Below are 57671 nucleotides of genomic sequence, written 5' to 3'. Positions count from 1 at the left end.
CTCGACAGCGCAAGGCAGGCGAGCGCGAGGAGCGCCGCGATCCGCGCGCCCGATCGCCGTTCGGCGCGGTCGGTTCTCTGGCCCTGCCGCATCCTGTTCTCTCCACATGCCGAGTCCGGCGGCAAACTGCGGGCGGGACCTTACCTCGGGCTGGCCTCGCGGCCGGGCTCACCGAAGGGTGAGCTGGCGCGAATGTAACAGATGTAATGCAGCGTGATGATGCGAGAGGCGAACCGAACCGAACGTCGCTCGTTGTGGCAGCAACGGACCGCAAACAGGAGACTTGCGATGAAGACGATTTCTCTGGCTCTCGGCGCTGCCGCCCTTCTGGCCCTGTCGGCCTGCTCCGACAACAACAGCACCTCGTCCACCACGCCGGCCACCACCACGCCTCCGGCCGCGACGGACACGACCACGACGACGCCCGCGACGGGCACGACCGGCACCACGGGCATGACCGCGACGCCGCCGGCCACCGGCACCACGGGAACGACCGGCACCACGGGCACCACGACGACGCAGTAAGCCGCACCGAGCGCACGGAACGTCGAGACGGGCTCGCGCCAGCCAGCGCGAGCCCGTTTCTTTTGCCGGCCCCGCTGGGGGAAGACCACGCTTTCGCTGTTGCGAAGGCGCGGGCTGCGATAAGGTGCCGAGTCGAAAGGCGCCCTTCGCGGCGTGGCGGAACACGAAGAGCCCATGTCGATCTATTCGAGCCTCGCGCAATTGGTGCGGGATCTCGCCGCCAGTGGGGCGGCCACCGTTGAAGCCCTGGTCGAGCGCATCCGCGCCGGGTTCGCGGCCGACCGCGAGACGCGCAAGCGGGTCGCCTTTTCCGTCGCGATGATCGCGCTTTCGGCCAAGATGGCCAAAGCCGACGGCGTCGTCAGCCAGAACGAGATCAACGCCTTCCGCCGCATCTTCGCGATTCCGCCCGAGGAAGTGCGCAACGTCTTCCGGCTCTACGATCTCGCCCGGCAGGACACGGCCGGCTTCGAGGCCTATGCGCTGCGGATGCGCTCGCTCTGCGGCAGCGGCCATGGCGACTGCGCGCTTCTGATCGACGTTCTCGACGGGCTGTTCCACATCGCGGGCGCGGACGGGTTCGTCCACGAGCGCGAGCTTCAGTTCCTCCACCGTGTCGCCGAGCTTTTCGAGATCAGCGAGCGCGAGTTCTCGCGTCTGAAGGCCCGCCATATCGTCGGCGGGGAGGCGGGGGCCTATGCCGTGCTCGGCGTCGAGCCGACCGACAGTCCCGAGGTGATCCGCCGCCGCTATCTGGAACTGGTCAAGGAGAACCATCCGGATAGGCTCGTGGCGCGCGGGGTTCCGCAGGAGTTCATGGCGATCGCGACCGAGCGCATGAAGGCGATCAACGCGGCCTGGGCGACGGTCGGCAAGCTGGCGCCGGCGCAGTGAAAGCCGACACGCCGCTCGTCTCGCGCCTCGTTCCTTCGCCAAGCCACAACGAGCGACGCGGCGTAGCGGGCCCCGACATCCTGCTTCTCCACTACACGGGCATGCGCAGCGGCGCGGCGGCGCTGGAACGGCTGACCGATGCCGCCAGCGAAGTGTCGGCCCATTATCTCGTGGAGGAGGATGGCGAAATTTTTCAACTTGTGCCCGAGGCGCGGCGCGCCTGGCACGCGGGGCGGGGAAGCTGGCAGGGACACAGCGACATCAACTCGCGCGCCATCGGCATCGAGATCGTCAATCCCGGCCATGAGCACGGCTATCGCCCGTTTCCCGATCCGCAGATCGCTTCGGTGATCGAATTGTGCAGGGATTGTGGCGAAAGATGGCAAATCGCGCCGCATTTGGTGCTGGCGCATTCCGATATCGCGCCCGATCGCAAGGAAGACCCCGGCGAGTTGTTCCCTTGGGATCAACTTTTTTCGGCCGGCATCGGTCTCTGGTGCGCGATCGATCATAAGCCGGGCGAAGTTTTGCTCTGGATGGGCGATCGGGGGTCCCTCGTCGAGGCCTATCAGCGGCAGCTCGCAACCTTCGGATATGGCCTGCGAAAGGACGGGATCTTCGGGGAGGAGACCCGTCTCGTGACGCTCGCCTTCCAGCGCCATTTCCGACCCGCGCGCCTTACCGGAGCGGTCGATGCGCAGACGCAGGACAGGCTCCTGCGCCTCCTTCAATCGATCTGATTTGGGGCGCTGAAACGCGCTGGCGAGCGTTCCGTTCAAGCGCGTTTTGTTTCAACCGTTAACATTCCGTTACCGCCGCGTCCCATTCCCGGTCGAATTTGGCCGGCAGAAGGAGCCCGCACCGCCGCTGAGGATTTGCGGCCGAGAGGGGACGATGCAGCCGGCGTGTTGAGCCGGCCGCACCGAAGACCACAGGACTGAAATGAGACGACTGCCTGCCATGGCCACCGCCGTGACACTCGCGCTTGCGCCGATTTCCGCCGCCAACGCCGATACCGCCTCTTCCACTTCCACCGCTCCGATCGAAAAGACCAGCCTCGACACCACCCTGACCGATCCCGCTGCCAAGCTCGTCGCGCCGGCCGATGCCGACGGGGCGGAGGGCGACGAGGCCGAGCGTCTTTCGGATCGGCCCTTTGCCGACATTATCGAGCGCGAAGCCAAGGCCAACGGCGTACCCGTGGAGCTTGCCCACGCCATCGTCTCGGTGGAAAGCAATTACCGCATCGAGGTCACCGGCCGGGCCGGCGAGATCGGCCTGATGCAGATCAAGCCTGCCACCGCCCGCGACATGGGCTTCGTCGGCGACAAGACCGACCTCTACAATCCCGAGGTCAACATCAAATACGGCATGAAATATCTGGCGGGCGCCGAGCGTCGCGGTGGCGGAACGCTGTGCGGCACGATCCTGAAATACAATGCCGGCCATTATTCCAAGCGCATGAACCCCACCTCGGCGCGCTACTGCGAGAAGGTGAAGCTGGTTCTGGCCTCGCTCTAAGAGTCCGTCCGGAACGTCACCGGCGGAGGATCGCCGAGGAATTTTCGTCGCGATCGAGGCGCCGAACGCAGTCGATGCGGGTGGCATCGGCGAGGATCGGCAACGAGGAGGGCGGCGAAAAGACCCGGCGAGCCGACCCGGCGGACTTTTCGGACGGGCTCTAAGCCGATCCTCGCTTGACAGCTAGGGCCGCGCGGGCGACATCACGCCCGCCAGCCGGCCGGGCGGCCGCTCCCGTCATATGTCGAAAGACGGCGGGGGAGGAAAGTCCGGGCTCCACGGAGAAACGGTGCCGGGTAACGCCCGGCGGGGGTGACCCCAGGGAAAGTGCCACAGAAAACAAACCGCCCTCGGCTTCGGCTCGGGGGTAAGGGTGAAACGGTGGGGTAAGAGCCCACCGCGCTTCCAGCAATGGCGGCGGCAGGGCAAACCCCACCGGGAGCAAAACCGAATAGGAACGACGCGGCGGGAAACCGCCAGCCCTTCTCCGGGTCGGTCGTTCGGGTGGGTTGCTTGAGGCGCCGCGCGAGCGGCGTCCCAGAGGAATGGTCGCCGGGCGGCGCAAGCCGTCGCACAGAACCCGGCTTATAGGCCGGCTGGCCTTCGACCATCGCCGCACCCGTCGCCTCCGCTTTAGGATCGGGATGGGACGGCGTCCCACACATCATGGGACGATCCCCCACGGGGGGAGGGCGCGCTTGCCGCGACCCTTCGCGCATCCGGCCTATCGAGGGCGCATGGCGCAACGGACGGCTACATTTCCCTTTGCCGAAAACTTCAAGCCCGTCTCGCCGCATTTTGCGCGAACGCTTTGACGCGCCATGAAAAAAATGCAGACCAGCCCGTCAAAATGCTGGCCCTCCGTTACCCCTTGTAAACACTGGCTTCACCCGGCGCCGGCGGCGCCCTCCGACTGCGGCGACCGCTCGGTTTTGACGTTCCAGCATTGCTTCCGCAAGGCGCGTTAAGTCTCTGGAAAGATTGGTTAACGAAAGCGCCTGCGGCAGGCCTGCAACAGGTGCGGCGCGACCGTGCGGGCGGGGCGTTCCCATTGACCCCCATGGGGGCCCATGATATCCCAAACCCATCCTGAAGGCCCGCTTCCCGGGCCGAATTCAAACATTGGCGAGCATCGGTTCCAGCGTGTTTCGGCTGGGCTGCGCGGACGGTTTTGGCCGTCTCGCGGGTGAGTTTGTGTGCTGATTTCGGCCATGAAGGCGGGCGGAGGTGTCGTGAGGGGACGAGGGAAAGAAGGGGCGGTCGACGGCGACGATGGACCGGTTCCTTTCCAACTCGGTCAACAATATCGACGCCAAGGGGCGGGTGTCCGTGCCGGCGCCGTTTCGGCAGGTGCTGGCCGCGCGCGGGTTTCGCGAGCTCTACGCCTTGCAGGCGATCGGGCAGCCGGCGATCGACGTCGGCGGCATGGACCTTCTGGAGCGCTACGAAACGCGCATGGCGCAGGAGGACCCCTTCAGCGAGGACTATTCGGACATGTCGCTCTTTGCCTATGGCGATGGCGCCTTTCTGAAATTCGATGCCGAGGGGCGCATCATGGTGTCGGACTTCATTCGCACCCACACGGGCATCACCGATCGCGTGGCCTTCGTGGGTCGCAACCATTTCTTCCAACTCTGGGAGCCGTCCCGGTTCGAGGCCTATCGAGCGGAAGCGCGCGCACGTCTGACGGCGCGTCGCACCGGCCGAGGCATGTCCGAGGGTGCGCCGGAATGATGACGGATCACGGCACGGTCGAGGAACCTGCCGATGGCGGACCGGTTCGTCACATTCCGGTGCTCCTCCGGCCTGTTTTGGAAGCCTTGGACCCCCGACCCGGCGAGGTGATCGTCGATGGGACCTTCGGGGCGGGCGGCTATTCGGCCGCCCTTCTCGCGTCCGGCGCCAGCGTTCTCGGCATCGATCGCGACCCGACGGCCATCGCCGCCGCCGCGCCCATGCTGGCGGCCCATCCTGGCTTGCGTCTCGTTCACGGCCGCTTCGGCGATCTCCAGTCGATCGTCGAGACCGAGGCCGACGGCGCGGTGGATGGCGTCGTTCTCGATATCGGCGTCTCCTCCATGCAGATCGACGAGGCCGAGCGCGGCTTCTCCTTCCAGAAGGACGGGCCGCTCGACATGCGCATGAGCCGCTCGGGCCCGAGCGCGGCCGATGTGGTGAACCGCCTGAAGGTCGGCGATCTCGCGCGCGTCCTGAATTTCCTCGGCGAAGAGCGGCAGGCCGGGCGCATCGCGCGCGCCATCGAGGCGCGCCGCGCCGAGCGCCCCTTCGAGCGCACGCTCGATCTCGCGCAGGTCGTCGGCCGGGTTCTCGGGCGCTCGCCCAAGGATCGGATCGATCCGGCGACGCGCACCTTCCAGGCCCTGCGCATCTATGTGAACGACGAACTCGGAGAGCTCGCCCGCGCGCTGGTCGCGGCCGAGCGCGTGCTGAAGCCCGGCGGCCGGCTGGCGGTCGTCACCTTCCATTCCCTGGAAGACCGGATCGTGAAACGCTTCCTGCGCGATCGATCCGAAGCGGCGTCCACGTCGCGGCATTTACCGGATGTTCAGCATAAGGACCGCACATTCGAATCTCGTAATCGGCCGGTGGCGGGTGAGGAGGACGAGATCGCCTCCAATCCTCGGGCCCGCTCGGCCAAGCTGCGATCCGCCGTCCGCACCGAGGCGCCCGCGCGCGCCGAAGGGGAGGCGACGGACTTCATCGATCTGCCGTCGCTCGCCGACCTGCCGTCCGGAGCTTGAATCGTCCCATGTCGAAGACGCTCGACGTCCTTCTCGTCGTTCTCATGCTGGGCGCGGCCGCCTGGACCTTCGGCCAGAAGTATCAGGCCGAGGCGGTGGAGCATCAGATCTCGCTGCTCGACCGCAAGATCGCGCTCGAAAAGGAGACGCTCCAGCTTCTGGACGCCGACTGGAGCCTTCTCAACCAGCCCAACCGCCTGGAGCAGCTCGCCAAGGCGTTTCAGGACACGTTGAAGCTCGACCCGACCGATCCCGAGCAGATCGTCGAGCCCAACCAGCTTCCTTCGCCGCCGGTGCCCGAAGCGCCGGCCGACCAGAAGCCCCATGATCGCTTCGCCGCCATGGACCGGAGCAAGTCCCGATGATCGATTTCCGTCGCAAGCTGGCCTTTCTCGGCGGCAAGCACGCCGCGCAGCCGGGCGTGGGCACCGGGCTGCGTCCGCGCCGGGCGGAAGCGCCGCGCAACAAGGCGCGCTTCCTGATCGCGACCGGCCTGTTCTGCTCCATCTACGGCGTCATCGGCATGCGCCTTCTGATGTGGGGCGCGGTCGCCGACACCGGCGACATCTATCGCGCCATGGCCAATAACGGGCCGGTGACGCGCCCCGACCTCGTGGATCGCAACGGCGAGGTTCTGGCGACCGACATCAAGACCGCCTCGCTCTTCGCCGAGCCGCGCCGCATCGTGGATGCGGACGAGGCGACCGAGGCGCTGCTGACCGTCCTGCCCGATCTCAACCCCAAGGTTCTGCACGACCGCCTGTCGTCCAAGGCGGGCTTCGCCTGGCTAAAGCGCGAGCTGACGCCGCGCCAGCAGCAGGAAATCCTGGCGCTCGGCATTCCCGGCATCGGCTTTCGCACCGAGAAGCGCCGCTTCTATCCGGGCGGCTCGACCGCGTCGCATATCGTGGGTCTCACGAATATCGACAATCAGGGCATCGCCGGCATGGAGAAATATGTCGACGACAGCGGCTTCCGCGCCCTGCAGGCCAACGGGCTCGCCGCGGGCGACGACCTGAAGCCGGTGAAGCTCTCGATCGACCTTCGCGTCCAGCACATCGTGCGCGACGAACTCGTCTCCGCGATGCAGAAATATCGTGCCGTCGCCGCCGGCGGCCTCGTTCTCGACGTCAACACGGGCGAGGTCATCGCGATGGCCTCGCTGCCCGACTACGACCCCAACAGTCCGGGCGACGCGCTCAAGAAGGAAAACCTCAACCGCTTCTCGGCCGGCACGTTCGAGATGGGGTCGACCTTCAAGATCTTCACCACCGCCATGGCGCTCGACTTCGGCAAGGTGTCGATCAACTCCATGGTCGACACGCGCCCCTTCTTCGTGGCCGGTCACACGATCAAGGAGTTCCACAACAAGGGCGCGGCGCTGTCGGTCACCGACATCTTCAAATACTCGTCCAATGTCGGCTCGGCCCGCGAAGCCGACATGGTGGGCCTGGAAAACCACCAGGAATTCCTGACGCGCCTCGGGCTGCTGACGCGCCTCAAGACCGAGCTGCCGGAAGTGGCCGTGCCGACCCAGCCGCGCACCTGGAAGAAGATCAACTCCATGACCATCGCCTTCGGTCACGGCGTCTCCACGACCCCCCTCAACACGGCGGTGGCGGCGGCTTCGATCATCAATGGCGGCTATTACGTTCCCCCGACCTTCCTGCCGCGCACGCAGGAGGAAGCCGATCAGGTCAAGCATCGCGTCGTGCGCGAGCAGACCGCGCTCGACATGCGCACGATCTTCCGCATCAACGGCGAGGAGGGCTCGGGCCGCGCGGCGAACGTGGCGGGCTACCATGTGGGCGGCAAGACGGGCACGGCCGAGAAGGTCATGAACGGCCGCTATTCCAAGGACCACCGCTTCAACGCCTATGTCGGCGCCTTCCCGATCGAGAAGCCGCGCTACATCGTGATGTCGATCGTCGACGATCCGCAGGTCGAGCAGGGCAAGCCGAACGCACAGGCCGGCTGGAACGCCGCGCCGATCGTGGGCAACATCGTGCGCCGCGCCGCGACCTTCCTGAACGTGAAGCCCGACTTCGGCGATGGCGGAAAGCAGCTCCTGGTGTCCTACTGACGCCAAAACGCTTCAATCGCCCGGCTGTGTGTTCTAAGAACCCGGCGGGACGAAAACCTTGGAAAGCCGGCGGCTCGCCGCCGGCTTTTTTCTGCGACCTGGAAGATGGTGAATGAAGCTTTGCGACCTCGCCGGTGAATTCGGAACCGGCTTCGACGGAGCCAATGTCGAGATCACGGGGCTGACCTCGGACTCCCGAACGGTGGAACCCGGCTTCCTGTTCGCCGCCCATGCGGGCACGAAGGGCCATGGCGAAAGCTTCGTGGCGGACGCCGAGCGGCGCGGCGCGGCGGCGCTCCTCCTGTCCGAGACGGCAGAGGTGGAGAGCGCCTTGCCGATCCTGCGCGTGTCCGACACGCGGCGCGCGCTCTCGCTCATGGCGGCGCGCTTCTACGGCCGGCAGCCGGACTGCGTCGTCGCCGTCACAGGCACGAGCGGCAAGACCTCGATCGCGGCCTTCACGCGCCAGATCTGGGCCGCCGCCGGCCATGCGAGCGCCTCGATCGGCACGACCGGCGTCGTGTCGCCCAAGCGCGACGACTACGGCACGCTGACGACGCCCGAGCCCGTGGCCCTCGCCCGGCTCATGGCCGAACTCGCCGACGAGGGCGTCACCCACGCCGCGATGGAAGCCTCGAGCCATGGCCTCGAACAGCGCCGCCTCGACGGTGTGCGTCTCTCGGCGGCAGCCTTCATCAATCTCGGCCGCGACCACATGGACTATCACCCGACGGTCGAGGACTATTTCCAGGCCAAGATGCGCTTGTTCGAGGCGCTGCTGCCCAAGGGCGCGCCCGCCGTCATCTATGCCGACGACGCGTGGACCGCGCGGGCGGTGGACGCCGCCAGGGCGGCCGGCGCCGATGTGCGCCTCGTCGGGCGCGCGGGCGACTTCCTGGTGCTGAAGCGCCTGGAGCACGAGCGCCATCGTCAGGTCGCCGAGATCGAGGCGGGCGGTCACATCCACCGCATCGTCCTGCCGCTCGCGGGCGAGTTCCAGATGGCCAATGCGCTCGTCGCGGCGGGTCTTGCCATCTCCACCGGCGTCGCGCCGGCGACGGCGATCAAGGCGCTCGAAGGCCTGCGCGGCGCGCCGGGGCGGCTCGACCTCGCCGGCACGACGCAGGGCGGCGCGCCGGTCTTCGTGGATTACGCCCACAAGCCCGAGGCGCTCGAAAACGTGCTTCAGTCCGTGCGCCCCTTCACCAGCGGCCGCGTGATCCTCGTCTTCGGCTGCGGCGGAGATCGCGACACCGGCAAGCGCCCGATCATGGGCGCGATCGCCGCGCGCCTTGCCGATATCGCCATCGTCACCGACGACAATCCGCGCTCCGAAGAGCCGGCCGCGATCCGCGCCGCCATTCTCGCCGCCGCGCCCGGCGCGCGCGAGATCGGCGATCGCCGCGAGGCGATCCGCGCCGCCGTCGCCCTCGCCGGGCCGGGCGACACGGTGATCGTCGCCGGCAAGGGCCACGAGAACGGACAGACCGTGGGAGGCAGCACCTTGCCCTTCAGCGACCACGAGGAAGTGCGCGCCGCCGTCGGCGGAAAGGAGACCGCATGACCCTCGCGCTCTGGACCGGGTCGGAGATGGCGGAAGCCACCGGCGGGCGCCCCGTCGGCGCGCTGCCCTCCGTGATTTCCGGCATCTCGATCGACACGCGCACGCTCCAGCCGGGCGAGGCCTTCTTCGCCATCAAGGGCGAGAGCTTCGACGGACACGCCTTCCTGCGGCAGGCGATCGCCGCCGGCGCCGGGCTTCTGGTGGTGGCCGAAAAGAAGCTGCCGGCGCTCGGCAGCGTCACCGTGCCGCTTCTCGTCGTGGACGATGTCCTGAAGGCGCTGGAGCGTCTGGCGGTCGCGGCCCGCGCGCGGTCGCAGGCGCGCATCGTCGCCGTGACGGGCAGCGTCGGCAAGACCACCACCAAGGACGCGCTCACCCATGTTCTGGAGCGCCAGGGCGAGGTCCATGCCTCGCTCGCCTCCTTCAACAATCATTGGGGCGTGCCGCTGACGCTGGCGCGCCTGCCGCGCGAGGCGGCCTTTGCCGTGTTCGAGATCGGCATGAACCATCCGAACGAGATCCGGCCGCTGGTGAAGATGGTGCGCCCGCATGTCGCCATCATCACGCTGATCGCGCCCGCCCATCTCGGCTTCTTCCGCGACATCGACGAGATCGCCGAGGCCAAGGCGGAAATCTTCGAAGGCTTGGTGCCGGGCGGAACCGCCGTTCTCAACGCCGACGATCCGCAGCTCGAGCATCTCTCGCGGCGCGCCCGCGCGGCCGGCGTCACGCGCATCACGACCTTCGGCGAGGCGGCGGACGCGGATTACCGCCTGACCGCGCTTCGCTCCACCGGCTCCGGCCAGCGCCTCGCCGCGCGGATCGACGGAACCGACGTCACGGTCGAGATCGGCTCGGGCGGTCGTCACATCGCCCAGAACGTCCTGGCTGTGCTCGGCGCCGCCGACCTCACCGGCGCCGATGTCGAAACGGCAGCGGCGGATCTCGCCTCCTGGCGCGCCGGCAAGGGGCGCGGTGCGCGCGTCACTTTGCCGCTGCCGGACGGCGGCGGCGAGTGGACGCTGATCGACGAGAGCTACAACGCCAACCCGGCCTCAATGCGCGCCGCTCTTTCGCTTCTGGCGCAGTCGGCCGCCGGCACGGACGCCCGGCGGATCGCGGTTCTCGGCGACATGCTGGAGCTCGGCGCCCATTCGCGCAACCTCCATGTCGAGCTTGCCTCGGCGGTTCTCGACGCCCATCCCGATCTCGTGCTCCTGGCGGGAACCGAGATGACGGCGCTCGACGCGGCGCTGGAGCGTCTCGTGCGCCATGAATGGCATTCCTCGACCGACGAGCTTCGCGCAAGCCTCCTGCGCCACCTTCGACCGGGTGACGTCGTGATGATCAAGGCGTCGAAGAGCATCGGTTTCTCGAAGGTCGTGGACGATCTGATCGGCCAGTTCGCGCCGCAAGCCGCCCCTCGATCGGGCGAACCTGCCTCCAACCCACCTCGGCAGGGAGCCTGACCGCATGTTCACCTATCTCGCCGCGCTGACCGACGACGCTCAGGTCTTCAACGTCTTCCGCTACATCACCTTCCGAACCGGCGGCGCGATGATCACCTCGTTCATCGTGGTGTTCCTGTTCGGCCCGGCCATCATCGCCAATCTGCGCATCCGGCAGGGGCGGGGGCAGCCGATCCGCGCCGACGGGCCGCAGACCCATTTCAAGAAGGCCGGCACGCCCACGATGGGCGGCCTCATGATCCTCGCCGGCTTCCTGGTCGCGACGCTTCTCTGGGCCGATCTCAGCAATCTCTATGTCTGGACGGTGCTGCTCGTCACGATGGGCTTCGGCGCCATCGGCTTCTACGACGATTACCTGAAGGTCACGAAGCAGAGCCACAAGGGCTTTTCCGGCAAGGCGCGGCTCGGCATCGAGTTCGCCATCGCGCTCGTCGCCGGCGTCCTCATCATCATGGCGCAGTCCGGCAGCTTCGCGACGTCCTTGTCGGTGCCCTTCATCAAGTCGCTCCTGATCGATCTCGGCTGGTTCTACGCCGCCTTCGCCGCCGTCGTGGTGGTGGGCGCGGCCAATGCCGTGAATCTCACGGACGGGCTCGACGGGCTCGCCATCATGCCGATCATGATCGCCTCCGCCGCCTTCGCGCTGATCGCCTATCTCGCGGGCAACACCAATTTCGCCAACTACCTGCAGATCCACTATGTCGTCGGCACCGGCGAGCTCGCCGTGGTCTGCGGCGCGGTGATCGGCGCGGGGCTTGGCTTCCTCTGGTTCAACGCGCCGCCCGCCGCGATCTTCATGGGCGACACCGGCTCTCTGGCGCTCGGCGGACTGGTGGGCACGGTGGCCGTCGCCACCAAGCACGAGCTGGTGCTGGTGGTGATCGGCGGCCTCTTCGTCATGGAAGCGCTGTCGGTCATCATTCAGGTCGCCTCCTTCAAGCTCACCGGCAAGCGCGTCTTCCTGATGGCGCCGATCCACCACCATTTCGAGAAGCTCGGCTGGACCGAGAGCCAGGTCGTGGTCCGCTTCTGGATCATCGCGCTGATGCTCGCCTTCGTGGGCCTGTCCACGCTCAAGCTGCGTTGAGGAGGGGACGATGATCCCGGCGACGAGTTTTTCGGGCAAGCGGGTCGCCCTGTTCGGCCTCGGCGGGTCCGGGCTCGCCACGGCGCGCGCGCTGAAGGCGGGCGGCGCCGACCTCACCGTGTTCGACGACAACCCGAAAAGCGTCGAGGCCGCCGCGAGCGAAGGCCTGCCGGCCGGCGATCTCCATGCGCTCGACTGGCGCGGCGTCGACGCGCTCGTTCTCTCGCCCGGCGTGCCGCTGACGCATCCCAAACCCCATTGGGCGGCGGAGCTGGCGCGCGAAGCCGGCGTGCCGATCATCGGGGACATCGAGATCTTCGTGCGCGAGCGCGCCGCGACGAGCCCGCGCGCGCCCTTCGTCGCGATCACCGGCACCAACGGCAAGTCCACCACCACGGCGCTGATCGCCCATTGCCTGGCGCATGCGGGCCGCGACACGCAGCTCGGCGGCAATATCGGCGTCGCCGTCCTGACGCTGGAGCCGCCCGCGCCCGAGCGCCATTACGTGGTGGAGTGCTCCTCCTACCAGATCGATCTCGCGCCCTCGATCGCGCCGACCGTCGGCATTCTCCTCAACCTGTCGCCCGATCATCTCGACCGGCATGGGACGATGGAGAACTATGCCGCGATCAAGGCCCGGCTTCTGAAGGACGCGGGAACCGCCGTGATCGGCGTCGACGACGAGTATGGCGCCGGCATCGCCGACTGGCACGAGAGCGAGGGCAATATCGTCCTGCGCATCTCCAAGGAAAAGGAACTCGAGGACGGCGTCTTCTACCGCGACGGCACGCTCGTCGTGGCGCGCGATGGCGCGACCGTCAAGGACTATCGCCTGACCGGCATCGGCTCGCTGCGCGGCCGGCACAACGGCCAGAACGCGGCCGCCGCCGTCGCGGCGCTCGGTGTCCTCGGCCTGTCGCACGGCGAGATCCAGGCCGGGCTCGAAAGCTTTCCGGGCCTCGTTCATCGCATGGAACAGGTGGCGCAGGCCGGCCCGGTTCTCTTCGTCAACGATTCCAAGGCCACCAACGCGGACGCGGCGGCCCCGGCGCTCGCGAGCTTCGAGCGCATCCACTGGATCGCGGGCGGCCTTCCGAAAGAGGGCGGCATCGCGCCGCTGGAGCCGCTCTTCTCGCGCATCGCCAAGGCCTATCTGATCGGCGAGGCGGCGCCCGCCTTCGCGGCGACTCTTGGTGAACGAATTCCTTACGAAATTTCGGGTACGCTGGACGTCGCGGTCGAAAACGCGGCGCGCGACGCCGCGCGGTCCGGCGAGGCGGAGGTCGTTCTCCTTTCGCCGGCCTGTGCCAGCTTCGACCAGTTCCGCAATTTCGAAGTTCGAGGCGAGCGCTTCCGGCAATTGGTGGAAGCCTTGCCGGGCGTCGATGTCTTCCGCAAAGGGTAGGTCATGGTCAGTCGCGCCAAGAAGGGTGTCATCACGGACTGGTGGCGGTCGATCGACCGCTGGTTCCTGGCCGCCTTCCTGATCCTGATGATCGGGGGCATGGTCCTGTCCTTCGCGGCGAGCCCGCCGGTGGCCGAGCGCATCGGCCTCGAGCCCTTCCACTTCGTGAAGCGCCACGCCCTGTTCCTGTTTCCCTCGATCGGCGTTATGCTGGCGACCTCACTTCTGAGCCCACGCGGCATCCGCTGCATGTCGGTCGCCATGCTCTGCGGCGCGCTCGGCCTCATGGTGATCGCGCTGTTCTTCGGAACGGAAGTGAAGGGCGCGCGGCGCTGGGTCGAGATCGGCCCGCTCAGCGTCCAGCCTTCCGAGTTCATGAAGCCCGCCTTCGTCGTGGTCTGCGCCTGGCTCTTCGCCGAGCATTCGCGCCGCAAGGACATTCCGGGCAATCTCTTCTCGATCCTGATCCTCATGGTCGTCTGCGCGCTTCTCGTGGCGCAGCCCGATCTCGGCCAGACCATCCTGTCCACCTCGGTCTGGGGCGGCCTGTTCTTCATGGCCGGCCTGCCCTGGATGTGGATCGTCATGCTCGGCAGCATCGGCGTCGTCGGCTTCTGCTCGGCCTATTTCGTCTTCCCGCACGTCGCCTCGCGTATCGACCGCTTCATGACGGGCGAAGGCGACACGTTCCAGACCGACACGGCGCGCGAGGCCATCATGCGCGGCGGCTGGTTCGGCCAGGGGCCGGGCGAGGGGACCGTGAAGCGCATCCTGCCCGACAGCCACACCGACTTCGCCTATTCGGTGATCGCCGAGGAATTCGGCATCATCTCCTGCATGGCGCTGACCGCGATCTTCGCCTTCATCGTGATCCGCGGCCTGTCGATCGCCTTCCGCCAGCGCGACACGTTCTGCCGTCTCGCGATCTCGGGCCTCGTCATGCTGTTCGGCCTCCAGTCGATCATCAACATGGCCGTGAACCTTCATCTCATGCCCGCCAAGGGCATGACGCTGCCCTTCATCTCCTATGGCGGCTCCTCCATGATGGCGGTCGCCATCACGGCCGGCTTCGTCTTGGCGCTGACCCGCAAGCGCGCCGAGAACGTCTCGCAGACCGACCGGCTGGTGGATCGCACGCTCATCTTCCAGAATTCGCTGGGCCTGCGGTAATGGCGGTGCAAGGACCCATTCTCCTCTGCGCCGGCGGCACGGGCGGTCATCTCTTCCCGGCCGAGGCCCTGGCGCACGAGCTGCGGGCGCGCGGCCTCGCCGTTCATCTGGCGACGGACGAGCGGGCGGGGCGCTATGCCGGGAGCTTTCCGGCCGATGCGACGCATGTCGTGCCGTCCGCCACCTTCGGCTCGAAGAACCCTCTGGCGCTCCTGCGCTCGGGGCTGAAGCTCCTCAACGGCTACCGCGAGGCGCGGGCGCTGATGCGCCGGCTGCGCCCCGCCGCCGTCGTCGGATTCGGCGGCTATCCGACCGTGCCGCCCATGCTCGCCGCCGCCAAGGCCGGCCTGCCGACGATGATCCACGAGCAGAACGCGGTGATGGGGCGGGCCAACCGCTTCCTCGCCGGGCGCGTGCGCGCCATCGCCGCCGGTATTCCGCAGAGCGAGGCCGATGCCGCGATCGCCGCCAAACTGGTGGTGACGGGCAATCCGGTACGCCCCGCCGTCCTGAAGGCGGCGGAAACCCCTTACGAGGCGAGCCGGGGCGACGCGCCTTTCCATCTCGTCGTGTTCGGTGGAAGCCAGGGTGCTCAGTTCTTCTCCAAGGCCGTGCCGGCCGCGATCGAGGCTCTGCCCGCGCCGCTCCAGGCGCGCCTGCGTGTGACGCAGCAGGCCCGGCGCGAGGACGAGGCCGAGGTGCGCGCCTTCTTCGAGCGCATGGGCATTCCCGCCGAGGTCTCGCCCTTCTTCGGCGACATGGCCGAGCGCATCGGCCACGCCCATCTCGTGGTCAGCCGCTCGGGCGCGTCCACCGTCTCGGAAATCTGCGTGATCGGCCGCCCCTCGATCCTCGTGCCCTATCCTTACGCGCTCGACCACGATCAGGCGGCCAATGCCGCGCGCCTGACGGAAGGCGGCGGCGCGGTGCTGGCGCAGCAGTCCGAGCTGAGCACCGAGCGCTTGGCCGCCCATATCCGCGAGGTCGCGGAAGACCCGACCTTCGCCGAAGCCATGGCGACGGTCGCCCGTTCGGTCGGCATTCCCGACGCCGCGCGCCAGCTCGCCGACCGCGTCGTGGCGCTGACCGGGGCCGCTTCGGCCCGATGATTCAACTCGTTTCCAAGAAGGAGCGCGTCATGAAGATGCCGCCCAATATCGGCCCTGTGCATTTCATCGGGATCGGGGGCATCGGCATGAGCGGCATCGCCGAGGTGCTGGTCAATCTCGGCTACACGGTGCAGGGCTCGGATGCGTCCGAGAACGCCAACGTCCAGCGCCTGCGCGACAAGGGCGTCACCGTCCATATCGGCCATGCCGCCGAGAATCTGGGGCTCGCCGAGGTCGTGGTCGTGTCCACCGCGATCAAGCGCACCAACCCCGAACTCTCGGCCGCCCGCGCGCGGCTTCTGCCGATCGTGCGCCGCGCCGAGATGCTGGCCGAGCTGATGCGCTTCCAGCAGGCCATCGCCATCGGTGGCACGCATGGCAAGACCACGACCACCTCGATGGTCGCGACGCTGCTCGACGCCGGCGGCATGGACCCGACCGTGGTGAACGGCGGCATCATCAACGCCTATGGCACCAATGCCCGCATGGGCGCGGGCGACTGGATGGTGGTGGAAGCCGACGAAAGCGACGGCACCTTCCTGAAGCTGCCGGCCGACGTGGCGGTCGTCACCAATATCGACCCCGAGCATCTCGACCATTACGGCACCTTCGACAAGGTGCGCGCGGCGTTCCGCGCCTTTGTCGAGAACGTGCCCTTCTACGGTTTCGCGGTCATGTGCCTCGACCACCCGGAGGTGCAGACGCTGGTGGCCGAGATCGAGGACCGCCGCATCATCACCTATGGCGAGAACCTTCAGGCCGACGTGCGCTTCCAGAACATCCGCATGGAAGGCGCGCGTTCGATCTTCGACGTGACGATCCGCGACCGCGTCACCGGGCGCTCGCACGAGCTGACCGACCTCGTCCTGCCCATGCCCGGCCGGCACAATGTCTCCAATGCCACCGCCGCGCTGGCCGTGGCCCATCGCATCGGCATCACCGACGAGGCGATCCGCAAGGGGCTTGGGGCTTTCGGCGGCGTGAAGCGGCGCTTCACCCATACGGGCCAGTCCAACGGCATCGACGTCTATGACGACTACGGCCACCATCCCGTGGAAATCCGCGCCGTCCTTTCGGCCGCGCGCTCGGCGGCTTCGGGCCGTGTCATCGCCGTCGTCCAGCCGCATCGCTATTCGCGCCTCCAGAGTCTGTTCGCCGATTTCGCGGCCTGCTTCAACGACGCCGACACGGTGATCCTCGCGCCCGTCTATGCGGCGGGCGAGGAGCCGATCGAGTTCGTCAATTCCGAGATGCTGGCCGAGCGCCTGCGCCTCGGCGGCCATCGCGACGCACAGCTCATCGACGGGCCGCAGGACCTCGCTCCGCTCGTCCACCGCGTGGCGCAGCCGGGCGACATGGTCGTCTGCCTTGGGGCAGGCTCGATCACGCAATGGGCCTATGCCCTGCCGAAGGAGCTGGACGCCCTGGGCGCGCGGGCGTGAGCCCGCTGCGCGATCACCTGAGCGATCCCGCGCTCGGCCTTCGCGGCAAGCTCGCCGCGCAGGCGGACCTGTCGAAGATCACATGGTTCCGCACCGGCGGGCCGGCCGATCTCTTCTATCAGCCTGCGGACGAGGCCGATCTCGAAGCCTTCCTCAAGGCGCTGCCGACGGATGTGGCTTTGACGCTGGTCGGCATCGGCTCCAATCTTCTGGTGCGGGACGGCGGCGTCGGCGGCGTCACGCTGCGTCTTCCCGCCAAGGGCTTCGGCGAAGTCGAGGCGCTCGGTGCGGGCCGCATTCGCGCGGGCGCTGCGGCGAGCGACAAGCGTCTCGCGGCCGTGGCGCTGGAGGCCGGCATCGGCGGGTTTCACTTCTTCCACGGCATTCCCGGCTCGGTCGGCGGGGCGATCCGCATGAATGGCGGGGCCAATGGCGTCGAGACCGCCGACCGGCTGGTCGAGGCGGCGGCCTATGACCGCTCGGGCCATCGCCACGTCCTGTCCCGCGCCGACATGGGCTACAGCTATCGCCATGCCGACGCGCCGGAAGACCTGATCTTCGTCTCCGCCCTGTTCGAAGGGCCGGAAACGGAGCGCGAGGCGATCCGGGCGGCGATGGACGAGGTGCAGCATCACCGCGAGACGGTGCAGCCGGTGCGCGAGAAGACGGGGGGCTCGACCTTCAAGAACCCGCCCGGAACCTCGGCCTGGAAGGAGATCGATCGCGCCGGCTGCCGAGGCTTGCGGATCGGCGGCGCCGAGATGTCGGCGCTCCACTGCAATTTCATGATCAATGCCGAGGACGCCACCGGGCACGATCTGGAGCTTCTGGGCGAGACGGTGCGCCGGCGCGTCTTCGAGACCTCCGGCCTTCTTCTCGAATGGGAGATCCGCCGGCTCGGCCGGTTCGGCGCCGGTGGCGAGGTGGAACCGTTCCACCCGTGAGGGCTGCCGGCAAATCGTTAACGAAGGGCGCCGCGAGGGCGCCCTTTTTCGTTGCGAGAGAGGGGAGCGGATGGCCCGGGGCCCCTTCCGGCATGGCCGAAACGCCACAGCGCCAAAGGGTTAACGGCCGGTTCCGAAACGGCCTTACGATTTTGTTTCACTGGAGCGGTTTGATTAACCTTCGTTTAACCAAACCGGCCCCAAGAATGATCCCTGAAATATCGTTGATGGGATCGTGGGTCGATGACCTTGCATGTGGCGGTGCTGTTGGGAGGCTTCTCGTCGGAACGGCCTGTGAGCCTGAATTCCGGCAAGGCGTGCGCCGACGCGCTGGAGGCCGAAGGCTTCCGCGTCAGCCGCATCGATGTCGGCCATGACATCGCGCAGGTTCTGAGCGAGCTGAAGCCGGACGTGGCCTTCAACGCGCTGCACGGGCCGTTCGGCGAGGACGGCGCCATTCAGGGCCTCCTCGAATTCCTGCAGATTCCCTACACCCATTCGGGCGTCCTCGCCTCCGCGCTCGCCATGAACAAGGTGAAGGCCAAGGCCATCGCGCGCGCCGCCGGCGTGCCGGTTCTCGACACGCTCGTGGTGAACCGTCGCAAGGCGGCCGAAGCCCATGTGATCCCCGCGCCCTACGTGGTGAAGCCGATCGCGGAAGGGTCGTCCTTCGGCGTCCTCATCGTGCGCGAGGATCAGGCCCATCCGCCGCAGGAGCTTCATGGCGCGGACTGGGGCTTCGGCGAAGAGGTGATGATCGAGCGCTTCGTGGCCGGACGCGAGCTGACCTGCGCCGTCATGGGCGACGTGGCGCTGCCGGTCTGCGAGATCACGACGGAAGGCCATGCCTTCTACGACTACGAGTCCAAATATCTGCCGGGCGGCTCGAAGCACGTCATCCCGGCCGAGATTTCGCCGGCGGTGACGAAGCGCGTGCAGGAAGCCGCGCTCGCCGCGCACCGCGCCATCGGCTGCCGGGGCGTGTCGCGCTCGGACTTTCGCTACGACGACCGCTTCGGCGAGGGGGGCGAGCTGGTCTGGCTGGAGGTCAACACCCAGCCCGGCATGACCGCCACCTCGCTCGTGCCCGACATCGCGCGCGCGGCCGGCCATTCCTTCGGCGAACTCCTGAGCTGGATGGTGAGGGACGCCTCATGCAAGCGCTGAACCGCCGCCTTTCTCTGACCGATTTCGAGCGGATGCATCCGCTGGCGCTGCGCGCCCAGCGCCTGGGCCGCAAGATCATCGTCTGGATCAAGAATCTGCGGGAGATGTCGCTGCCGCGCTTCCGCACCATGACGATCGGGCTTCTCGGCTCCACCGCGCTCTACGGCATGGTGCTCGGCCATCACACGGTCGCCGTGGTCAACACGGTGTCCGAGCCGCTCGGCCTGTCGATCGAGCGCGTGGACGTGTCCGGCTATTCGGAAACCAGCGAGATCGACGTTCTGCAGGAACTCTGGGCGACGGGCGCCACGACCCTGCCGGCGCTCGATGTCGATGCCGCGCGAAAGGCGATCGAGGCCATGCCCTGGATCGAGAGCGCCAAGATCGAGAAGGAATACCCCAACCGCGTGAAGATCGCGCTGGTGGAGAAGAAGCCCTTCGCCCTCTGGCAGCGCGACAAGGATCTCTGGATCGTCGATCGCGACGGCAAGGAGATCGTGCCCTACGCCACGACGCGCTTCACCGATCTGCCCTTCGTGGTGGGCCCGGGCGCGGCGCGCGAGGCGACCGACATTCTCGACAAGATGGCGCTGGTGCCCGAGCTCGACCAGCGCATCAAGGCCTATGTGCGCGTCGGCGACCGGCGCTGGGACCTGCGCCTCGACAATGGCGTGGTGATCCGCCTGCCCGAACTCGACCCGATCGAGGCCGCCGCCGCCGTGATGCGGCTCGACCGCGACGAGGGTCTGCTTTCCCGCGACATCGAAGCCGTCGACATGCGGCTCGAGGATCGCATCGTCATCAAACTGACGCCGGCGGCGCAGGAGCGACGCCTCAAGGCGCTGAAGGAACGGGACAAGATCGTGAAGCAGGCCCGCAAGGAGAAGCCGGTATGACGCTGTTCTCCAAACCCGTGGACCAACTTCCGCGCATGAAGAAGCCCTCGGACCGCCGTCCGCGCACCATTTCGGTGCTCGACATCGGCTCGTCCAAGGTCACTTGCCTCATCGCCAAGCTGAAGCCGCGCCCCGAAAGCGAAGTTCTGCCCGGCCGAACCCATGTGGTCGAGGTCATCGGCATCGGCCACCAGCGCTCGCGCGGCGTGAAGTCGGGCGTCGTGGTGGACCTCGAAGCCGCCGAGAAGTCGATCCGCTACTGCGTGGACGCGGCCGAGCGCATGGCCGGCCTCACCATCGAATCGCTGATCGTCTCGGTCTGCGCCGGGCGCCTGAAGAGCCTTCGCGGCTCGGCGCGCGCGCAGGTCGAGGGCACCGAGGTCTCCGATCTCGATCTCAAGCGCGTCCTCAACCAGGCGGCCCGCACGCCGCTGCGCGAGGGGCGCGTCGCGCTGCACCGCGTGCCGTTCGACCTGATGCTGGACAACGAGACGGGTCTCGAAAATCCCGTCGGCATGACCGGCACGGAACTCGGCGCCGAGCTGCACATCCTGTCGGCCGAGGAAACGCCGCTGCGCAATCTGGAAGCGGCGATCAACCGGGCGCATCTCGTGGTCGAGGCCTTCGTGGCCACGCCCTATGCGAGCGGCCTCTCGACGCTGGTCGACGACGAAGCCGTGATGGGCTCGGCCTGCATCGACATGGGCGCCGGCTCCACCACGATCTCGATCTTCCAGAACGGCCATTTCGCCTATGCCGACGCCGTGGCGCTCGGCGGCCATCACATCACGATGGATCTGGCGCGCGGCCTGTCGATTCGGCCAGAACAGGCCGAACGCCTCAAGGTCATGCATGGCAACGCGCTGCCGAGCATGATGGCCGATGGCGACACGGTGTCGGTCGAGCCGCTCGGCGACGAGGGCAACGAGGCGACGATCCAGGTGTCTCGCTCGCTGATCGCGCGCATCATCCGCCCCCGCGTCGAAGAAACGCTGGAGCTGATCCGCGACCGGCTTCACGCCTCCAATCTCGGACATGTGATCGGCAAGCGCGTGGTGCTGACGGGCGGCGCGAGCCAGCTCGCGGGCCTTGGCGACGCGGCCCGTTCCATCCTCAACCGCAATGTCCGCCTCGGCCGCCCGGTCGGCGTGGCGGGCCTTGCGGCAGCCAACAAAAGCCCCGCCTTCGCGACCTCGGTGGGCCTTCTGATCTATCCCCAGGTCTCGATGCTCGAACACGTTCCCGAGCATTCGGTCCTCGACTTCGCCTTCGACCGGCGCACGCGGGTCGGGCGCTTCGGCTCGTGGCTCCGGCAGAGCTTCTGACCAGCTTCGACCGAGTTTCTGACAAGGTTCGCGTGGGAAACTAAACGACGACCATTTCAACCCCGACGCCTCCCAGCGCGTCGGGCGGGTTTAAACCTTCAGGCCGGCGCGGCGGTCCGGCCCCTCCGAAAGGCAACGAGATGAGCATCACCCTGCAGAAGCCCGACATCACCGAGCTCAAGCCCCGGATCACGGTCTTCGGCGTCGGCGGTGGCGGCTGCAACGCCGTCAACAACATGATCAATGCCGGCCTCGAAGGCGTCGAGTTCGTGATCGCCAACACGGACGCGCAGGCTCTGCGCTCCTCGCGCGCCGAACGCGTCATCCAGATGGGCGTCGCCGTCACCGAGGGTCTCGGCGCCGGCTCGCAGCCCGAGGTCGGCCGCGCGGCCGCCGAAGAGTCGCTCGACGAGATCTGCGATCACCTCCTCGGCTCGCACATGTGCTTCGTCACCGCCGGCATGGGCGGCGGCACGGGCACGGGCGCGGCTCCCGTCGTCGCCCGCGCCGCGCGCGAAAAGGGCATCCTGACGGTCGGCGTCGTCACCAAGCCCTTCCACTTCGAGGGCCAGCGCCGCCTGCGCATCGCCGAGCAGGGCATCGAAGAGCTGCAGAAGAATGTCGATACGCTCATCGTCATTCCGAACCAGAACCTCTTCCGCATCGCCAACGACAAGACGACCTTCGCCGACGCCTTCGGCATGGCCGATCAGGTCCTCTATTCGGGCGTCGCCTGCATCACCGACCTGATGGTCAAGGAAGGCCTCATCAACCTCGACTTCGCGGACGTTCGCTCCGTGATGCGCGAGATGGGCAAGGCCATGATGGGCACGGGCGAAGCGTCCGGCGAGGGCCGCGCCATGGCCGCCGCCGAGGCCGCGATCGCCAACCCGCTGCTCGACGAGACCTCGATGAAGGGCGCCAAGGGCCTCCTCATCTCCATCACCGGCGGGCGTGACCTCACGCTCTTCGAGGTGGACGAAGCGGCGACCCGCATCCGCGAGGAAGTCGACCAGGACGCCAACATCATCCTCGGCGCGACCTTCGACGAGAACCTGGAAGGCGTGATCCGCGTGTCGGTCGTCGCCACCGGCATCGACAAGGCCGCCATGGAAGTCTACGAGCGCGCCGCCGAAACGCGGGCCGCCGCCGCCCGCGCCAGCGCGCCGGCCGCCCAGCCCGCGCCGCAGCCGGCCCCCGTGGCCGCCGCTCCCGTGCTCCAGCCGGCCGCGACCGTCGCCGCGCCGCAGCCGGTCCAGCAGCCGCGCCCCGCCCCGGCCCCCGCCGCCACGACGCACGACATGGAGGACGACTTCACCGCCGCTCTCCAGGCCGAGATCGCCCAGGTTCAGCCGCGCCAGCCCGCGCCCCGTGCCCCGATCACCCAGGCCGCCCAGACCCGGATGCCGCGCGTGGAAGACTTCCCGCCCGTGGTGCAGGCCGAGATCGAGCGCCGCAGCGCCTCGATGGAGCCGGTGGCCGAGGATCGCGGCCCGATGGGTCTCCTGCGCCGCCTGACCACCGGCCTGTCGCGCCGCGAAGAGGACGAGGTCGTGCTCAGCGATCAGGTCCGCCAGCCGCGCCAGCAGGCCGAGCGTCGCCCGGCCGAGGCCAGCCCCTATGCGCCGCGCCGCGCGGCCGCCGATTCCGCGGCCCGTCCGCAGACGGCCACGCGCCCGGTCGGCGAAGAGGACCAGCTCGAAATCCCGGCCTTCCTGCGCCGCCAGTCGAACTGATCTTCACAAACCCGTCGCAAAAGCCTTAACGAGCCCGCCCCGCAAGGGGCGGGCTCTTTCGTTCGTGCGCCATGGAATCCGGGGGGTAGGAGGGACTTAACCAAGCGTCCGGTAACAACGGGTAACCAAGCGTGATTTGGCCACAATCGACCCCGGACCTAGTTTGCTCTCCAAGGATCGATCGCCGTTTGCCGCAATGCAGCATCCCGCGCGCCATCGAGTGACGAGTAGCCGAGCCCGCCCGCCCGACGCCTCCGGCGAGGGCGGCATCGGGCACCGGCAGTGAGTAGGATAGAGTAACGTGATCACGAAGCAGCACACGATTGGCGCGCGGATCGGCTTCGAGGGCGTGGGCGTCCATAGCGGTGCCATGGTCGAGCTGTCGCTGCACCCCGCCGAGCCCGATACGGGCGTCGTGTTCCATGTCTTCGAGCCCTCGGGCCTCATCCAGGAAATCCGCGCCGTTTCGGCCAATGTCTCGTCCACGGACCTGTCGACCATCGTCGGCGATCTGAAGGGCGCGCATGTCGCCACGATCGAGCATCTCATGGCCGCGCTCTACGCCATGGAAGTCGACAATGTCGTGGTCCAGATCGAGGGCCGCGAGGTTCCGATCATGGATGGCGGGGCAGGGGCCTTCGTGCGCGCCATCGAGCAGGCCGGTCTCGTCGCGCAGCGCGCGCCGCGCCGCTTCATCCGCGTCCTGAAGACCGTGCGCGTCGAGCGCAATGGCGGCTTTGCCGAGTACCGTCCCTATGACGGCACGCGCTTCGAGGTCGATATCGAGTTCGCGACCGCCGCGATCGGCCGCCAGAGCTTCGCCGCCGATCTGACGCCGACCCTGTTCCGCGACGAGCTGGCCAATGCCCGCACCTTCGGCTTCATGAAGGATGTCGAGCGCCTCTGGGCCTCGGGCCACGCGCTCGGCTCCTCGCTCGAGAACTCCGTCGTGATCGGCGATGACGACAAGGTCATCAATCCGGGCGGCCTGCGCTACACGGACGAGTTCGTGCGTCACAAGACGCTGGACGCGGTGGGCGATCAGGCCTTGGTCGGCGCGCGCATCCTCGGCTGCTACCGCTCGTTCCGGGGCGGCCACCGTTTGAACGCCATGGCGCTGGAAGCGCTGATGGCCGATCGCTCGGCCTACGAGATCGTGGATGGCGGCACGCGCGCCTCGCCGCTGCGCCAGTCGCCGCTGGTCGCCGCCGCGGCGCCGACCTTCGGCCCGCAGATTCTGTGACGGGTTTTTTCGTTTCGTGATCTTTCAGGAGGGCGGCGGGACGCGGTGATGCGCGGCCCGCCGCCCTTCTCGTTTCGGTGGGCAAGCCGCCGAGCCGGGGAAACGCCACAAAAAAGGCGTGTTAACTCGCCTTGAACCGTTGTATGCGCTCGCGCCCTCGCGGTAGTAGGAGCGAGGCGGAACGCCGTGAGACCGGCGTTTGGAAAAGCCAGGGGGACTTGAGTTCGATGGGTATCAAGATGCCGCTGTTCGGCCGCGGTCGCGCGGCCCCGATGGCGCTGGCTCTGGCTGCGTCCACCGTGCTGCTCTCGGGCTGCATGACGTCCAAGGACAATGACATCGACGCGCTGGCTCTCGCCTCGCAGACCGAACCGGCCGACGTGCTCTATAATCAGGGGCTGGCCAATCTCGAGGCGGGGCGCCTGGGCGAAGCCGCCAAGAAGTTCGACGCGGTCGACAAGCAGCATCCCTATTCGGAATACGCCCGCAAGGCGCTGGTGATGCGCGCCTTCGCCGCCTATCGCAAGGGCGACTACGACGACGCCGTGTCCTCGTCCCGGCGCTATCTGTCGACCTATCCGGGGTCGAGCGAGGCGGCCTATGCGCAGTACATCATCGGCCTGTCCTACTTCCGCCGCATCCCCGACGTGACGCGCGACCAGACCGACACGGCCCGCGCCGTCGCCGCCATGCAGGAAGTGGTCGATCGCTATCCCAATTCCGAATATGTCGAGGACGCCAAGTCCAAGATCCGCATCGGCCGCGACCAGCTCGCCGGCAAGGAGATGCAGGTCGGTCGCTATTATCTGGAGCGGCGCGAGTACATCGCGGCCATCAACCGCTTCAAGAACGTCGTCGACACCTATCCCCAGACCCGCCATGTCGAAGAAGCGCTGGCGCGCCTGACGGAAGCCTATTACGCGATGGGCCTGACCAACGAAGCCCAGGCCTCCGCCTCGGTGCTCGGTCAGAACTTCCCGGAATCGCAGTGGTACAAGGACTCCTACAGCCTTCTCCAGTCCAACGGCCTCCAGCCGCGCGCCGGCACCGGCTCGTCCTGGTTCGGCAACGCGACGCGCCTCATCACCGGCGCGGATCGCGATCCGGCGCCGGACGCACAGGCCGCCAAGACCGAGGTCGGCGCCCCGCGCGTCTGAGCGCGGTCAGCCCGAAACGAGATCGAGGCCGGCGTTTCGCCGGCCTTTTTCATGCGCGAAGCCAGGCGCCCCTTCCGCCCCTCCCTCATCGACCATATCTTCGCGCTTGCCTTGCGTCCCAACACGGACTAGCCCTTCGCGCGCATGCTTGTTCACCTTTCGATCCGCGACATCGTTCTCATCGACCGGCTCGATCTCGGGCTCGCCCAGGGGCTTTCCGTGCTGACCGGCGAGACCGGCGCCGGCAAGTCGATCCTGCTCGACGCGCTCTCGCTGGCGCTCGGCGGGCGGGGCGATGGCGACCTCGTGCGCCATGGCTCCAAACAGGGCGAGGTGTCGGCCGTCTTCGATCTGCCGGCCGCCCATCCCGCGCGCCGCCTGCTCCTCGACAACGGGTTCGACGACGACGGCGACGTGATCTTGCGCCGCGTGCAGAGCGCCGACGGGCGCACCCGCGTCTTCATCAACGACCGCCCCTCCAGCGTCGGCCTGATGCGCGAGATCGGCGCGACGCTGGTGGAAATCCACGGCCAGCATGACGACCGCGCGCTGGTCGATCCCGAGGCCCATCGCCGGCTTCTCGACGAATATGGCGGGCTCGCCACCGAGGCTGGAGCCGTCGCCGAAGCCTTCGGCGCGTGGCGCAAGGCCGAGACCGAATTGTCGCGCCACCGCGCCCGTGTGGAAGCGGCGGCGCGCGAGGCCGACTATCTGCGCGCCAGCGTCGAGGAGCTGACGACGCTCGCCCCGCTCGCCGGCGAGGAAGAGGAACTCGCCGAAAAGCGCCAGACCATGATGCGCTCGGAAAAGATCGCGACCGACGTCAACGACGCGCATGAGGAACTGGCCGGGCCGCAATCGCCCATTCCCGGCCTCGCGAGCCTTTTGCGTCGTCTCGACCGCAAGAAGGACGAGCTGCCCGGTCTTCTGGACGAGGCGCTGGCACGGGTGGAGACCGCCGTCGATGCCCTGTCCGACGCGCAGATGAGCTTGCAGGGCGCGCTGCGCACCCTGGAGTTCGACCCGCGTGCGCTGGAGCAATGCGAGGAGCGCTTGTTCGCACTGCGCGCGGCGGGGCGCAAATACAATGTGCCGGTGGACGATCTCGCCGATCTCACCGCCAAGATGGTGGCCGACCTCGCCGATCTCGATGCGGGCGAAGAGCGGCTGGTGAAGCTCGGCGCGGAAGTGGCCGAGCGGCGCGAGGTGTTCGATCGTCTCGCCGTCGACCTCTCGGCCAAGCGCCGCGAAACGGCAGGGCTCTTGGAAGCGGCCGTCATGGCGGAGCTGCCGGACATGAAGCTCGAGCGCGCCGCCTTCATTGTGGAACTGACGAGCGACCCGGAGGCCCGCGCCGCGAGCGGCATCGACACGGCCGAGTTCTGGGTGCGCACCAATCCGGGCACCCGTGCCGGGCCGATGATGAAGGTCGCCTCGGGCGGCGAGCTGTCGCGCTTTCTCCTGGCGCTGAAAGTCGCGCTCGCCGACAAGGGCTCGGCCCCGACCCTCGTGTTCGACGAAATCGACACGGGCGTCGGCGGCGCGGTGGCCGATGCGATCGGCCGCCGTCTGGCGCGCCTCGCCGGCACGGTGCAGGTTCTCTCGGTCACCCACGCCCCGCAGGTGGCGGCCCGCGCGACGACGCATCTCCTGATTTCCAAGGCGGAAGCGACGCCGGGCGACGAGCGCCTGTCGACCCGCGTCATGACGATCGACGTGCCGGCGCGACGCGAGGAGATCGCGCGGATGCTCGCGGGCGACATCGTGACCGACGAGGCGCGCGCGGCGGCGGCGCGACTGATCGGCGTCGCGGGCTGACTTATCTGTCGGGCCGCCCCAGAATCGGTGTATCGCTTGCCCGATTCCGTTTGCTTGAGCTGATGCCGCCATGCCCGACTTTGCCGATCTCGACACGATGACCAAAGACGAGGCGGCGGCCGAGCTGGAACGGCTCGCCGCCGAGATGGCCGAGCACGACCGGCGCTATTACGAAGACGACGCGCCCGAGATCACCGATGCCGAGTTCGACGCCCTGCGCCGACGCAACGCGGCGATCGAGGCGCGCTTCCCCGATCTCGTGCGGGCGGATTCGCCCTCGCGAAAGGTCGGCTCGGCGCCATCGGCCAAATTCGCCAAGATCCGGCACGCCGTGCCGATGCTCTCGCTCGACAACGCCTTCTCGGACGAGGACGTCGCGGACTTCGCCCGCCGCGTGCGCCGCTTTCTCGGCCTGTCCGAGGCCGCGCCCCTCGCCATCACGGCCGAGCCCAAGATCGACGGCCTGTCGCTCTCGCTGCGCTACGAGAAGGGCCGGCTCGTGTCGGCCGCGACGCGCGGCGACGGGCAGGTGGGCGAGGACGTGACGGCTAATGCCCGCACGCTGGACGACATTCCCGCCAAGCTGACGGGCTATGCGCCTGATATCTTCGAGGTGCGCGGTGAGGTCTACATGACCCATGCCGATTTCGCCGCGCTCAACGCCCGGCTGCTGGCCGAGGCGGGCGAGGGGGAGGACGCGAAAGCGGCGCGCCAGTTCGCCAATCCGCGCAACGCCGCCGCCGGCTCGCTGCGCCAGAAGGACGCCAAGGTCACGAAGTCCCGGCCGCTGCGCTTCTTCGCCTATGCCTGGGGAGAGACGAGCGAGCTGCCCGGCGCGACGCAGAGCGAGATCGTCGCCGCGCTTCAGGGGATGGGCTTCCAGACCAACACCGTGCCGCAATTCGGCAAGAGCGAACCGCTGATGCAGCGCTTCGAGACGGTGGAGGGCCTGATCGAGCACTACCGCCGCATCGAGGCGGAGCGGGCGACGCTCGGCTACGATATCGACGGCGTCGTCTACAAGGTGGACGATCTTGACCAGCAGCGCGAACTCGGCTTCGTCTCTCGCGCGCCGCGCTGGGCCATCGCGCACAAGTTCTCCGCCGAGCAGGCGACGACGACGGTCGAGGCAATCGTCATCAATGTCGGGCGCACGGGCAAGCTCGCCCCGCTCGCCAAGCTGACGCCGGTGACGGTCGGCGGCGTCGTCGTGTCCAACGTCACGCTCCACAACGAGGACTATGTGGCGGGCCGCGACGCAGACGGCCAGCCCATCCGCGGCGGGCGGGACGTGCGGATCGGCGACACGGTCGTCATCCAGCGCGCGGGCGACGTGATCCCGCAGGTCGTGGATGTCGTGATCGAGAAGCGCCCGGCCGGTGCCGAGCCGTTCCGCTATCCCGACCATTGCCCGATCTGCGGCTCCAAGGCCGAGCGCGAGATCAACCCGCGCACGGGACGGCTGGATTCGGTGCGCCGCTGCACGGCGGCGATGACGTGCCCGGCGCAGGCCAAGGAAGGCCTCAAGCATTTCGTCTCGCGCAACGCCTTCGACATCGAAGGACTCGGCGAGACCTTCATGGAGGAGCTGTTCGACGCAGGGCTCGTGCGCCAGCCGGCTGATATTTTCCGCATGGAGTTCGAGCCCTTGCGCGAGGCGATCGAGGCGCGGCGGCGCGCGCTGTCCGAGGCGCGGCGGCAGGCGGAAGGCAAGGCCGAGCCGGCCAAGACGCCCAAGAAGGGCGAGACCACCAAGGCGATCGACAATCTTCTGGCCGCGATCGACGCGCGGCGCACCGTGTCGCTCGACCGGTTCATCTTCGCGCTCGGAATCCCCGAGATCGGCGAAAGCTCGGCCAAGGCGTTGGCACGCCATTTCGACGACGTGCGCGCCTTTATCGACGGAGTGGACGCCGCGCGCGCCGCGCAGCCGGGCGAGGACTGGGCGGAACTCAGCGCGCTGCGCACGATCGGCGGAACGACCTTCGAGCGCCTGATGGCGGTGGACGAGGCCAAACTCGCCGATCCCGACTGGAAGCCGCTGCGCGACGGCGAACTGGGGCTGAAGGCCAACCAGCGCGTCGCCCTGCGCGAGCGCTATGGCGAGGAGGCGGAAGGCTTTCCCGAGGCCCTGCGCCGCGCCAAGGCCGGCGCTCCGGGCGAGGCCTTCCTGGCGCTCACCCGCGACGGCGATATCGGCACGGTCGCGACGCTCTCGGTGATCCATTTCTTCGAGGAGCGGCACAACCGCGAGGCGGTGGAGGCGCTCTTGGAGGCGGGCGTTTCCACCACCAACGAGCGCGCCGCGCCGCCGCCGTCCTCTTCGCCCGTCATGGGCCTCACCGTGGTCTTCACCGGCACGCTGGAGAAGATGACGCGCTCCGAGGCCAAGGAGCGCGCCGAAGCGCTGGGGGCCAAGGTCGCGGGCTCGGTGTCCAAGAAGACCGATCTCGTGGTGGCCGGGCCGGGCGCGGGCTCCAAGCTGGCGGACGCGCAGAAACATGGGGTGCGCGTTCTGACCGAGGACGAGTGGCTGGCGATGATCGCCTGATCCCGGCTTGATCGCGGGGCCGGCGAAGGCGTAGGGTCCGGCCGTTAACGCATTGAAAGAACGGCATGACCATCCTCGCCATCGACTTCGAGACCGCCACGAGCGAGGCGGCGAGCGCTTGCGCGGTCGGCCTCGCCTTCGTGGAAGGCTGCGAGGTCACGCAGCGGCATTACACGCTGATCCGCCCGGCCGATCTACGCTTCGACCCCGGCAATATCCGCGTCCATGGCATCCGCCCGCATGACGTTCTCGACGCACCGAGCTTCCCGGAGGTCTTCGCCGGCTTTGCGGATCGGCTGGAGGGCGCGCTCGTGGTCGCGCACAATGCGAGCTTCGATCTGAAGGTGCTCGGCGCCTGCCTGTCGCTCTACGGCCTCGCCCAGCCGCGCTTTTCGGCGCTCTGCACCGTGGCCGTGTCCCGCCGCCTCTGGCCGGATTCGCCCAACCACAAGCTGTCCACCATGGCCGCGCGCTTCGGCGTCGGCTTTCGCCATCACCATGCCGGCGACGACGCTTTCGCCTGCGCGACGATCGCGCTGGAGGGGGTTCAGGCGGCGGGCGCGCGGGACGTGCGGGATCTCGCCGACCGGCTCGGGCTGCGCCGCGAGGTCGCCGCGCGGCGCGAGCGGGCCTTGGGCGGCATCGCCGACCGCGCGCTCGCCTCGCAGCTCCGGCCCCCAAGCGCGGGGCGCGGGCCGTTCCGCTACACGGTGCGCGGTTCGCGCGGCACGCCCTATGACGTGCTTCTGGCGCAGTTCGGGCAGGCCGGGGCGTGGCGGCTGGCCTGTTCCTGCCCCGGCGCGCGCTTCCGGGCCGAATGCCGTCATGTGCGCGCGCTGCACGAGGGCGACTTCACCGATCTCGCCCCCACCGAGGCACCCGCCCTGGCGCATCTGGAGCGCTTCGTTCTGGACCGCGCCAAGCTCTGAAAGTCCGGCGTGGGAAAAACGCCCGGGCGGCTGTTCCCTCCGGGCGGGAGGTTCTAGAAGGGCGCATCCGCTGTTTCCATCGGGTTTGCTCGTGTCCCGCTCTTCCGAATTTCGCGCGGGCGTCGCCCATTCGGCGCCGCTGCTTCTGGCTCTCGTGCCCTTCGGGGCGGTCTATGGCGCGCTGGCGACGCGCACCGGCTTCACGCTCTCCGAGACGCTCGGCTTCTCGCTCAGCGTCTATGCCGGGTCCAGCCAGTTCCTGGCGCTGCAGATGATCGGCACGGGCGCCCCGGTCTGGGCGATCCTGATCGGCGTCTTCGCCATCAACTTCCGCCATGTCCTGTATTCCGCGTCGGTCGGGCGGCATCTCTCGCGCTTCGACGGCGTCGAAAAGGCGCTGGCCTTCTTTCTTCTGGTGGACCCGTCCTTCGCGGCGGCGGAAGCGCGGGCCGGCGACGGCGTCGTCCGCAAGACCTATTATTTCGCCTTCGCGCTCATGCTCTATGTCGGCTGGGCGCTGGCATCGTTGCTCGGCGCCCTGTTCGGCCGCCTGATCGAGAATCCCGAGCGCTATGCGCTGGACTTCGCGCTGCCGATCTATTTCCTCGCGCAGACCATGGCCTTCCGCCACCGTCGGCAGTTCTGGCCGGTGGCCGGCACCAGCGCGATCGTCGCGCTCCTGGCCTATGCGACGCTCGGCACGCCCTGGCATGTCACGCTGGGCGGTCTCGCCGGCATTCTCGTCGCGTCCCTGCGCACGCCCGAAACGCCGGCAAAGGCGGAGGGCGAAGCGGCATGAGCGAGACCTGGTTCCTGATCCTCGGCTCGGCGGTTCTGACCTATCTGACGCGCATCGGCGGCTATCTCGTTCTCGCCCGCTTCGAGCGCGTGCATCCGCGCGTCGAGGCGGCGCTCGACGCCGTGCCGGCCGCCGTCCTCACCGCCATCGTCATGCCGGTCTTCGTCGAGGGCGACAGGGCGGAGAAGGTCGTGATCCTCCTTTGCGCCGTGCTCGCGCTGCGCCTGTCGCTCCTGACGACGGTGATCCTCGGCACGGTGCTGGTGGCGCTCGCCCGCGCGGCGGGTCTGAGTTGAAGCGGCAGGCGAGGCGCCTATCGTCTTTGCGGCGTGAACGCGCGTCGATCGCGCGGTGAAGAAGGCCTTGCCGATGGTTCGTCGCTTGATCGTGAGCCTTCTCATGGCGCTTTGTCTCGCCGCTTGGCCGGCCCAGGCGGAGCCCTGGCCGGAGGGCGCCGAGACCCTTGCGAAGGCCCATCCGAGCGAACTCGTCGCGAAGGCGCCGGCCCTGATGGCGGCGGGCCGGCCGGAGGAGGCGACCTTCTGGTTCTATGCCGGGCAGCTCCGCTGGCACGCGCGCCTGGCGGCGAACCCCGCGCAGGACCCGAGCGGGGAGCCGGCGCTCTTCGCCTCGCTCTTCGAGACGATCGGGCCGGAGGTGAACGGCTGGGCCTTCGGCGATATCCCCGCGCTCCAGAAGACGATCGACGCGGTGCTCGCCTGGGACGCGCGCTATCCCGGCCCGTCCCTGCCGGCGGCAAGCGTCGCGTCCACCCGCGCGGGGCTCGTCAAGCTGCGCGACCAGATCGGGCGCGAGGCGGACAAGATCCGCGCCGGGCGTGAGGCGGCGGGGCTCCCCAACCGATAGGGTCGGGCGCGGGTCTCTCGTCAGCCCGCGAAGATCGCGGCGAGATCGGCTTGCGTGAGCCGGCGGATCGCGCCGGGTTCGAGATCGGCCGGCAGCGTCAGCCCGCCGACGGATTCGCGGTGCAGCGCTTCCACGTGATTGCCGGCCGCCGCGAACATGCGGCGCACCTGATGATAGCGCCCTTCGTGAACCTGCAGGATGGCTTCCTGCGGGCCGACGACCTCCAGCTCGGCCGGCGCGAGCGGCTTGTCCTCGCCCTCCAGCAGGAGCGTGCCGGAGGCGAAGAGCGCGCCTTCCGCGCCGGTGAGCGGGCGCGCGAGATGGGCGCGGTAGCGCTTGGGAACGTGGCGGCTCGGCGAGATGATGCGATGGAGCAGCGCGCCGTCGTCGGTCATCAGGAGAAGGCCCGAGGTTTCCTTGTCGAGACGGCCGACCGTCGAGATGGCCGGGTCGCGCCGCCGCCAGCGCGTCGGCAGGAGATCGTAGACGAGCGGACCGGCTTCCTTGTGCGAGCAGGTGACGCCGAGCGGCTTGTTGACCATGAGCGCGAAGCCCGGCAGCGGGTCGAGCGCCTCGCCGTCCACCACCAGCCGCGTTTCGAGATCGGGCGTCAGCGCGATGCGCTCGTCGGCGCGCGGAACCGGCGCTCCGTCGAGCCGGATGCGGCCGTTCTTGGCCAGAAGCTGGATCTCGCGGCGCGAGGCATAGCCCATATTGGCCAGCAGCTTGTCGAGGCGGGAAGTGGGTGTCTTGGTCATTTGCGCGCTTCGAAAATCTTGTAGCCGGCCGCCTCGGCCGTCACGTCCACGCTGCGGAAGGCCGAGCGCAGCACCGCCTCGTAGGGCATGTGCCGGTTGGCGACGAGAAGGAGCGTGCCGGAGCGGCGCAGCATCCGCGCCGCCGCCGTGATGAAGCTCTGGCCGAGGCCGCGATCCTCGATCCCCTCCGCATGGAAGGGCGGGTTCGACACGACGAAGTCGAGAGCGGCAAGCGCCGCCTCTCGCGCGTCGGCCCATAGGAAGCGGGCGCGCGGATCATCGACGTTCTGCCGCGAGGCTTCCACGGCGCGCCGGTCGAGTTCCACGAGGGTCAGTTCCTCGACCTTCGAGGAGGCGAGAACGGCGCGCGAGAGAATGCCGAGCCCCGCGCCGAGATCGGCGCCGCGTCCCGCGAAGGCCGGCAGATGCGCCAGAAGAAGCGCCGAGCCGGGGTCCACGCGGTTCCAGGAGAAGACGCCCGGCTGCGATCGAAGGCCGATCTCCTCGACCATTGCCGGCGCGCCCTCGCGGATCGCCTCGGCAAGGCCTGTCGGCGCGGCCGGGCGCGTCGCCACGCAGATGCGCTGGCGCGCCTTGGAGCGCTCCGCCACGTCGCAGCCGAAGGCTTCGAGCTCGGCGCGCAGGCGCTGGCCGCCCTTGTCCTTGGCGCCGAGCGCCGTCAGCGCGCCGCCGGGCTCGAGCGCGCGCAGCGCCTGGGCGAGCACGAAGCGCCGCTCGATCGAGCCGGGCGGCGCGGCGATCACGATCTCAGCCAACGTGGCGTCGGGCAGCGCTTCCAGCGCGTCCGCGCCGGGATGAAGGGGCGAGACCTGCCGCGCGCCGTCCGGCACGTCCACGAGGTCGAGCGGCGGCATTCCGTAAACGGCGCTGCGGGGCGAGGGGGCGGGGGGATCGATCTCTATCACGCGCGGAGCCATAGCAGCTTTGCGGCGCGTGCCAAAAGCCCCCGGTTGGACCGAGGCCCAGCGGCGCATGGGCTCACCGCGAGCGGTGTGCGGAGGTTAAATCGACGACAGGTCGGGAGCCAGGGGCCGCGTGTCGCGTTCCAGAGCCGGCGCACGATCCGGGGAGGGGCGGGCGCGCCGGCGAAACCTGAGGGGGCCTCATGACCTTCGAGATGTTCCTGATCTTTGCGAGCCGCTTGTCGCTCGTGCTTCTGTTCCTGCCCTTCAGCGCGCTCGACAAGGTGCTGAACTTCGGCGCCGCCGTCGGTCAGGCGGGTCAGGCGACGAGCAACGCCACGCTCGCCCGAGCCCTGATCCTCACCGGCCTCTTCGTGGAGGTCGTGATGTCGCTCGGCGTTCTCACCGGCGTCGCCGACCGGCTCGCCGCCTTCATCCTCGCCGGCTACTGCGCGGCGACGGCGGTTCTCTTCAAGCAGTTCTGGCGCGCGCCCGACTTTCGCCTGCGCGGCCCCTCCAAGGGGCGCGAGACCATGTGGGACTTCCTGAAGAACTTCGCCGTGGCCGGTGGCTTCCTCCTGATCACCTTCGGCACGCAGGCCGGCGAGGCCGGGCATTTCTTCGCCGATCCCCTGTCGTCCACCCATCCCTATGAACAAGGAGCCGCGTTTTGAGCGACCAGAGCCCCCGCGTTCCCTATTGGCATCTCCACACCGACGCCGACGGCGTCAGCCGCCAGACGCGCTGCGAGATGACCGAGTTCGAGCTGAAATCCATGCAGCCGCCCGCGAGCCCGCAATGGCAGGGCCAGAAGCATCACGACGGGATGACCGTGATGGTCACGGTACAGCCGGTCGGCTGGGAAGGGGCGTGGCACGAGAACCCCGCGCCGCAATGGATCATCCCCCTGTCGGGCCGCTGGTATGTGGAAAGCATGGACGGCACGCGGGTCGAGATGGGACCGGGCGAGATTTCCTTCGGCGAGGACCAGGGCACGCGCGAAAAGGACGGGCGCAAAGGGCACAAGTCCGGCACGGTGGGCGACGAGCCGGCGGTTCTGATGGTGGTGCAGTTCGACACGGCGCGGGACGAGACGACGCCCTGCCGCTTCCGCTGAGGGCGCCGGCATGAGCGAGGACACCGGCTTCGACATCATCGACAAGCGCTTTGCGCAATATGTTCTCGGCAACGCGCCGATCGAGAAACTGGCGGACGGCATCCGCTGGATCGAAGGGCTCGTCTGGATGGGCGACTGGAACACGCTCCTGTTCCAGGACCTGCCGCGCGACCGGACGCTGATGTGGAGCGAAACGGGCGGCCTGTCGGTCTGGCGCTTTCCCTCCGGCCAGGCCAACGGGCAGGCGCGCGACCGGCAGGGCCGCGTCGTCTTCTGCTCCAACCGCGAACGCGCCCTGTGCCGCGTCGAGCATGACGGGAGCGTGCGCGTGCTCGCCGACCGTTTCGAGGGCCGGCGGCTGAACTCGCCCAACGACGTCGTGGTGAAGAGCGACGGCACGATCTGGTTCACCGATCCCGTCTACGGCATTTCCAACGATTTCGAGGGCACGCGGCAGGCGTCCGAAACCGCGCCGGGCGTCTATCGGCTGGACCCGGATTCGAGCGAGCTGACGCTTCTGTCCGACGCGTTCGACGGACCGAACGGCATCGCCTTCTCGCCGGACGAGCGGCGACTCTATGTCGCCGAAACCGGCGACCAGACGAAGGGCGATCCGGTCCAGGTGCTCCGGGTCTTCGATGTCGGGGCGGACGGGCGCTCGCTCACGTCCGTCAGGGACTTCGCCAAGGTCTCGCCCGGCTACACGGACGGGATGGCGATCGACGAGGACGGCAATGTCTGGGCGAGCGCGGGCGACGGCGTGCATTGCCTGTCGCCGGAGGGCGAACTCCTCGGCCGCATCCACCTTCCCGGCACGGTGTCGAACCTCTGCTTCGGCGGCTCGCCGCATCTCAACCGGCTCTTCATCGGCGTCAGCCATTCGCTCTATGCCGTATTCCTGAACCGGCGCGGGGCGCGCTGGCCATGAGCGGGACTCGCATCGCCGCGATCCGGCTCCCGTGCGTCGATCTCGACGCGACGGAAGCGTTCTATGTCGAAGCCTTCGGTTGCGTGCGAGAGACGCGCGAGACTGCGCGGCGCGTGATCCGCCTCGGCAATCAGCGGATCGAACTCGTGCTCGCGTCAGGCGCGCCGGCGGCGCCCGCGCCCTCCAACGCCACCGGCTTCCAGCATTGCGCGATCATCGTCGCCGACATGGACGCCGCCATGGCGCGGCTTCGGCAATCACACGTCTGGTCGCCCATCTCGCGGAATGGGCCGGAACAGCTGCCGCAAGCCTCCGGCGGGGCGACGGCCTTCAAGTTTCGCGACCCGGACGGCCACCCGCTGGAGCTTCTCCAGTTCGCGCCGGGCCAAGTGCCGGAGATCTGGCAGGCGCAGGGTGGAGCGGTGTTTCGAGGGGTCGACCATTCGGCGATCACCGTTTCGCAGACCGACGAAGCCATCGCCTTCTATCGCGGCCTCGGCTTCGACCCCTCGGAGCGCCATCTCAACCGGGGCGTGGAACAGGCGCGGCTCGACGGGCTCGCGCTCGAAGAGGCGCTGGTCGAGGTGACGACGCTGCGCCCGGCCGGCGGCGCGCCGCCGCATCTGGAGCTTCTGTGCTACCGCGACCCGCCCGGCCTTTCCGCGCCCGCGCCGGACGGTTCGGTGCTGGCGACGGTGCTCCGCCTCGAAGGCGTGCCGGCGCGAGACGGCGACGCTCCGCGCGCGTTGCGCGACCCGGACGGTCATCGGCTCGACATTGCCGAAGCGTGAAACGCCGCCCGGTCCGCCCCGATCGTAAGGCTCAAGGCCTGTTCAAACCACGCGCCAGCTTCTAGGCTCCCGCCGGGGATCGCAGGAGGGGCGGCAATGCGCATCGCACGGCTTTGGCAGGGGCTTGTTCTCGGGTGGGTCGCGGTCGCAGCGCTCCCCGGCCTCGGTCTTGCGCAGGAGAGCGAGCGCCAGATCGTGCCGGCGCGCAACGCCGATTATTACGGGCACGACTACGACATCCTGAAGGATGCCGATCAGAATCTCTGCGAAACGGCCTGCCTTGCCGACAACCAGTGCCGCGCCTTCACCTTCAACACCGCCAAGGGCTGGTGCTTCCTGAAAAGCGATGTGGGTGAGCTGCGCGCCGCCTCTGGCGTCGTGTCGGGCCGCATCACGCTCGCCTCCACGGCCGCCGCCCGTGACCCGCGCGAGCGGGAAGCGGACCTCGCCTTCCTGTCTCGCGAGAGCCTCGACGCCGCGCGCCAGTTTCGCCTGGGGCTCGCCGAGGAGGAGCGCGACGCCGCCATCCCCTCGGGCGAGGCGCTCTGGCCCCATGCCGACGCCGCGCTGGAGCGGCGCGACTTCGGCGCGGCCATGGCGAGCTATCGCGAGGCCCTGCGGCGCGATCCGCAATCGGCCCGAGCCTGGCTCGGCCTCGCCCTGTCGAGCCTCGAATTCGACTCCGGCGAGTCCGACGCGATGCAGGCCGCGCGGGACGCGCGCCAGCCCGCCGCGATCAACGCCTATCTGACGGCCGCCGAGGACCGCCAGAAGGCCGCCGCGCTGGATTTCGTCGCGCAAGGATTCGCGGCCGACGAGAACTGGAAAGAGGCCATCCGCACGTGGCGCGCGGCGCTCGCCATCACCGAGCGACCCGACGCGCGCAAGCGCCTCGACGCCGCCGTCGCCGAACACGGGTTCCGCATCGTCGACAACACGGTGGACAACAACGCCGCGCAGCCGCGCATCTGCCTGAACTTCTCCGAGCCCCTGAGCCCCTCGCTCACGGCGGGCGAGGGGGCGGGCGACTTCGTCAAGGTCGAGGGCGGCGACACGCTGCCCGTCTCGGCGACGGGCTCGCAGATCTGCGTCGATGGCGTCACGCATGGCGCGCGCTACCGGATCGTGGCGCGCAAGGGCATTGCGGCGGCAAGCGGCGAGGTCCTCGCCCGGAGCGCCGAAATCTCGGTCTATGTGCGCGACCGCGATCCCTCCGTGCGCCTGTCGGGCAATGCCTATGTCCTGCCGGCGGGGGGCGAGGCCTCCATGCCGATCACCAGCGTCAACACCGACACGATCGAGGCGCGGCTGCTGCGCATCGGCGACCGGGCCCTGGCGCGAACGATCGGCGCAAGCCGCTTTCTCGGCCAGCTCGCCACCTACGAGATCGACGAGGTGAAGGGCAATGACGGCGAGGAGGTCTGGACCGGCTTCGTGGACGTCAAGCGCGTCGCCAACGAGGAGGTGACGACGGCCATTCCCGTCGCCGCGATCCTCAAGGAGCGCCAGCCGGGCGTTTACATCCTCTCCGCCAAGCCCAAGAACGCGCGCGGCACCGACGACACGCCGGCGACGCAATGGTTCGTGCTCACCGATATCGGCCTCACGAGCTTTTCGGGGCAGGACGGGTTCCACGTCATCGCCCGCTCGCTCGGCTCGGCCGAGCCGATGCCGGGCCTGAAGCTCGATCTCGTCGCCGCCAACAACGAGATTCTCGGCAGCGTCGAGACCGACGCGGCGGGCCATGCGCGCCTCGCGCCGGGCCTTCTGAAGGGCACCGGCGGCGACCGGCCGGCGCTTCTCATGGCGAACGGGGCGGAAGGCGACTTCTCCTTCCTCGACCTCACCGCCGCGCCCTTCGATCTGACCGACCGGGGCGTCGAGGGGCGCGAGCCGGCCGGCGCGCTGGACGTGTTCCTGACCACGGAACGCGGCATCTATCGCGCCGGCGACACCGCCCATGTCACCGCGCTCCTCCGCGATGCGCTCGGCCGCGCCGCCGAGAACCTCACCGTCACCGCGATCCTGACGCGCCCGGACGGGATGGAGGATCGCCGCATGGTTCTCCAGGCCAAGGACGCCGGGGGCCTCGCCTTCGACGTGCCGCTCGGGGGCGGCGCCATGCGCGGCCTCTGGAAGCTCGCCCTTCACACCGACCCGAAGGCGGCGGCGCTCGCCACGACGAGCCTGCGCGTCGAGGATTTCGAGCCCGAAAAGATCGATTTCGACCTGACGCTGGCGGATGCGCCGATCGACCCGGCCGCGCCTCCCGCGCTCGACGTTTCGGTGCGCTACCTCTTCGGCGCGCCCGCAGTGGGGCTCGGCGTCTCCGGCGAAACGGTGCTGACCGCGACGGACACGCTCGAAGCCTATCCGACCTATCGCTTCGGCCTGAAGGACGACCAGCCGACGCTGGTGCGCCAGCCCTTCGAGGCCGATCCGACCGGCGAGGACGGCGCGGTCTCCGTCGCGCTCGCGCCCTTGGAGATGCCAGCGACCACCAAGCCGATCAAGGCGTCGATCCAGCTTCGCGTGACGGATGCGGGCGGCCGGCCGGTGGAGCGCAGCGTGTCGCGGCCCGTTCGCGGCGAGAAGGCTCGCCTTGGCGTGCGCCCGCTCTTCGATGGCGCGCTCAGTGAGAATTCGCAAGGCGGGTTCGAGCTGATCGCCGTCGGCGCGGACGGCGCGCGCATGGCGCGGGCGGGCGTCGAATGGGTGCTGAACAAGGTCTCCACCGACTTCCAATGGTATTCCGCCAATGGGCGGTGGAACTACGAGCCGATCGAGCGGCGCGAGCGCGTCGCGAGCGGCCGGGCCGATCTCGGCGCCGCCGATACGGCGCGGCTTTCGGTGCCCGTCGCCTGGGGCAGCTACGAGCTGATCCTCACCGACCCGAGCGGCGAGGCGCTGCCCGCGAGCGTCGGGTTCGAGGCGGGCTGGTATGTCGCCGCGCGCTCCATGGAAACGCCCGACATCCTGAAAGTCTCGCTCGACAAGCCGCGCTATGTGGTGGGCGATAAGGCCATCGTCCATATCGAGCCGCGCTTTGCCGGCAAGGCGGAAGTGCTCGTCATGGACGAGCGCGTCGTCGCGCGTGTCGCGGCCGACATTCCCGCCGGCGGCGGCGACGTCGCGCTGGACGTGACGCGCGACTGGGGGCCGAGCGCCTATGTCGTGGCGGTCCTGTATCGCCCGATGGAGATCGCCGAGAAACGCATGCCCGGCCGCGCGCTCGGCCTCGCCCATGCCGGCGTCGAGCCGGGGACACGTGCGCTCACCGTCGCCATCGACGCGCCCGAGCGCATCACGCCGCGCACAACGCTCGATATCGGCCTGCAGCTCGGCAATGTGCAGCCCGGCGAAACGGCCTATGTGACGCTCGCGGCGGTGGATGTCGGCATTCTCAACATCACCCAATTCACGCCGCCATCGCCGCAGGGCTGGTATTTCGGCCAGCGCCGGCTCGGCGTCGAAATCCGCGATCTCTATTCCCGCCTGATCGACCGGATGCAGGGCGCGCCGGGCTCGGTGCGCTCGGGCGGCGACGCGGGCGCCGACGGATCGCGCCCGCCGCCGATGGACCAGCTCGTCGCCCTGTTCTCAGGCGTCGTCGCGGTCGGCCCGGACGGGCGCGCCCGCGTGCCGCTCGACGTGCCGGACTTCAACGGCACCTTGAAGCTCATGGCCGTCGCCTGGTCGCGCTCGGGCGTCGGCGAGGCGGATCGCGACCTTCTGGTGCGCGATCCCGTGGTGGCACAGGTCAGCCGGCCGGCCTTCCTCAGCCCCGGCGACCGCTCGCGCATCCAGATCGATCTCAACCATGTGGAAGGCCCGGCCGGCACGGTTCACCTGTCGCTGTCGGGCGGCGGCGAGGCGTTGCGGATCGAAGACAACGCGGAAGCCGACCTCGTGCTCGCCGAGAACGGGCGCGCCCGTCTTCTCGTGCCGGTGGAAGCGCTCGGCACCGGCGAGGGGGCCTTGGAACTGGCGCTGACGACGCCCGGCGGCGAGCGGCTCACCAAGAGCTTCGCGCTGCCCGTTCGCTCCATCCAGCCGCGCGACGTGAAGAAGAGCCGCTTCGAGATCGCCTCCGGCGCGTCGCTTTCGCTTGGACCCGACATCCTTGCCGGCTTCCAGCCGGGCACCGGCAGCGCCACGCTTTCGGTGACGCGCTTCGGCGGGTTCGATGTGGCCGGCGTCGTCGCCGCGCTGGATCGCTATCCCTATGGCTGCACGGAACAGCTGACGAGCCGCGCCCTGCCGCTCCTTTATCTCGACGAAACGGTGCTCGCCGCCGGTCTGCCGGGAACCGAGGACGTGCGCGAGCGGGTGGCCACCGCCATTCGCGGCGTTCTCGCCAATCAGAGCGCTTCGGGCAGTTTCGGCCTTTGGGCGCCGGGCAACGGCGATCTCTGGCTCGACGCCTATGTCACGGACTTCCTGACCCGCGCCAAGGAGGCCGGCCACGACGTGCCGGCCGAAGGGCTGACGCTGGCGCTCGACAATCTCGCCAACCAGATCGCCTATCTGCCGGACCAGCCCGACTGGTCCAAGGCGGCCTATGCCTATTACGTCCTCGCCCGCAACGGTCGCGCGGCGATCGGCGATCTGCGCTACACGGCGGACAATGCCGCCGCCGGCTTCAAGACGCCGCTGGCGCAGGCCCAGCTCGGCGCGGCGCTCGCCTTCTATGGCGACGCCACCCGCGCGGGCGCGCTGATGCGCCAGGCCGCCGCGCGCGCGGCGGACAGACACGACGTGGCCGAGCGCGACGATTACGGCACGCCGCTGCGCGACGGCGCGGCGGTGGCGACGCTGGCGATCGAAACCGGCGTCGAGGGCGTCGACCTGACGCCGCTGATCGCCTCGATCGGCGCGCAGCGCGAGGCCAAGCGCCACACGTCGACGCAGGAGGATGTCTGGTCGCTCCTCGCCGCCCATGCCGCGCTCGCCCGCCAGCCGCCCAAGCTCGCGGTGAACGGCGCGGCGCAGAGCGGGGGCTATTCGGCCAGGCTCGACGCCGCGCGGCTCGCGGAGGGCCTGCGCATCGACAACCAGGGCGAGGCGCCGGTTTCCGCCGCCGTGACGCTGGCCGGCGTGCCGGATGTCGCGCCGCCCGCCGAGACTTCCGGCTACGAGATCAGGCGCTCCTACTACACGCTGTCGGGCGAAGAGGCCGATCCGGGTCAGATCAAGCAGGGCGACCGGCTCGTCGCGGTTCTCGACGTTCTGCCCGTGGACAGGCAAGCCGCGCGCCTGATGATCGACGATCCGCTGCCGGCCGGCATGGCGATCGACAATCCTTCCATCCTGAAGGGCGGCGACGTCGCCGCGCTGGACTTTCTGGAACTGACCGGCGAGGCGGCGCATACCGAGTTCCGCGCCGATCGCTTCCTCGTGGCGGTGGACAAACCGGCGGGTTCCACGAGCGCCCTGCGCTTTGCCTATGTCGTGCGCGCCCTGTCGCCGGGCGAGTTCGTGCATCCGGCGGCGATCGTGGAAGACATGTACCGACCCGAGCGGCGCGGGCGCACCGACGAAGGACGTGTCGCGATCCTCGGCCCCTTGCGTTGAGGAAAGGGATGGGACGCCGCAGCCCGCGCCGAAGGCTCGGCGCCGCCCTGGCGGCGGCGCTCGTGGCCGGCCTTGGCCTTGCCGGTTGGGCAGGTCTGGAGCGCGAGGTTGCGACGCGCGCCGCTGCCCTTCGCGCGCCCGACACCGGCTTTCTCGTGGAAGCGCGGGACGGAGCCTTGCTTCGGGCCTTTGCGGTGCGCGACGGTCGCTGGCGCATGGCGGCTCAAGTCTCCGATGTCGATCCGCGCTTCCTGCGAATGCTCCAGGGCTGGGAGGACAAGCGCTTCGGCGAGCATGGCGGGATCGATGCTCTGGCGCTCCTGCGCTCCGTCTTGGAATCGGCGCGGCGGGGGTGGATCGTCTCGGGCGGCTCGACGCTGACCATGCAGGTCGCCCGGCTGAACGACCGGCTTCCGACCGGGAGTGTCCGCGCCAAGGCGAGCCAGTTTCTCGGTGCGCTGGCGCTGGAGCGGGCGTTGACCAAGGACGAAATCCTCTCGCTCTATCTTCAGCTCGCGCCCTATGGCGGCAATATCGAGGGGGTTCGCGCCGCGAGCCTCACCTGGTTCGGCCATGAGCCCAAGCGCCTGACGGCGGGCGAAGCCGCGCTTCTCGTCGCCCTGCCGCAGAGCCCGGAGCGGCTGCGGCCCGACCTTCATCCCGAACGCGCCCGCAAGGCACGCGACCGTGTGCTGGATCGCATGGCCGAGATCGGCCTCCTGCCATCCTCGGAAGCCACCCGCGCCAAGCGCGAGCCGGTGCCGACCACCCGCCGTGCCATGCCCATGCTCGCCGCGCATGCGGCCGAGGCGGCGCGGCTGGCCGAAGTGCGCAGCGGCCGGCGCAGCGCGCGGCTGACGGTCGACGCCGCGCTTCAGGCCCGGCTCGAGATCTATGCACGCGACAAGGTCGCGACCCTGCCCAAGCCCCAGAGCCTCGCGATCGTCGTCGCCGATCATGAGACCGGCGAGATCCTCGCGAGCGTCGGCTCGCCCCATCTCTTCGACACGGCGCGGCAGGGCTATGTGGACCTCACCAAGGCGCAGCGCTCGCCGGGCTCCACGCTGAAGCCGCTGATCTACGGGCTCGCCTTCGAGCGCGGCGTCGCGCATCCCGAATCCCTCATGGACGACCGGCCGACCTCCTTTGCGGGGTATAGCCCCGGCAATTTCGACGGCCGGTTCGAGGGGATGTTGACGGCGCGCCGGGCGCTGCAGCTCTCGCGCAACCTGCCGGCCGTGGAGCTTCTGGCGGCGGTCGGCCCGTCGCGCCTCGTGGATCGCATCCGCCGCACGGGCGCCTCGCTCGAACTCGGCAACCGCTCCCTGCCGGGCCTCGCCATCGGCCTCGGCGGGCTCGGCATCTCGCTGGAAGACCTCGTGCGCCTGTATGCGGGCCTCGCCAATGGCGGCGTCGCCAAGCCGCTGCGCATCGACGCCTCGCCTGCGAGCGCGCTGACGGCCGGCCCCGGACGGCGCATCCTGTCGCCGCAAGCCGCATGGTATGTGGCCTCGATCCTGGCCGGCGCGCCCACAACGGCCAAGGGCTCGCCCGGCACGATCGCCTTCAAGACCGGCACGTCCTTCGGCTATCGCGACGCCTGGACGCTCGCCTATGACGGGCGCCATGTCGTGGGCGTCTGGCTCGGGCGGCCCGACGGCGCGCCGGTGCCGGGCCTCGTGGGGCAAGACGCGGCGGTGCCTGTCATGCGCGACGTCTTCGCGCGGATCGGCGCGCCCGAAAAGCTTCCCGGCCCGCCGCCGGGCATCCTGGTCAGCGCCGCGCGCCTGCCGCCGGCCATGCGCCGCCTGTCGCCCAAGGGCGCGGTGGCGCGGGCCGACGCGCCGGAGATCGTCTTTCCGCCCAAGGGCGCGCGCATCGAACTCGGCCTGTCGGACGGCGCGGGCATGGACCTGTCCCTGAAGGTGCGCAACGGCCGACCCCCCTTCACATGGTATGTGGATGGAAAGGCCGCCCTTCAGGGCCTGTTCGACCGTCAGGCCTCCTGGCACCCGCGCGAGCCGGGCTTTGTGGACATTTCCGTCGTGGATGCGGCCGGCGGGGCGGCGACGACGCGGGTCTTTCTGGAATAGGCGGGGCGCCGCAGTGAGGAGCATGGTGAAAGGAACGGAGCCGGAATGCTGACGACGGCGTTCGGAAACGCGGCCGCGCGAGGCAACTGGGCGCGAGGCGGCCGGGCGCGACGGGAGGCGGTGTGTCTTGAGGGGCGCGCCCTTTGTCTGTGCGCGCAACCCGACGAGCGCTCGATCCGCTCGGCCTGCCGCGCTGACATCGCGTGCCCGTGACACGCGACCTCTCACCCGGCGAGGCGCGCCGGATCGCGCTCACCAGCCAGGGCTTCAATGCGCGCGAGCGCGACGGGCGGCCGGACCTGGCGCGTCTGCGCAAGGCCATCGCGCGGCTCGGGCTTCTACAGATCGACAGCGTCAACGTCCTCGCGCGCGCCCATTACCTGCCGCTCTTCTCGCGCCTCGGGGTCTATGAGCGCGCGCTTCTCGACGTCATCATGAGCGAGCGTCCCAAGCGCTTCTTCGAATATTGGGGGCACGAAGCCTCGCTCCTGCCGGTGGATTGCCATCCGCTGCTGCGCTGGCGCATGGAGGAAGCGCGCACGGGCCAGGGGCTTTGGCGCTCGCTCGCCGCGTTCGCGGGCGCGCGGCGAGGGGAGGCCGACGCGCTTCTGGCGCGCATCGAGGACATGGGCCCGCTCGCGGCCTCCGATCTCGACAGCGTCAAGACCCGCACGGGCATGTGGGCCTGGAGCGAGGGCAAGCAGGCGCTGGAATGGCTGTTCTGGTCGGGCCTCGTCGCCGCCACGCATCGGCGCGGCAGTTTCGAGCGTGTCTACGATCTCCCCGAGCGCGTCCTGCCGCGCGCCGTTCTGGCGGAGCCGACCCCGACGCCGGCGGAAGCGCGGCGCGCGCTGATGGCGCGGGCCGCAAGGGCGCTCGGCGTCGCGACCCTTGCCGATCTGCGCGACTATTATCGCCTTTCGGCGACGGACGCGCCGGTCGCCCTTGCCGACCTCCTGGAGGAGGGCACCGTCGAGCCCGTGCAGGTGCGCGGCTGGCGGCACATGGCCTATCTTCACCGCGACGCCCGCGCCGGGCGGCGGATCGAGGGACCGGCCCTTCTGTCGCCCTTCGATCCGCTCGTGTGGAACCGGGATCGTACGGAGCGCCTGTTCGGCTTTCGCTATCGGCTGGAAATCTACACGCCCGCCCACAAGCGCGAGCACGGCTATTACGTGCTGCCCTTCCTTCTCGACGGCGCGCTCGTTGCCCGCGTCGATCTGAAGGCCGACCGAAAGGCGGGAGCGCTCCTCGTCCAGCAGGCCTCGCTCGAACCCGGCGCGCCCGGCCACACGCGGGACGCGCTGCGGGGCGAGCTCTGGCGCATGGCCGATTGGCTGGGGCTGGACAGGGTCGAGGCCACCGCGCTCGACGCGCTTTAGCCTGAGCGCGTCGCTGGTCCGACGCGCCGCCCGTCGCTTCGGCGCGGGCGCGAACGGTCAGGCGAAGGCGGCGAGCCTCGGGGCCTCCGAACTGCGGCCGCGTGTCTGGGTTTTCGGCGCAGGCGCGGGCGCCGGGGCCGTTTCGCCGAGCTGGCACCAGGCGTCGAACATGGAGCGGATCGTGCCCAGCTTGGTGACGCCGCTCGTGCGCGCCTCGCGCGGCGAGCAGCCGAAGCGGCGGCGAAACGCCTTGCTGAAGGTCGCCGTGCTTTCGAAGCCGAGCGTTTCGGCGAGCTCCCCGACGCTGCGATGCTCTTCGGGATGGAACAGAAGCTCGCAGGCCGTGTCCAGCCGGCGCAGCTGGATGTGGCTGGAAATGCCGCCGAGCGAGGAAAAGGCACGGTAGAGCGAGGAGCGCGCGATGCCGAGATCGCGCGAGATCGTATCGGGCGTCAGGTCGTGCGAGGAAAGGTTCTGCTCGATATAGCGCTCGACACGCATCCGTACCGCCGGCAGCAGAGGCGCGCTCGTCTTGTCGGACAGCGGGCTGTCCTCGATCTCGCACAGCGCCGCGCCGATCAGGCTGAGGCTGCCGCGCGAGATGCGGCCCGCTTCGTCCTCGGTGAGGGAGGGAACATAGCGCGACAGCGTGTCGAGATGGGCGGCCAGAACGTGCCCGCTCGGCGAGCGCAGGATGCGCCCGTGCAGCGAGGGCACCTTCGCCATGAGCCGGGTCAGCGCCTCGCGCGGCAGGATCAGGAAGACGTAGCGCGACAGCGTGCTGGTCAGATGGAACGTGTGCGAGGAGTCGAGGCAGAGAATGTCGCCCGCCTGGCACCGCACCGTGTAGCCGTCGATCTCGCCCTGCCACTGGCCGGCGGCGACATAGAGAAGGCAGACATGGTTCTGCCCGTCCATCAGCTGGTCCGGCTCGCGCGACAGGCGCACCGAGGAGAGATGCCCCGAGCACAGGATCATCGAGCCCAGAAGCCAGGCCGAAACGTCCACGAAGAAATCGTCGCCGGAGCGTCCGTTCAGATCGGTCCGGAACTGCGGCAAGGCCTCCCGCCACAGGCGCAGCGCGTTTCGGGGGCCGATCTTGTCGCTGCTGAGCCGAAGCGAGGGCAATCTGTCGTTCATCGGGAGATCCCTCCTAGCCGGCGAAAATCGGGGCGCGATCCGACGGCGGCGCGCCGGGAACGGCACTCGCCATAGGCTCCACAGCCCACCGGCGACCCAACGCGGCTGGCTGCGGCATCGCGGCACGATGCTTCTTCAGTTCATGAGGTGACAAAACGAAGACAGTAACGGCGCGAAGATCGAAGCCGAAGAGGCCGAATTCCGTGCATTCGTTAACGAGTTCGTTTGTCGAAGACTGTTGTTCCGAGCGTCGAGTTCAAGTCGCACGACCGCCCGTCAACGTCAACGGCTCGAGCGGGGGACGGACGATCCGTGCCCGCAGAATGTGTGATATGAGACGAAATGCCCATTCTTAGGGACGAAATGTCGAACCGTGTCCAACACCCCGCCCTCTAGCCTCCAGCTGATCCTCGATCGCCGTCACGACACCGCCGCCGCGCGGATCGCGGCCTGGGGCAAGGTCATGTCCGCGAGCGGGCGCGTCGAGGTCGCCGAGGCGGATGCGGACGGCTTCGAAGGCCGGTTCCTCGCCCGCACCCTGGGGGAGGTCCGGGTCATGCAGGTGGCCTCCAAGCGCTTCCGCTTCGAACGGAGCCCGAAGATGGCCGCGAACATGGTGCGCGACCATCTCCTCGTCAACGTCGTGGAGGCGGGGCGGATCGAAGGACGGATCGCTGAACGCGCGATCAGGGCGGAGGCCGGGGCGCTCGTTCTCTCGCGGATGGCGACGCCCATGGACGTGGTGCTCGACGGCGTGTCCTGGCTCGCCCTCATCATTCCCAAGGATATTCTGGACCGCCACATGATCTGGCGGCGGTCGCTGGACGGGCGCGTCTTCGCCCCGGGCTCCGCCCCGGCGCTGCTTCTGGCGGCGCATATGCGCGCGCTTCTGGCGCTGCCCGATCCGGTGCCTCCGGCCGAGACGGAGCTCGTCGCCCGCTCGTCCCTCGCGCTCCTGTCGACGAGCCTCGGCGCCGCGCCGCGCACGGGGCCGGCCTCGAACGTCGACGGACCCGATGTCGCCCAGCTCGTGCGCCGCTTCATCTTCGAGCATCTGCGCGATCCCGAACTCGACGTCGCCATGATCTGCGCGCGCTTTTCCCTGTCGCGCTCCAGCCTCTATCGCCTGATGGGCGAGCGGTCCGATATCGCCGGCCTGATCCGGGACCTGCGCCTTCGCGGTGCGAAGCGGGACATTCTGTCGGGCCATTTCGCCGATCGCCCGATCGAGGAGATCGGCCGGCGCTGGGGTCTTTCCGACGAGCGCAGCTTCCGGCGCGCCTTCGTGCGCGCCTTCGGCCAATCGCCCTCGCATCTGCGCCGCAGCGTTCGGGCCGGCGTGCCGCTCGCGCTCCAATCCTCGCTCGGCGTCGAGGACGAGTTGGAGCGGTGGTTCACGGGTCTTTAGCTATAGCCGCAAGCAATCGCCGACTGGCACGGAACGTCCGGTTTTGAGATGGGCGGACGACGACAGAGCGGCGAGGAGCGATTAGGCTGGGAGCCTACCGATGGCCGCCCGGCATCCTGATGTCGCGCCGCGTGCGTGGACGCAGGGTGCCGATCGTCATTCCAGAAAAGTTGCCGCGCCTTGAATGTCGTGGGGAACGGGAGAGAGCCGGTCAGAGACGCCGCGCCGGAGCCTCGCGATGCGCGGCTTTCGCGCCTGACGCGAGTCTCGCCGGCTTCCCCTTCTGTCCCGCCGCGATGCCAGCCTGGAGCACATCCAACGGACATGGGTTCGTCGGACATTCTCCGGGTCCTTGTTTCTCGCATTGTCCGGGCGCGAAAGCCGCTCGGCTTTCGCTGGAAATGCTCTAGCAGGACAGACCGTTCGATGCAGACCGCCACCTTGACCGCCGAGGCGCCGACCAAACGGCTGCGTTGGACGATCCGCCTGCGTTTCGCGCTCGCCGCGCTGACGGTTCTCGTCCTGGCGCAGCTCCTGTCCGGCGTGCTCACCGTGTCGGCCATCCAGAAGACCGCCTTCGACGGAACTGTGACGGCGGTGCGCATCGTCGGCCACGACTGGTCCTTCCGCATCCAGAACGCGCTGCGCTTCGGCAAGCCCATCACGCAGATGTTCGGCCTGCCGGAAATCCTCGCCGGCATTCGCGACGACCTGCCCTTCGTGTCGGGCGCGCTCGTGACGCTGCCGGACGGATCGGTGGTGGAAAGCAACGCGGCGGCGCGCCTCCCGGCCGGGCTCGGCGCGCTGGTGGCCGAGAAGCTCTCGGCGACGACCCCCGCGCCGGCCGCGCAGGGCAGGGGTCTCGCGCAAGGGCGGCTCGGCACGGACACCGTCTTCGTTCTGCCCGTGTCGGGCGCCGGGGGGAGTCTGGCCGGCGCGCTGGTGATGATCGTGCCCGACGCGGTAATCGCCGAGGCGACGGCCGATCCGGTGGCGGATGCGGTGGTCTCGCTCATCGTCACGACGCTGGCGGGCGTCGCGGCCTTGATCGTCGCCGCCATGGTTCTGCCGCTCGGCACGGACGGCACGGTGGACCGCTGGAAGCTCCTCCTCGTTCCCGCGCTCGTGCTGGTTCTCGTCCAGGGCAGCGCGTCCTGGCGCAACATCACGACCTTCCGCGACGCCTATGTGCAGGCCGCGACCGAGAACGTGCAGCGCTCGGTGGACCGCTTCGGCACCGATCTTCAGCGCCTCGTGGACCGGGGCGTGCGGCTCGACCGCCTGTCGGACTACGCCTCGCCCTTCGGCCGCATGGCCGCCGACATTCCCGAACTGGCCTCGGTTCGGCTGGAGCGGCCGTCCGGCGAGGTGATCGCCGCGCTCGACGCCAAGAACGAGGCCCCCTCCAGCCGCGCGTCGATCCGCTACGACATCCATGCCGACGGCAGCGCCGAGCCTTTGGCGCGTCTCGACGCCCGCCTGTCGGAAACCGCGATCGCGGACGGCGTCTGGCACCGCGCGCTCGACGCCGGAACGGTGCTTCTGACCTCCGCCTTGTTCGGTTTCGAGCTTCTGGTTCTCTTCGGCATCCTGATGCGCCGCCTTGCCGCGCGAAGCGAGGAGGCCGGCGCGGTGGATCGCGACGGGCACCATCTTCTGGCGCGGCCCGCCGCCTTTCTTCTCGTCTTCGGCTGGGCGCTGCCCTTGTCCTTCGTGCCGCTGCAAATGGGCTCGCTCACCACCGAACCGCTATTCGGCCTGTCGCGCGCCATCACGCTCGCCCTGCCGATCTCGGCCGAGATGGGATGCGCGCTCATTACCGCGCTGATCGCCGGCGTCCTCACCGACCGTCGCGGCTGGCATGTGCCCTTCGTCGTCGGCGGCATCGTCTGCGCGGCCGGCGCGCTCGCCGCGACGCTCGCCACCGGGCCGCTCAGCTACATCGCGGCGCGCGCCGTGGTGGGGCTTGGATACGGCCTCGCCTGGATGGGCATCCAGGGCTACATCTTCTCCTGGTCGAGCCCGCGCACGCGCACCCAGGCCGTCGCCAATCTCGTCGCCGGCATCTTCGCGGGGCAGATCTGCGGCAATGTCACCGGCGCCATGCTGGCCGACCAGATCGGCTTCTCCTCGGTCTTCGTCGTGGCGGCGGTTCTCGGCCTCGCGCCGATCCTCTTCGCCTTCGGCTTCATGCGCCCCTATTTCGGCCGGCCGGCCGTGGCGCCGGCGCAGCCCGCCGCCGCGCCCGTGCCCCTGCCGCTCGCGCCGGAAACCGGCTCGGCGCTCGGCGGGCTCCTGAAGGACCGCAACTTCCTGGCGCTCCTGCTTCTCAGCGTCGTGCCCTTCTCGGTCGCCCAGGTCGGGCTCCTCTACTACACGCTGCCCGTCTACCTGTCGCAGCAGGGAATCGAGCAGGGCAATATCGGCCGCATCATGATGATCTACGGCCTGTCGGTCATCTATATCGCGCCGATCCTCGGCCGCTGGGTGGACCGGCACGTGCGCAAGAAGCCCTTCATCGTCATGGGCGGCCTCCTCGGCGGGCTGGGCCTCGCCTTCACCTATCTCGATGTCGGGCTCGCCGCGCTCGTCGCCTCGGTCTTCCTGCTCGGGCTCGCCAGCAGTCTCGGCGGCCCGGCGCAGTCGAGCTTCGCCCTGCATCTGCCGAGCGTCCAGCGGCTCGGCACCGGCCGCGCCATGGGCATCCAGCGCGCCGCCGACAAGCTCGGCCAGATGATCGGCCCGATCGCGGTCGGCGCCCTGTTCACCCTGATGGGCACGCGCGACGGGCTCGCCATCACCGGCGTCTATTATCTGGGCTCCACGCTCCTCTTCTTCCTGATCGCGCGCGATCACCTCGTCCCTCCCGCATCGACACGAAAGGGGGCGGCCGGTCATGGCTGACATGCGCACCTATCCGACGCTCGGCGTCGAACTGGAAATGCCGATCGTCGATCTCACGACCGGCGCGAGCTTCGACGCGCGCGAGGTCTTCGCCCTCGTTCTCGACGCGCGGCGGCGGCGCGGCGAGCCGGTCGTGCCGGTTCTGGCCTCGGGCAATCTGATCGGGGTCGCCGGGCCGCAGGTCGTCTCCTCCGTCGACAACGGCTTCAACAATCTGGAAAGCGCCATCGGCATCGTCGGCGGGCCGGACCATCCAGGCTCCAATCTCAACGATCTCGCCGGCCTCGTGCAGCGCGAGATGACGGAACTCGTCGCCTGCCTCGGCGAACTCGGCGCGGGCGTCGCGAACCTTTCCGAGCACCCGGCGACGCCGATCAGCGAGCCCTTCTATCAGGCGATGCGCGCGCCCAAGCCCATCTATGATTACTGGCGCGACGTGCGCGGCTGGCGGCACGAAGCGGGCATGGACGCCAAGGCCCAGAACGGGCCGACAACGGGCGTCCTGGCCGAAGACGCCGTGGCCGCGCTCAATCTGGCGCTTCTCGCGGCGCCCGCGCTGATCGCGCTCTTCGCCAACAGCCCGTTCGAGGCGGGCGAGGCGACGGGCTGCAAGGAAAATCGCCTGCGCATCTGGACGCGCATGTTCGCCGAGCCGGCCTTTGCCGGCGATCGCACGACGCACCGCCCGCCCGTGCGCCCCTTCGAGGACATGGCGCATTACCTCCAGTGGATGTTCGGGGGCGATCGCGCCATGCAGGCGCTGCCGCTCGGGGCCAATTCCTACAAGGGCTTCGGCGAGCTTGCCCGCATGGACGGCGACCCGGCGCTTCTCGACTTCCTGCGGGCGCCGAGCTGGCCCGGCGCGCGCCTGTGCGACGGCGCGACGGTGGAGGTGACGCCGGACCTGCGCCATCTCGAAAGCCTTCAGTTCTCGCAGTTTTCCGACGCCCGCATCCGCTTCCAGTTCGGCACGGCGCCGAGCGTCGAGGCCTTTTTCGACGCCCTGGCCGAGCGACGCGTCGAGGCGCTCTTCTCCGAGCATTGCCAGTCGCTTTATATCGAGGGCCGGGCGGCGGGCGCGAATTTCGCCGACGCCGCGCTTTGCGATCTCGCCGATCCGCTGGTTCCCGCTTCCGTCGCGATGGCGCCCTCGGCCCTCCAGAAGGGACTTCAGTGCAACCCGGACAGTTTCGCGCGCCTGAGCCGGCTTTTGCCCTGGGAGGACCTGCGCTCGAGCCGCGAGGAGGCGATCCGCCACGGGCTCGAGGGCCGGGCCGGCCCGATCTCGCTCGCCCGCTTCGCCAGCGCCGTGGTGGACGAGGCGGAAGCCGGGCTCGCGCCGAGCGAGCGCTGGATGCTGGCCTATCCCCGCCATGTCCTTCGCACCGGGCAGACCGGTGCGGACCGCGCGCTCGCCGCCTTCGAGCGCGCGAGCGGCGGGCGGGCAGAGCGCCTGCGCGGGCTGGTCGTCGCCAGCACGCTGCGCCGCGTGCCGCCGGTGCCTTTTCCGCAGATCGAGTGGGGCGCGGACGTGCCCGCGCTCGCTACTGCGTGCGTTGCATGAGATCGACGCCGAAAATCTCGTCGCTCGCCAGGAGAATGTCGACGGAGGGGTCGTAGCCGATCTCCTCCGCCGTATGGAGGTTCAGCGCGATCTTGGCCGGCGCCTGCCAGACCTGCGGCAGGTCGCGCGGCCTGGCGCCGTTGAAAATGCGGGCGATCGTCTCGGCATGGAAGCGGCCGACATAGACGAAGTCGGACTGCGCGACGCTCATCAGGGCGCCGAGCCGCACTTCGGATTCGCCCGCCATGGAGAAGGTCGGCAGGTCGTGCGCGATCAAGGGCGCGACCGCCTTCGGAAAGGAGGTTTCCGTCAGGCCGCGATGCACGGTGATATAGACCGCATCGCTCTTGCCGGAGATCTCGTTGTAGCAGGCCTCGACCTTCGCCTCGGCCTCGGCTTGCGGAATGTTGTTGAACGGGGCGAAGCAGGGCACGATCTCGAAGCCGCGCTCGCGGGCGATGCGCTCGATATCGTCCACCGCCGCGAAGGTGCGCCCTTCCGGGCTGTTCTCGTAGACGAGGCCGAGCTTCTTGAAGTGGAAGATGTCGTCGAACAGCTCCACCTGCCGCGCGTAGCGCTGCGGCTCGACCTTGGCGGTGAGGTGGTCGTGGCCTGAATCCGTCTCGCTCGCGATGATCTTGGAGCCGATCGGGTCGCTGGTCGAGGCGACGACGACGGGCGTCGAGATGTCGTCGGTGGAAAGGTCCTGGCCCGCCCAGGTGCCGAGCGCCAGCATCAGGTCGAGATCGTGCTGCGACTTCAGGCGGTCGAGGAGGGCGGTCCGGACCTCGGGGCGCTTTTCCTTGTCGAAATTGCCGGCCGCGTAATAGGCGTCCGCCGGAAACTCGACATAGTCGCTGACCGCATGGGCCGAGAGCCAGCGCCAGAATCCGCCCGCTTCGGGATCGTTGCCGACCGGCAGGTCCATCGGCTTGATCCAGCCGATCGCCATGAGGCCGCGCACGGTCGCCTTCAGGATCACCTCGTAATCCTTGTACTGCCCGCCCTCGTAATAGCCGATGCGCCATTTCTTGCCGTCCGGCTTCAAGCGCGGCTCGGACGGCCAGACGCGGATGCCCGTCGGCACGCTGCCGACCGCCGGCACGCTGCCGACCGCCGGAGCGGTCGCGGCCGGCGACGGCGTCTGGGCGAGCGCCGTGAGCGAGGAGGCGGACAGGAGCGCGAGGCCGGCGAGAGCGGGGCGCAGAAGGGCAAGACGGATCATGACGGCCTCTTCGAAGGCTTGTGGAAACGAAGGGCGACAAGCGTGATGTCGTCCGATTGCGGGGTGTCGCCGGCATGGGCGTGGACGTCGCTCATGATCCGCTCCACCAGCCGTTCGGCCGGCATGAACGGGTCCTGCGATTCCAGGAGATGCAGGAGCCGGTCGTCCTCGTAGAGTTCGCCGCGCGCGTTCATCGCCTCGGTCACGCCGTCCGTGTAGAGAACCAGCGTCTCGCCGGGCTCCAGCTTCATGGCGAGCGGCTCGTAGTCCATGCCCTCCACGACGCCGAGCGCCGGGCCGCTGATCGGGCGCAAGCACTCCACGCGCCCGCCCTCGCGGATCACCAGCGGCGGATTGTGCCCGCCATTGCAGTAGCGGATGTCGCCGGTCACGCAGTCGAGAATGCCGATCAGGCTTGTCACGAAGATCGAGTTCGGATTGTCGCTCGCCAGCGTGTCGTTGACCGCCGCCATCATCTGCCAGGGTTCGGCGAAGCGGTCGGCCGCCGATTTGATCAGCGTCTTGGTGATCGCCATGAAGAGCGCGGCGGGCACGCCCTTGCCGGCCACGTCGCCGATCGTGAAGCAGAGATGCCGCTCGTCGATGAAGTAGAAGTCGTAGAGATCGCCGCCGACCTCCTTGGCCGAGACGAGCGCGGCGTGGATGTCGATCTCGGAGCGGTGCGGGAAGGCCGGGAAGATCTTCGGCAGGAGGCCGAGCTGGATGTCGCGCGCGACGTTCAATTCGCCTTCGATGCGCTCGCGCTCCTGCGTCACGCGCATCACCGTCTGCACGTTGCGATAGAGCGAATCCTCCATGAAGGAGAAGGCGCTGGCGAGCCGGCCGATCTCGTCGCCCCCCGCGCGCGTCGGAGGCGCGGCACGCTCGGGCGGGCTTTGCGTGAAGTCCACTTCGGGCAGCGCCCGCGCGCGGTGGGTCAGCGCCACGAGCGGCCGGCTGATGCGCTGGGCGAGGAACCAGGCGAGAATGGCGGCGAGAAGGATGCCGCCCGCGAAGACCAGCCCCTGGTTGAAGATCAGGTCCTGCGCGGGCTTGGCGAGCGCGGAGGAGGAGACGATCGCCGCGACATACCAGTCGAGCGCCTTCAGCCGGAAGACCTGCGCCTCGACCCCGCCCTCGGCGCCGGCCGAGGGGAGGGGCGCGAGGCGGCCGGAGGCGTCGCCATCCGAGGCCATGGCCTTCAGCTCGGCGAGAACGGCGGGCTTCGTCCAGTCCGTCTCGCCGGACTGGGGCGCGATCACCGGGCGGTCGCTGCCGTCGAACACGAAGACGAAGCCGTCGCCCGCCATTTTGAGGGCGCGCAGGCTCCCCGTCAGCCGCTCCACCAGCTCGGCCCGGCGCTGGTCGGTCACCCGTTGCAGCGCGCCGACATCGCCGACGATGCCGATCATCCAGCCCCAGCGCGGAAACGGCACGAAGAGCCCGTATTTCTGCTCCGTGGCCGAACCCTTCAGCGACTTCCAGCCATAGGTGAGGAAGGACGAGCCGTAGAGTTCGCTGTCGCTCCAGGCGGCCTGCGTCACCGGCCGGCCCCTGATGTCGCGAAAGCCCGAGAGGTCCTGCCCGACCATCGCCTGGTCGGGATAGATCACGGCGCGGCCCGCGCGGTCGAAGGCGAAGATATAGTCGCCCGAAACGGGTGCGAGGCCGGACAGCCAGTCGAGCGCGTTGGCCCGGGCAGCTTCCTCGCTCATGCCTGAGCGCCTGGCCTGCAGGGCCAGCGTTTCCAGCGTCGAGCGAACGGTCTGCCCGAACTGGCGGAAGGCTTCCTTGCGGTCCTGGATCGTGCCGACCTTGTCGGACAGGAGCTGGAGATACTGGCTGCGAATGGCCAGTTCCGCCATCTGGAGCACGTTCTCCACCGAGCGCTGCTCGGCCTCCACCATGGCCGAGCGCACGGCGCGCGACGAGTAGGCCATGATGCCTCCCGCCATGAGCGCCAGAATGGCGATGACGCCCACGAAGATCTTGACCCTGAGGCTGTTCACGCGCCGAATCCTGTCTGGGAAGGCCGCAACATACTCCAGGGGGACGGAACAAATCTTGTCCGAAACGCGCATGGATGCGCCTGAGCGTCCCACGGATTTTCCCTGCGTCCCAAAAGGGCGACTTGCGTCTGGGCGCAAAGTGCCGGGTTGTGGAATGGAAGAGTGGTTGTGCGAGGCCGCGCGCGGCCGGTAAGGTGACGTCCATGGAACGATTGAGATACGCCGCTCTGGCCTTGGCTCTCCTGTCGACGGGGGGCGGCGTCGCGCTTTCGGCCACCGCTCCGCCGAGCCCGGCCGCGCAGGGCGTCGAGGGCGATCTCGCCACGGCGCGCATGTTGGCCGCCATGCTCCAGTCGGCGCGCGGCGTCGTGTCCGCGCATCAGAGCGAGATCAACGATCCCGCGACCGGCGACAAGCATCTGCCGGGCCGCCGGGTCCTCGCCGAGGCGGTGGACCGCTTCCGGGCGCAGACCGGCCTCGATCCGAACGCGGTGGACCCGAAATCCTATGCCGGCCGGCTCCTGCGCGCGCAGATGGACGCCATCATCGAGGTGATGGACGCCAACCAGACCACGATCAATCAGGAGGGCGTGGGCTTCAAGGGCTTCATTCCCGCGACCTTCGCCCGTCTCGTGAACGAGGCCTTCGAGCGCCGCGTCGGCGGCGAGGCGAGCATCAAGGTCACGGCCCCGCTTCCGCTCGTGCGCAACCGGCAGTCGCGGCCCGACCCCTGGGAGGTCGCGACCATCGCCGATCATTTCGAGACGGCGAACTGGCCGAAGGGCGAGCTGTTCTCGCAGGTGACGGGCGAGGGGAAGAACCAGCGCGTGCGCGTCGCCGTGCCCGAATATTACGCCGAATCCTGCCTGTCCTGCCACGGCTCGCCGGCCGGCGAACTCGACATCACCGGCTATCCGCGCGAGGGCGCCAAGCTCGGCGATCTCGGCGGGGTGATCTCGATCCAGCTCATGCCGCAATGAGCGCGGCGGCCGAGCCCCCCATGCCCCCCATGCCCGCCGCGTCCCGCGCGCTGGGCGGGCTGCAGGCGCTGCGGCGGTTTTCGATCCGCGCGCGTCTCATCGTTCTCGCCGCCGGCTTCTTCGTCGCCATGATCGGCGCCAGCCTCTATGTCGGCAGCATGCTCGCCCGGTCCTGGGACACGGCGGCGGGCGCGAGCCGCATCGCCGCGACGATCGAGGTCGCCGACCGCGCCCGCACGGCCTTCAACGACCTGCGCTATTGGCAGGCCGATCTTGCGGTGAGCCTCCTCACCCTGTCGGAACGCAACGCGGCCTCCGCGCGCGCCCGGCTGAAGACCGAGCTGGCGCTGCTCGCCGAGACCCATCCCGACGTGTCAGCCGCGATCGCGCGCGATGCCGAGCGCTTCGACAC

The 57671-nt window shown here is 68.9% G+C and carries 46 protein-coding genes and 1 other RNA gene (2 of these 47 running past the window's edge); 41 read left to right on the top strand and 6 right to left on the bottom strand.

The window, feature by feature from the left end; genetic code table 11:
* Positions 1-92, bottom strand: partial view of a glycoside hydrolase family 25 protein gene (locus tag B146_RS0113115; RefSeq protein ID WP_019996905.1) — the 5' portion only. 706 nt of this gene lie to the left of the window's left edge; 92 of the gene's 798 nt are visible here — the first part of the coding sequence; it begins with the start codon at positions 90-92; its stop codon lies off the left edge, out of view.
* A gap of 196 nt (positions 93-288) precedes the next feature.
* Here B146_RS0113115 and B146_RS30085 point away from each other — a divergent pair, with 196 nt between their 5' ends.
* The 29 genes from B146_RS30085 (at position 289) to B146_RS25995 (ending at position 32463) form a co-directional block, all read left to right on the top strand.
* Positions 289-525 (top strand): hypothetical protein, encoded by a 237-nt coding sequence (locus B146_RS30085; RefSeq protein WP_019996904.1) that lies wholly within the window; start codon positions 289-291, stop codon positions 523-525.
* 174 nt (positions 526-699) lie between these two features.
* Entirely contained in the window at positions 700-1419 is a 720-nt protein-coding gene (locus B146_RS0113105; protein ID WP_019996903.1) for a J domain-containing protein, read from the top strand.
* Positions 1416-2159 carry a peptidoglycan recognition protein family protein gene (locus tag B146_RS0113100; RefSeq protein WP_019996902.1) on the top strand — a complete coding sequence of 248 codons (744 nt, stop codon included), beginning with the start codon at positions 1416-1418 and terminating at the stop codon, positions 2157-2159. Before B146_RS0113105 ends, B146_RS0113100 begins: the two co-directional genes overlap by 4 nt.
* Before the next feature lie 202 nt (positions 2160-2361).
* Positions 2362-2940: a lytic transglycosylase domain-containing protein gene (locus B146_RS26000; RefSeq protein ID WP_040408544.1), complete on the top strand. Its 579-nt coding sequence runs from the start codon at positions 2362-2364 to the stop codon at positions 2938-2940.
* A gap of 212 nt (positions 2941-3152) precedes the next feature.
* Positions 3153-3544, top strand: an RNA gene (gene rnpB / locus B146_RS27825) — RNase P RNA component class A.
* A 668-nt stretch (positions 3545-4212) separates the two neighbouring features.
* Positions 4213-4674, top strand: coding sequence for a division/cell wall cluster transcriptional repressor MraZ (mraZ, locus tag B146_RS0113085; RefSeq protein WP_019996899.1), 462 nt, complete (start codon positions 4213-4215; stop codon positions 4672-4674).
* Positions 4671-5702 (top strand): 16S rRNA (cytosine(1402)-N(4))-methyltransferase RsmH, encoded by a 1032-nt coding sequence (gene rsmH / locus B146_RS0113080; RefSeq protein ID WP_019996898.1) that lies wholly within the window; start codon positions 4671-4673, stop codon positions 5700-5702. Before mraZ ends, rsmH begins: the two co-directional genes overlap by 4 nt.
* 8 nt (positions 5703-5710) lie before the next feature.
* Positions 5711-6067 carry a cell division protein FtsL gene (gene ftsL / locus B146_RS0113075; protein ID WP_019996897.1) on the top strand — a complete coding sequence of 119 codons (357 nt, stop codon included), beginning with the start codon at positions 5711-5713 and terminating at the stop codon, positions 6065-6067.
* The gene (locus B146_RS0113070) at positions 6064-7785 is read left to right on the top strand and encodes a peptidoglycan D,D-transpeptidase FtsI family protein (protein ID WP_019996896.1); all 1722 of its coding nucleotides are present in this window, start codon (positions 6064-6066) and stop codon (positions 7783-7785) included. Before ftsL ends, B146_RS0113070 begins: the two co-directional genes overlap by 4 nt.
* A gap of 112 nt (positions 7786-7897) precedes the next feature.
* Positions 7898-9349: a UDP-N-acetylmuramoyl-L-alanyl-D-glutamate--2,6-diaminopimelate ligase gene (locus B146_RS0113065; RefSeq protein WP_019996895.1), complete on the top strand. Its 1452-nt coding sequence runs from the start codon at positions 7898-7900 to the stop codon at positions 9347-9349.
* Positions 9346-10818, top strand: a complete 1473-nt coding sequence (locus B146_RS0113060; RefSeq protein ID WP_019996894.1) for a UDP-N-acetylmuramoylalanyl-D-glutamyl-2,6-diaminopimelate--D-alanyl-D-alanine ligase — start codon at positions 9346-9348, stop codon at positions 10816-10818. The genes B146_RS0113065 and B146_RS0113060 overlap by 4 nt, the downstream gene beginning before the upstream one ends.
* Before the next feature lie 4 nt (positions 10819-10822).
* A complete protein-coding gene (mraY, locus tag B146_RS0113055) occupies positions 10823-11905 on the top strand; it encodes a phospho-N-acetylmuramoyl-pentapeptide-transferase (RefSeq protein ID WP_019996893.1) in 1083 nt (360 codons plus the stop codon).
* Between the two features lie 10 nt (positions 11906-11915).
* Positions 11916-13310 (top strand): UDP-N-acetylmuramoyl-L-alanine--D-glutamate ligase, encoded by a 1395-nt coding sequence (murD, locus tag B146_RS0113050; protein WP_019996892.1) that lies wholly within the window; start codon positions 11916-11918, stop codon positions 13308-13310.
* Between the two features lie 3 nt (positions 13311-13313).
* Positions 13314-14480, top strand: a complete 1167-nt coding sequence (ftsW, locus tag B146_RS0113045) for a putative lipid II flippase FtsW (protein WP_019996891.1) — start codon at positions 13314-13316, stop codon at positions 14478-14480.
* A complete protein-coding gene (gene murG / locus B146_RS0113040) occupies positions 14480-15589 on the top strand; it encodes an undecaprenyldiphospho-muramoylpentapeptide beta-N-acetylglucosaminyltransferase (RefSeq protein WP_019996890.1) in 1110 nt (369 codons plus the stop codon). The genes ftsW and murG overlap by 1 nt, the downstream gene beginning before the upstream one ends.
* A 29-nt stretch (positions 15590-15618) precedes the next feature.
* The gene (gene murC, locus B146_RS0113035) at positions 15619-17031 is read left to right on the top strand and encodes a UDP-N-acetylmuramate--L-alanine ligase (RefSeq protein WP_026358581.1); all 1413 of its coding nucleotides are present in this window, start codon (positions 15619-15621) and stop codon (positions 17029-17031) included.
* The gene (gene murB / locus B146_RS0113030) at positions 17028-17975 is read left to right on the top strand and encodes a UDP-N-acetylmuramate dehydrogenase (RefSeq protein ID WP_019996888.1); all 948 of its coding nucleotides are present in this window, start codon (positions 17028-17030) and stop codon (positions 17973-17975) included. Before murC ends, murB begins: the two co-directional genes overlap by 4 nt.
* A gap of 243 nt (positions 17976-18218) precedes the next feature.
* Positions 18219-19142 carry a D-alanine--D-alanine ligase gene (locus B146_RS0113025; RefSeq protein WP_019996887.1) on the top strand — a complete coding sequence of 308 codons (924 nt, stop codon included), beginning with the start codon at positions 18219-18221 and terminating at the stop codon, positions 19140-19142.
* A complete protein-coding gene (locus tag B146_RS0113020) occupies positions 19130-20038 on the top strand; it encodes a cell division protein FtsQ/DivIB (protein WP_019996886.1) in 909 nt (302 codons plus the stop codon). The genes B146_RS0113025 and B146_RS0113020 overlap by 13 nt, the downstream gene beginning before the upstream one ends.
* Positions 20035-21363: a cell division protein FtsA gene (ftsA, locus tag B146_RS0113015; protein ID WP_019996885.1), complete on the top strand. Its 1329-nt coding sequence runs from the start codon at positions 20035-20037 to the stop codon at positions 21361-21363. Before B146_RS0113020 ends, ftsA begins: the two co-directional genes overlap by 4 nt.
* A 140-nt stretch (positions 21364-21503) precedes the next feature.
* The gene (gene ftsZ, locus B146_RS0113010) at positions 21504-23099 is read left to right on the top strand and encodes a cell division protein FtsZ (RefSeq protein ID WP_019996884.1); all 1596 of its coding nucleotides are present in this window, start codon (positions 21504-21506) and stop codon (positions 23097-23099) included.
* 301 nt (positions 23100-23400) lie between these two features.
* The gene (gene lpxC, locus B146_RS0113005; protein WP_019996883.1) at positions 23401-24342 is read left to right on the top strand and encodes a UDP-3-O-acyl-N-acetylglucosamine deacetylase; all 942 of its coding nucleotides are present in this window, start codon (positions 23401-23403) and stop codon (positions 24340-24342) included.
* Positions 24343-24569: 227 nt separating this feature from the next.
* A complete protein-coding gene (locus tag B146_RS0113000) occupies positions 24570-25499 on the top strand; it encodes an outer membrane protein assembly factor BamD (RefSeq protein ID WP_019996882.1) in 930 nt (309 codons plus the stop codon).
* Positions 25500-25643: 144 nt separating this feature from the next.
* On the top strand, positions 25644-27317 hold the full coding sequence (gene recN / locus B146_RS0112990) for a DNA repair protein RecN (RefSeq protein WP_019996881.1): 1674 nt from the start codon (positions 25644-25646) through the stop codon (positions 27315-27317).
* A 70-nt stretch (positions 27318-27387) separates the two neighbouring features.
* On the top strand, positions 27388-29868 hold the full coding sequence (gene ligA / locus B146_RS0112985; protein ID WP_019996880.1) for an NAD-dependent DNA ligase LigA: 2481 nt from the start codon (positions 27388-27390) through the stop codon (positions 29866-29868).
* A gap of 65 nt (positions 29869-29933) precedes the next feature.
* Positions 29934-30797, top strand: a complete 864-nt coding sequence (locus B146_RS0112980; protein ID WP_019996879.1) for a 3'-5' exonuclease — start codon at positions 29934-29936, stop codon at positions 30795-30797.
* 91 nt (positions 30798-30888) lie between these two features.
* Entirely contained in the window at positions 30889-31596 is a 708-nt protein-coding gene (locus tag B146_RS0112975; protein ID WP_026358579.1) for an AzlC family ABC transporter permease, read from the top strand.
* Positions 31593-31892 (top strand): AzlD family protein, encoded by a 300-nt coding sequence (locus B146_RS0112970; RefSeq protein ID WP_019996877.1) that lies wholly within the window; start codon positions 31593-31595, stop codon positions 31890-31892. The genes B146_RS0112975 and B146_RS0112970 overlap by 4 nt, the downstream gene beginning before the upstream one ends.
* A gap of 73 nt (positions 31893-31965) precedes the next feature.
* Entirely contained in the window at positions 31966-32463 is a 498-nt protein-coding gene (locus B146_RS25995) for a hypothetical protein (RefSeq protein ID WP_019996876.1), read from the top strand.
* Positions 32464-32483: 20 nt separating this feature from the next.
* Here the strand turns inward: B146_RS25995 and B146_RS0112960 are convergent, their stop codons facing one another.
* Both B146_RS0112960 and B146_RS0112955 read right to left on the bottom strand, forming a co-directional pair.
* The gene (locus tag B146_RS0112960) at positions 32484-33221 is read right to left on the bottom strand and encodes a pseudouridine synthase (RefSeq protein WP_019996875.1); all 738 of its coding nucleotides are present in this window, start codon (positions 33219-33221) and stop codon (positions 32484-32486) included.
* Positions 33218-34096: a class I SAM-dependent methyltransferase gene (locus B146_RS0112955; RefSeq protein ID WP_019996874.1), complete on the bottom strand. Its 879-nt coding sequence runs from the start codon at positions 34094-34096 to the stop codon at positions 33218-33220. The genes B146_RS0112960 and B146_RS0112955 overlap by 4 nt, the downstream gene beginning before the upstream one ends.
* Positions 34097-34347: 251 nt before the next feature.
* Here B146_RS0112955 and B146_RS0112950 point away from each other — a divergent pair, with 251 nt between their 5' ends.
* The 7 genes from B146_RS0112950 to B146_RS0112920 all read left to right on the top strand — a co-directional run bounded on the left by B146_RS0112950 (position 34348) and on the right by B146_RS0112920 (position 46029).
* Complete coding sequence (locus tag B146_RS0112950) at positions 34348-34818, top strand: DoxX family membrane protein (protein WP_019996873.1); 471 nt, start codon at positions 34348-34350, stop codon at positions 34816-34818.
* The gene (locus tag B146_RS0112945; RefSeq protein WP_019996872.1) at positions 34815-35261 is read left to right on the top strand and encodes a cupin domain-containing protein; all 447 of its coding nucleotides are present in this window, start codon (positions 34815-34817) and stop codon (positions 35259-35261) included. The genes B146_RS0112950 and B146_RS0112945 overlap by 4 nt, the downstream gene beginning before the upstream one ends.
* 10 nt (positions 35262-35271) lie before the next feature.
* Complete coding sequence (locus B146_RS0112940) at positions 35272-36189, top strand: SMP-30/gluconolactonase/LRE family protein (RefSeq protein WP_019996871.1); 918 nt, start codon at positions 35272-35274, stop codon at positions 36187-36189.
* On the top strand, positions 36186-36980 hold the full coding sequence (locus tag B146_RS27785; RefSeq protein ID WP_019996870.1) for a VOC family protein: 795 nt from the start codon (positions 36186-36188) through the stop codon (positions 36978-36980). The genes B146_RS0112940 and B146_RS27785 overlap by 4 nt, the downstream gene beginning before the upstream one ends.
* Before the next feature lie 96 nt (positions 36981-37076).
* On the top strand, positions 37077-42554 hold the full coding sequence (locus B146_RS0112930; RefSeq protein ID WP_019996869.1) for an alpha-2-macroglobulin family protein: 5478 nt from the start codon (positions 37077-37079) through the stop codon (positions 42552-42554).
* An 8-nt stretch (positions 42555-42562) separates the two neighbouring features.
* Positions 42563-44647: a penicillin-binding protein 1C gene (gene pbpC, locus B146_RS0112925; protein ID WP_019996868.1), complete on the top strand. Its 2085-nt coding sequence runs from the start codon at positions 42563-42565 to the stop codon at positions 44645-44647.
* A gap of 209 nt (positions 44648-44856) precedes the next feature.
* On the top strand, positions 44857-46029 hold the full coding sequence (locus B146_RS0112920; RefSeq protein ID WP_040408581.1) for a winged helix-turn-helix domain-containing protein: 1173 nt from the start codon (positions 44857-44859) through the stop codon (positions 46027-46029).
* Positions 46030-46086: 57 nt separating this feature from the next.
* Here the strand turns inward: B146_RS0112920 and B146_RS0112915 are convergent, their stop codons facing one another.
* Positions 46087-47169: a helix-turn-helix domain-containing protein gene (locus tag B146_RS0112915; protein WP_019996866.1), complete on the bottom strand. Its 1083-nt coding sequence runs from the start codon at positions 47167-47169 to the stop codon at positions 46087-46089.
* A gap of 373 nt (positions 47170-47542) precedes the next feature.
* Between B146_RS0112915 and B146_RS27780 the strand changes: the two genes are divergently transcribed.
* The 3 genes from B146_RS27780 (at position 47543) to B146_RS25975 (ending at position 53045) form a co-directional block, all read left to right on the top strand.
* A complete protein-coding gene (locus B146_RS27780) occupies positions 47543-48577 on the top strand; it encodes a helix-turn-helix domain-containing protein (protein WP_019996865.1) in 1035 nt (344 codons plus the stop codon).
* Positions 48578-49003: 426 nt separating this feature from the next.
* Positions 49004-51481 carry an MFS transporter gene (locus tag B146_RS25980; protein WP_019996864.1) on the top strand — a complete coding sequence of 826 codons (2478 nt, stop codon included), beginning with the start codon at positions 49004-49006 and terminating at the stop codon, positions 51479-51481.
* Positions 51474-53045, top strand: a complete 1572-nt coding sequence (locus B146_RS25975) for a glutamate-cysteine ligase family protein (RefSeq protein ID WP_019996863.1) — start codon at positions 51474-51476, stop codon at positions 53043-53045. Before B146_RS25980 ends, B146_RS25975 begins: the two co-directional genes overlap by 8 nt.
* Here the strand turns inward: B146_RS25975 and B146_RS25970 are convergent.
* Both B146_RS25970 and B146_RS27775 read right to left on the bottom strand, forming a co-directional pair.
* Positions 53026-54270 (bottom strand): ABC transporter substrate-binding protein, encoded by a 1245-nt coding sequence (locus tag B146_RS25970; RefSeq protein WP_019996862.1) that lies wholly within the window; start codon positions 54268-54270, stop codon positions 53026-53028. The two genes, B146_RS25975 and B146_RS25970, sit on opposite strands and share 20 nt — an antisense overlap.
* Positions 54267-56279, bottom strand: coding sequence for a SpoIIE family protein phosphatase (locus B146_RS27775; protein ID WP_162141946.1), 2013 nt, complete (start codon positions 56277-56279; stop codon positions 54267-54269). The genes B146_RS25970 and B146_RS27775 overlap by 4 nt, the downstream gene beginning before the upstream one ends.
* Before the next feature lie 203 nt (positions 56280-56482).
* On the opposite strand from B146_RS27775, the gene B146_RS0112885 reads away from it, so the two are divergent.
* Both B146_RS0112885 and B146_RS0112880 read left to right on the top strand, forming a co-directional pair.
* On the top strand, positions 56483-57259 hold the full coding sequence (locus B146_RS0112885) for a Tll0287-like domain-containing protein (protein ID WP_026358577.1): 777 nt from the start codon (positions 56483-56485) through the stop codon (positions 57257-57259).
* A 20-nt stretch (positions 57260-57279) separates the two neighbouring features.
* Positions 57280-57671, top strand: partial view of a hybrid sensor histidine kinase/response regulator gene (locus B146_RS0112880; protein WP_162141945.1) — the 5' end (the start) only. The gene runs 2350 nt beyond the window's last position; the window shows 392 of its 2742 coding nt (coding positions 1-392); it begins with the start codon at positions 57280-57282; its stop codon lies beyond the right edge, outside the window.

This window comes from Aureimonas ureilytica DSM 18598 = NBRC 106430, assembly GCF_000382705.1.
Taxonomy (GTDB): Bacteria; Pseudomonadota; Alphaproteobacteria; order Rhizobiales; family Rhizobiaceae; genus Aureimonas; species Aureimonas ureilytica.
The sequence above is the reverse complement of the archived record's forward strand: the minus strand, read 5'-3'. Positions and strand labels throughout refer to the sequence as shown.

Bases quoted from the DNA above. Each gene is read 5' to 3' on its own strand.
- recN (WP_019996881.1), top strand. From the start codon at position 25,644: ATGCTTGTTCACCTTTCGATCCGCGACATCGTTCTCATCGACCGGCTC.
- B146_RS0113070 (WP_019996896.1), top strand. From the start codon at position 6,064: ATGATCGATTTCCGTCGCAAGCTGGCCTTTCTCGGCGGCAAGCACGCC.
- B146_RS0112940 (WP_019996871.1), top strand. From the start codon at position 35,272: ATGAGCGAGGACACCGGCTTCGACATCATCGACAAGCGCTTTGCGCAA.
- B146_RS0112955 (WP_019996874.1), bottom strand. From the start codon at position 34,096: ATGCCGCCGCTCGACCTCGTGGACGTGCCGGACGGCGCGCGGCAGGTC.
- B146_RS25975 (WP_019996863.1), top strand. From the start codon at position 51,474: ATGGCTGACATGCGCACCTATCCGACGCTCGGCGTCGAACTGGAAATG.
- ligA (WP_019996880.1), top strand. From the start codon at position 27,388: ATGCCCGACTTTGCCGATCTCGACACGATGACCAAAGACGAGGCGGCG.
- B146_RS0112970 (WP_019996877.1), top strand. From the start codon at position 31,593: ATGAGCGAGACCTGGTTCCTGATCCTCGGCTCGGCGGTTCTGACCTAT.
- murC (WP_026358581.1), top strand. From the start codon at position 15,619: ATGAAGATGCCGCCCAATATCGGCCCTGTGCATTTCATCGGGATCGGG.
- B146_RS0113000 (WP_019996882.1), top strand. From the start codon at position 24,570: ATGGGTATCAAGATGCCGCTGTTCGGCCGCGGTCGCGCGGCCCCGATG.
- B146_RS0112915 (WP_019996866.1), bottom strand. From the start codon at position 47,169: ATGAACGACAGATTGCCCTCGCTTCGGCTCAGCAGCGACAAGATCGGC.
- mraZ (WP_019996899.1), top strand. From the start codon at position 4,213: ATGGACCGGTTCCTTTCCAACTCGGTCAACAATATCGACGCCAAGGGG.
- B146_RS0112885 (WP_026358577.1), top strand. From the start codon at position 56,483: ATGGAACGATTGAGATACGCCGCTCTGGCCTTGGCTCTCCTGTCGACG.
- ftsA (WP_019996885.1), top strand. From the start codon at position 20,035: ATGACGCTGTTCTCCAAACCCGTGGACCAACTTCCGCGCATGAAGAAG.
- B146_RS25980 (WP_019996864.1), top strand. From the start codon at position 49,004: ATGCAGACCGCCACCTTGACCGCCGAGGCGCCGACCAAACGGCTGCGT.
- B146_RS27785 (WP_019996870.1), top strand. From the start codon at position 36,186: ATGAGCGGGACTCGCATCGCCGCGATCCGGCTCCCGTGCGTCGATCTC.
- B146_RS0112950 (WP_019996873.1), top strand. From the start codon at position 34,348: ATGACCTTCGAGATGTTCCTGATCTTTGCGAGCCGCTTGTCGCTCGTG.
- rsmH (WP_019996898.1), top strand. From the start codon at position 4,671: ATGATGACGGATCACGGCACGGTCGAGGAACCTGCCGATGGCGGACCG.
- pbpC (WP_019996868.1), top strand. From the start codon at position 42,563: ATGGGACGCCGCAGCCCGCGCCGAAGGCTCGGCGCCGCCCTGGCGGCG.
- B146_RS0113105 (WP_019996903.1), top strand. From the start codon at position 700: ATGTCGATCTATTCGAGCCTCGCGCAATTGGTGCGGGATCTCGCCGCC.
- B146_RS30085 (WP_019996904.1), top strand. From the start codon at position 289: ATGAAGACGATTTCTCTGGCTCTCGGCGCTGCCGCCCTTCTGGCCCTG.
- B146_RS0113020 (WP_019996886.1), top strand. From the start codon at position 19,130: ATGCAAGCGCTGAACCGCCGCCTTTCTCTGACCGATTTCGAGCGGATG.
- B146_RS0113025 (WP_019996887.1), top strand. From the start codon at position 18,219: ATGACCTTGCATGTGGCGGTGCTGTTGGGAGGCTTCTCGTCGGAACGG.
- B146_RS25995 (WP_019996876.1), top strand. From the start codon at position 31,966: ATGGTTCGTCGCTTGATCGTGAGCCTTCTCATGGCGCTTTGTCTCGCC.
- mraY (WP_019996893.1), top strand. From the start codon at position 10,823: ATGTTCACCTATCTCGCCGCGCTGACCGACGACGCTCAGGTCTTCAAC.
- B146_RS0112960 (WP_019996875.1), bottom strand. From the start codon at position 33,221: ATGACCAAGACACCCACTTCCCGCCTCGACAAGCTGCTGGCCAATATG.
- B146_RS0112930 (WP_019996869.1), top strand. From the start codon at position 37,077: ATGCGCATCGCACGGCTTTGGCAGGGGCTTGTTCTCGGGTGGGTCGCG.
- B146_RS0113060 (WP_019996894.1), top strand. From the start codon at position 9,346: ATGACCCTCGCGCTCTGGACCGGGTCGGAGATGGCGGAAGCCACCGGC.
- B146_RS0112980 (WP_019996879.1), top strand. From the start codon at position 29,934: ATGACCATCCTCGCCATCGACTTCGAGACCGCCACGAGCGAGGCGGCG.
- B146_RS25970 (WP_019996862.1), bottom strand. From the start codon at position 54,270: ATGATCCGTCTTGCCCTTCTGCGCCCCGCTCTCGCCGGCCTCGCGCTC.
- murD (WP_019996892.1), top strand. From the start codon at position 11,916: ATGATCCCGGCGACGAGTTTTTCGGGCAAGCGGGTCGCCCTGTTCGGC.
- murG (WP_019996890.1), top strand. From the start codon at position 14,480: ATGGCGGTGCAAGGACCCATTCTCCTCTGCGCCGGCGGCACGGGCGGT.
- ftsZ (WP_019996884.1), top strand. From the start codon at position 21,504: ATGAGCATCACCCTGCAGAAGCCCGACATCACCGAGCTCAAGCCCCGG.
- B146_RS0113065 (WP_019996895.1), top strand. From the start codon at position 7,898: ATGAAGCTTTGCGACCTCGCCGGTGAATTCGGAACCGGCTTCGACGGA.
- B146_RS26000 (WP_040408544.1), top strand. From the start codon at position 2,362: ATGAGACGACTGCCTGCCATGGCCACCGCCGTGACACTCGCGCTTGCG.
- ftsW (WP_019996891.1), top strand. From the start codon at position 13,314: ATGGTCAGTCGCGCCAAGAAGGGTGTCATCACGGACTGGTGGCGGTCG.
- ftsL (WP_019996897.1), top strand. From the start codon at position 5,711: ATGTCGAAGACGCTCGACGTCCTTCTCGTCGTTCTCATGCTGGGCGCG.